This window comes from Brevundimonas sp. PAMC22021 (genome assembly GCF_019443405.1).
Classification (GTDB): Bacteria; Pseudomonadota; Alphaproteobacteria; order Caulobacterales; family Caulobacteraceae; genus Brevundimonas.
The window spans coordinates 1,350,339-1,408,009 of record NZ_CP080376.1 but is presented as its reverse complement, the minus strand read 5'-3'; the positions used below and the strand labels follow the sequence as shown (position 1 = coordinate 1,408,009).

Sequence of the window (57,671 nt, the reverse complement as noted above, 5' to 3'; positions counted from 1 at the left end):
GCTAGCGGCTGTAACTATAGGTTTCGACTACGCTTGATTAGCACGCTTAGATTGTGTCCATTGGCGCTTCCTGAGGAGAGGGCCTGATGCGTTCACAACTGCACCACCAAGACGACAACCATGGCGCAGGCGCAGCGACGAGCCAGTCTCGCGCCCAGGCCCAGGACTATCCGGTTCGCGACTATGTCGCCGCCATGGCCGGGGAGCTGGCGCGGATGGCTCGGTGGGATGGGGACGAGCGACTGGCCTGCCTGCTGGAGGCGGCGGCGGACGTCGCGAGCCGGCCCTGTTCAACCGACAAGCCGGCGCTGGAGTAGGCGCAACAACGGCTATAGCGACACCAGGCCGCCGGGCAGGAGTTCGGCGCGCCCGGCCAGGCTGAGCTCCAGCAAGGCCGCCGCCACCTGGGCGACAGGCGCGCCTGCCGCACGCGCCAGCTCATCCCGAGGCGTGGGCGTGGGCGAGAGCAGGGCGGCGACGCGGTCCAGCAGGGCGGGGTCGAACGGCTCGTCCGATACGGGCGACGGCGCGCCCGGCTCGCGCAGGGTGCGCAGGCCCGCAAAGGCACGCTCGATGTCTTCGATCCCTTCACACAGGACGGCGCCCTGCCGCAGCAGTTCGTTCGGGCCGCGCGCGCGGGGATCGAGCGGAGAGCCGGGCACGGCGAAGACCTCGCGTCCCTGCTCGGCGGCGAGGCGGGCGGTGATCAGCGAACCTGAGCGTACCTCGGCCTCGACCACCACCACGCCGCGCGACAGGCCCGAGATGATGCGGTTGCGGCGGGGAAAGTCGCGCGCTTGGGCGCGGGCGCCGACCGGGCTTTCAGAGACGATGCAGCCCTGGTCGATGATGCGGGCGTACAGATCGCGATGCTCGGGCGGATAGATGTCGTCGACGCCGCCGCCGAGGACGGCGACCGTGCCGGTGGGCAGGGCGCCCTCGTGCGCCGCGCCGTCGATGCCGCGCGCCAGCCCGGACACCACGACATGGCCGGCTTCTCCGAGTTGCTGGGCCAGGCCGCGCGCGAGCCGCTGGCCCCCTGCCGAGGCGATGCGCGCGCCGACGATGGCCATGCATGGGCGGTTCAGCAACGCCGCGTCGCCTCGCGTCCACAGCATCGGCGGCGGCGGGTCCAAGGCGGCGAGGGCGGCCGGGTAGGCAGGATCGCCGAGGACAAGCAGCCGCGCGCCGATGCGCTCGCCCGCCGTCAGTTCGGCCTCGATCCTCTCGGACGGAGGCGGCGTCAGGGAACCGCCGGAGCGGCGCATGATCTGCGGCAAGGCGTCGAGCGCGGCGATAGCCGAGCCGTGCCGCGCCAGCAACTGGGAGAAGGCGACAGGACCGACGCGGTCGGTGCGGGCGAGCCGCAGCCGGGCAAAGCGCTCTGCGGCCGACAGGCTCACGCCTTCTTGCCGCCGATCCTGGGTTCGGTCCCCTTCAGCAGACGGCCGATGTTCTCGTGGTGGCGGATCCAGATCAGCACGGCTGTGAAGATCGCCAGAACGAGCACGGGCTGGGACGCAGGCAGGCCGGCTGCGGGCCAGGGGATCAGAGCGATCAACGGCGCGGCGACCGCTGCGACCAACGCGCCCAGCGAGGAGACGCGGAACACATAGGCGGTGGCGATCCAGACCGCGCCCGCCATCAGCCCAAGCGGCCAGCAGGCGGCGATCAGCAAGCCAAAGAAGGTGGCGACGCCCTTGCCGCCCTTGAAGCCCAGCCAGACGGGGAACAGGTGGCCCAGGAAGGCCGCGCCCCCGGCGATGGCCCCGGCGGCTTCGCTGTTGAGCAGGTGACGGGCGAGCAGCAGGGCCACCGCGCCCTTGCCCGCGTCCAACAGGAGCGTAGCCAGCGCCAGGTCCTTGCGCCCGGTCCGCAGCACATTGGTCGCGCCGATGTTGCCCGAGCCGATCTGGCGCACGTCGCCGGCGCCCGCCGCGCGGGTAATCACCACGCCAAAGGGGATGGAGCCGAGCAGATAGCCCGCAGCCGCAACCAGGGCCAAGGTTCCGATCGCCGGTCCCGCCAGATCCTGCACCTTGATTCGCCTCCCGCTGCCGTCGGCCGCAAGGTGCGTCGATGACGCGGCGGCGGCAAGGGCTGTTCCGGGCGGGCGGCGAGGGATATGGAGGCGCCCATGCGCACGTCCCCCAACACCCGAGCCCGGCTTTTTGCCCTGATGCTTACGGCCGCCCTGCCGCTGGCGGCGTGCGCGGGCGTGAAGACGCCGGGCGAGGCAGGCGGGCCGATCCTGGCCGGCTATTTCGACTGCGTGCGCGAACAGGGCGTCGCCGTCTCCGCGCACCGGGCGGTGTCGGCGCCGGACCAGCCGGAGAACTCGATCGCCGCGATCCTGGCGACCGGCAGGGCCATCCCGGGCGCGATCCTGGAGCTGGACGCGGCCCTGACGCGCGACGGCAAGCTGGTGCTGATGCACGACGAGACCATGGATCGGACCACCACGGGGCGCGGGCGGGTCGCGGACCTGACGCTGGCGCAGGTGAAGACGGCGCGCCTGCGCGGAAGCGACGGACGGCTGACCAATGCGGCGCCGCCGACGTTGGCCGAGGCGCTGGAGGCGACAGGATCGGTGAGCGCCATAGCCAGCCTCGACCTCAAGCCGGCCGATTCGGCCGACACCCTGACGCTGGCGCGTGCGGTGGTCGACGAGGTGCGGCGCGTCGGCGCGCAGGGTCGGGTGATCCTGATCACCTATTCGGCCGAGGATGCGCGTGCGGTGGCGGCGCTGGCGCCGGAGATGATGGTGTCGGCCGGGTTGAGCGATACGGCGGGTCTTGAAGGCCTGAAGGCGCCGCAGATCCTGGCATGGACCGGATCGCGCGAGGCGCGACCGGCGCTGTGGCGCGCGCTGAAGGACGCCGGCGTCGAGGCGCAGTTCGGCACGCTGGGCGCGGAAGGACGGCGGCTGGACGACGTCTATGCGAGAGACGGCGACGTGTCGGAGTACCGGGCGCTGGTGGAGAACGGCGTGACGGTGATCGCCACCGACACGCCGCTCGCGGTCATGAGCGTGCTGCGTCCGGAGATCGATGCGGCGGCGAGGTGTCCGCGATAGGGGAGGCAAGCCTTCTCCCTCCCCGAACGGGAGGGAGAGGTCGGTCCGCTGTCTCTTAGCTCGGGCGGATCACCATGCAGGTGACGCGGCGTTCGGCCAGGGCGGCGCAGGCGGACTGGGCGCCCGCCTCCGTCAGATTGGTGAAGCGCGAGCGGTACCAGCCGCCGGCGTTGACCACCGTCTGTTCGGCCGAGGCGAACTGGCTGCTGAAGCGGCGGTTGACCTCGGTCAGCCAGTCGCGCGCGACGTCCTGCTCCTTGAAGGCTCCGACCTGCACGGCCCAGCGTCCAACCGGGGTGCGTGGTGCGGCGGATGTCGCGGTCGCGGACCGACGCGGCGTGGTCGAGGGCGCGACGGCCGCACCGGCTGGCGCGCCGTTCAAGGAGGCGGTGACATTGCGGGGCGCTGAAGACGTTGCGCGCGGCGCCGGCGTGGCGGCGCGGGGGGACGTCAGTGCGGCTCGCGTTTCGGCGACCCGGGACGTGGCCTGGGCCTGGGGCTGAGACTGGGTCTGGGTCGGAGCAGGCGACGGCGCTGCACGCGGCGTCGGCGGCGTCCAGGGCCGGGCGTTCGCGCCGGCGTCCGCGACCAGCGTCGGGCGAACGGTCGGAGCGGCGGCGGCCGTATAGGCCACCGCGTTCGAGCCGCCCGCTCCATCCTCGTCCGAAGCCGAGGCGTAGGCGATGGGCGCATCGTCGGCGGCGGCGGAGCCGACGCCGAAGCCGCGCTGCTCGAAGAAGGTCTGGGCGATCTGGATGCGTTCACCGCCGGCGCGACGGCGTTCCAGTTCGAAGCCGGTGTCCATCAGTTCGGCGACGTGGGCGTTGCGACTGGCGCTGGAGCGACCGCCCAGCACCACGGTGATGATGCGCCGACCATCGCGCACCGCCGAGGCCACAAGGTTATAGCCCGAGGCGTTGATGTAGCCGGTCTTCATCCCGTCGTAGCCGCGCCCCGAGGCCAGAAGCCCGTTGGTGTTGCGGAAGTCGCGGCCGTTGTAGGCCCAGTCGTGCAGGCCGAAATAGCGGTAGTACTGCGGATAGTCGCGCATGATGGCGCGCGCCAGGATCGACAGGTCGCGCGCCGAGGTGACCTGACGGCCGTCCGGCAGGCCGTTGGCGTTGACGTAGCGGGTCTGGGTCATGCCCAGCTCCTGCGCCTTCAGCGTCATCAGGGCGGTGAAGCGGCTCTCGGAACCGCCGCCGATGTGCTCGGCAAGGGCCACGGCCATGTCGTTGGCCGAACGCACGGCGGTGGCGCGCATTGCGTTGTCCAGGGTTATGGACTGACCGGCGCCCAGCCCCAGCTTGGACGGCGGCTGCGAGGCGGCGTGGGCGGTCACGGTCAGAACGTCGTCGAGGCGCACCTTGCCCTGCTCCAGCGCCTCGAACGTCAGGTACAGCGTCATCATCTTGGTGGTGGAGGCCGGATAACGGCGCGCGTCGGCGAAACGGTCGAACAGGACCTCGCCCGTCGCCGCGTCCACGACGATGGCGGCGTATTTGCTGTTCTCGGCGCTCTGGGCCTTCAGCGGCGCGGCGCCGAAGCCGGTCTCGACCGAGCCGATGCTGGCCGGACCCGCACTGAGTAGGCCCACGGTGAGGAGGAAGACGAGAACGCGACGAAGACTGGCGATCATGGGCGAACTCAAGGAACCTCTGAGACAAGGAGGCGGCGTGGCCCCCCGGCCTGACGCTGAACTGGCCCTTACCATGAGCGGCGGGGGTTTCGCGGTGGTTAATGAGGCGTCAACGGAGTTGTTACCCGCAGAACGTCGTCAGGCTTCTTCAAGGCAAGTGCGGCATTTTTGAGAGAGGGCGCGGAACCCAGGGCCTTCACGCAAGCTGTGACTGGACGCGCCTTCAAATCGGGTCATCAATCCCTATCTGAGCGTCAAGACGATCTCCCCACGACGGAACACGAATGCCCATCCAAAGGCCCGGTGAGCGCGACGGCGGACAAGGCGCCGCAACGGTCACCGAAACCAAGCCGAAGCTTCAGAAGCCCTCGCTGTATCGGGTGCTGATCCTGAACGACGACTACACGCCGATGGAGTTCGTCATCTATGTGCTGGAGCGGTTCTTCCAGAAGAGCCGCGAGGACGCCACCCGCATCATGCTGCATGTGCACCAGCATGGGGTCGGGGTGTGCGGCGTCTTCACCTACGAAGTGGCCGAAACCAAGGTCGCCCAGGTGGTGGAGACGGCGAGACGTCACCAGCATCCGCTGCAATGCACGATGGAAAAGGACTGAGAGGAACCTCCCCATGCCCTCGTTTTCGCGTCCTCTCGAAGAAACCCTGCACCGCGCCGTCGGCTACGCCAACGAGCGCCGGCATGAGTACGCAACCCTTGAACACCTGCTGCTGGCGCTGATCGATGATCCGGACGCGTCCGGCGTCATGCGCGCCTGCAACGTCGATCTGGCCGCGCTGAAGACGGCGCTGACGCTCTACGTCGACAACGACCTGGCGGCGCTGGCCACCTCGGCCGGCGAGGACGCCAAGCCGACCGCCGGCTTCCAGCGCGTGATCCAGCGCGCGGTGATCCACGTCCAGTCGTCCGGCCGCGAGGAAGTGTCCGGCGCCAATGTGCTGGTCGCCATCTTCTCCGAACGGGAAAGCCATGCCGCCTATTTCCTGCAGGAGCAGGACATGACGCGGTACGACGCGGTCAACTACATCGCGCACGGCATCGCCAAGAAGGCGGGCGCATCCGAATCCAAGCCGGCCAAGGGCTCCTCGCCCGAGGAGGCCGAGGACGCCGCCGCCGCCAAGTCGGGCGGTGAGGCGCTGGAAGCCTATTGCGTCGACCTCAACGAGAAGTCGCGCCAAGGCAAGGTCGATCCGCTGATCGGTCGTCAGGCCGAGGTCGATCGCTCGATCCAGATCCTGTGCCGCCGCACCAAGAACAATCCGCTGCTGGTCGGCGATCCGGGCGTCGGCAAGACCGCCATCGCCGAAGGCCTGGCGCGCAAGATCGTCAACGGCGAGGTGCCGGACGTCCTGAAGGACGCCACCATCTACTCGCTCGACATGGGTGCCCTCCTGGCCGGCACCCGCTATCGCGGCGACTTCGAGGAGCGGCTGAAGCAGGTGGTCAAGGAGCTGGAGAACCACGACAACGCCGTGCTCTTCATCGACGAGATTCACACGGTGATCGGTGCGGGCGCGACCTCGGGCGGAGCGATGGACGCGTCCAACCTGCTGAAGCCGGCACTGGCGTCCGGTTCGCTGCGCTGCATGGGCTCCACCACCTACAAGGAGTACCGCCAGCACTTCGAGAAGGACCGCGCCCTGGTGCGGCGCTTCCAGAAGATCGACGTCAACGAGCCGACGGTCGAAGACTCTGTGAAGATCTTGAAGGGGCTGAAGACCTACTACGAGCAGCACCACAAGGTCCGCTACACCGACAGCGCGATCCGTACGGCGGTTGAGCTGTCGGCCCGCTACATGACCGACCGCAAGCTGCCGGACAAGGCGATCGACGTGATCGACGAGGCCGGCGCCTCGCAGATGCTGCTGGTCGAGTCCAAGCGGAAAAAGGTCATCGGCCAGAAGGAGGTCGAGGCGGTCATCGCCAAGATGGCGCGCATCCCGGCCAAGTCGGTCTCCAAGTCCGACACCGAGAGCCTGCGCGAACTGGAAACGGACCTGAAGCGCACCGTCTTCGGCCAGGAGCAGGCGATCGAGCAGGTCTCGGCGGCGATGAAGCTGGCCAGGGCCGGACTGCGTGATCCGAACAAGCCGATCGGCTCGTTCCTGTTCTCAGGTCCGACAGGCGTCGGCAAGACGGAGGTGGCCAAGCAACTGGCCTCCACCCTCGGCATCGAGATGCAGCGGTTCGACATGTCCGAGTACATGGAGCGTCACACCGTCAGCCGCCTGATCGGCGCGCCTCCGGGCTATGTCGGTCATGACCAGGGCGGCCTCTTGACCGACGCGGTGGACCAGCACCCGCACGCGGTGATCCTGCTCGACGAGATCGAGAAGGCGCACCCGGACATCTACAACATCCTGCTCCAGGTTATGGACAACGGGATGCTGACGGATGCGGTGGGCAAGAAGGTCGATTTCCGGAACGTCATCCTGATCATGACCACCAACGCCGGGGCCGCCGACAACGCCCGCGCCTCCATCGGCTTTGGGCGCGGCAAGGTCGAGGGCGAGGACGACAAGGCCATCCAGCGCTTGTTCGCGCCCGAGTTCAGGAACCGCCTGGACGCCATCGTGGCCTTCAAGCCGCTGGGCGCCGAGACGATCCGCTCGGTGGTGACCAAGTTCGTGCTGCAGCTGGAAGCCCAGCTGGCGGACCGCAACATCACCATCGAACTGACCGACGAGGCGGCCGACTGGCTGGCCAAGAACGGCTTCGACGAACTGTACGGCGCACGCCCTCTGGCGCGGGTCATCCAGGACTCGATCAAGAAGCCGCTGGCCGACGACATCCTGTTCGGCCGCCTGACCGGCGGCGGGCACGTCAAGGTCCAGCTGAAGGACGGCAAGATCGATTTCGACATCAAGGGCGCCAGCGGTGCCCCGGCGAAGGAAGAGGAAGAAGAGACGGCCTGATCCTTCGGGGACGGCTGAAGGAAAGGCCCGGGCGGCGACGCCCGGGCTTTTTTTGCGGCGGATCAAGGCGCGCGGCGAAGCGTTGCGCTTCTCCAGCCGCCGCAGCGGCCGTGACGAGAGGCGATGCGAATGGCGACAGCGGGGGCTCGGACCCGGCCGGATCTGACAACGGGGCCGATCACGCGGACCCTGCTGGTGTTCAGCCTGCCGGTGATGGGCGGGAACCTGCTGCAGTCGCTGAACGGCAGCGTGAACCAGTTCTGGGTCAGTCACTCGCTGGGCGTGACGGCCATCACCGCCATCGGCAACGCCAACATCGTCATGCTGCTGATGCTGGGCGGGGCGTTCGGGGTCAGCATGGCCTCCAACATCCTGATCGGCCAAAGCGTCGGGCGCGGTGACATGAGCGAAGTGAAGCGGGTGATGGGGACCTCCGTCACCTTCTTTCTGGCGTTGGCTGCGGCGGTCGCGGCCACGGGGTTCTTGAGCGCCGACGCCATCCTGGGCGTCATGGGCACGCCGGCCGAGGCGCGGACCGAGGCGGTGACCTATCTGCGCATCGTCTTTCTGGCCATGCCGTTCATGTATCTGTTCGCGTTTCTGCAGATGGCGCAGAGGGGTGTGGGCGACTCGAAAACTCCCTTCTACTTCATGCTGCTGGCCGTAGTGATGGACGTGATCCTGAACCCGCTGCTGATCAACGGCGTGGGACCCTTTCCGCGCCTCGCCATTGCGGGATCGGCGGTGTCGACGCTGATCGGCCAGGGGATCAGCCTGGTGCTGCTGGTGATCACCCTTTACCGGCGAAAGAGCCCGCTGGCGTTGCGCCGGTCGGAGGCGCGGCTGCTCCGACCCGATCCGACGATCCTGCGCGCCCTGGTCGGCAAGGGCCTGCCGATGGGGTTGCAGATGCTGATCATGTCGGGCGCGGCCATGGTGATGATCGGCATGGTCAACAGCTATGGCGCGGTCACGGCCGCCGCCTACACCGGCGCGTCGCAGGTCTGGACCTATGTGCAGATGCCGGCGATGGCCATCGGCGCGGCCGTGTCCTCGATGGCGGCCCAGAACGTCGGGGCAGGCAGGTGGGACCGGGTCGACAAGATCGCACGGTCCGGGGTGCTGTGCGGTCTGGCCGTCACGGGCGCCGCAGCCGCCATCATCTATCTGCTCGGGGACGTGACGCTGAGGATATTCCTGCCCGGAGACTCGCCGGCCCTGCCGATCGCCCACCACATCAACGAGCGCGTGCTTTGGGGCTTCGTGTTGTTCAGCGTGACCTTCGCCCTGTCGGGCGTGGTCCGGGCGACGGGCGCGGTGTGGACGCCGCTGCTGATCCTGATCGTGTCGATGTATGTGGTTCGGGTGCCGTTCGCCGCCCTGATGAGCGAACGGATCGGGCCGGACGCGATCTGGTGGAGCTTTCCGCTCGGGATCGCAACCTCTGGCGTTCTGACGACGCTGTATTACCGCTACGGCGGATGGCGAAAGCTTCGCCTGCTGTCGCCGCGCGCGGCGGGCCAGGCACCGGATGCCGGCATGGCGACGCCGGCGGTGACCGTCGCCGACAACGCGCGGACCGCGCAGGCCTGAGCGGCGGATACGAAAAAGCCGCCGCCCCGGAGAGGGACGGCGGCTCGAACCGTGTGCCTTGGCCGATGCTTAGCGGCGGCGACCGGCGCGCGACAGGATCAGCGCCAGGCCGGCCACGATGCCGGTGGTCAGCAGGGGCTTGTTGCGGGCGAAGTCGACGCCGGCGCGGGCCTTGTCCTGGTACTGGACGGGCGCCTTGTCGACGAGGGTTTCGAGCTTGTCGACCGCCTGGCCGTAGAAGTCCTTGGCCTTGCCCTTGATCTCGTTGAACTTGCCGTCGGCCTGCAGCTTGGAATCGCCGGTCAGGTTGCCGAGGCCGCTTTGAACCTTGCCGCCGATTTCGGTGGCCGTGCCTTCGATGCGTTGGTCGGTCATGGGATGTCCTTTCGAGCGATGCTCGTTTGCGTGCGGGGAGATGCGCTCACAGCGCGCGAAGCGTCGGTCGGTTCCGGCCAAGCTTTGCTGCTGCGACGATAAGGCTTCAGCCGTTGCGGTAGGGCGACTGCGCCTCGGTCAGAGCCGCGATCTCGGCCTCCACGGCGGGGCCTTCGCCGTCCAGATAGCGGGCGACGGGCTCGCGCAGCGCCGGGTCGGCGATGAAATGGGCGGAATAGACGGGCGACGGCAGGTAGCCGCGCGCGATCTTGTGCTCGCCCTGCGCCCCCGCCTCAACGCGAGACAAGCCGCGCGCGATGGCGAAGTCGATGGCCTGATAGTAGCAGAGCTCGAAATGCAGAAAGGGCACGTCCTCGAGCGCGCCCCATTGGCGGCCGTAGAGGGCGTCGCGGCCGATGAAGTTCAGGGCGCCGGCGATGGGCGTGTCGTCCCGGAACGCCATGACCAGGGCGATGCGGTCGCTCATGGTCGCGCCGACGCGGGTGAAGAAGTCGCGCGTCAGATAGGGGCGGCCCCATTTGCGCGAGCCTGTGTCCATGTAGAAGGCGAAAAAGGCGTCCCAGTGCGCCTCTTCGATCTCCGTGCCGGTCAGGACGCGGATGTCGAGCCCGGCCAGGGCGTCGCGCCGCTCGCGCCGGATGGTCTTGCGGCGGTTGGACGACAGGGCGGCCAGGAAGTCGTCAAAGGTGCGATAGCCGTTGTTGCGCCAGACGAACTGCATGTCCTGACGCGGCAGAAGGCCGCCTTGCGCCATTGCCGTCCAGTCGTCGCGGGTGGGGAAGTTGACGTGCAAGGAGGAGACGCCCAGCCGCTCCACCAGGGTCAGGGCGCCCTGCAGCAGGGCCTCGCGTACGGTGGCGTGATCCGCGTTCGGGTGCGACAGGAAGCGCGTCCCTGTCGCGGGCGTGAAGGGCACGGCCCCCAGAAGCTTGGGATAGTAGCGACCGCCGGCGCGCTCATAGGCGTCGGCCCAGCTGTGATCAAAGACGTATTCGCCCTGGCTGTTGCCCTTCAGATAGAGGGGCATGACGCCGAGAACGGTCTGGCTCTCGTCGCGCAGCGCCAGGTGTCGGGGCGACCAGCCCTGGCGCGGCGCGGCGGACAGTGACGCCTCGCAAGCGTGCAGGAAGTCGAAGGAGACGAACGGATCGCCGGTGGGAGAGGCGCAGGGATCCCACGCCTCCCGGCCGATGTCGGCGATCCGGTCGTGAACCGTCAGGGTAAAGGTCAACGGATCTCCACGATCGCGTCCACTTCGACGGCGAAGCCGAGCGGCAGCTTGTAGACGCCCACGGCCGAGCGGGCGTGGCGGCCGGCGTCGCCGAACACCTCGACCATCAGGTCCGAGCAGCCGTTGATGACGCCCGGGATGGCCTCGAAGTCCGGTCCGGCCTGAACAAAGCCGCCCAGCTTGACGACCCGCACGACGCGCGACAGGTCGCCGTCGCAGGCGACCTTCATCTGAGCCATCAGGTTGATGGCGCACAGGCGGGCGGCGGCGTTGGCCTGTTCCGGCGAGACGTCGACGCCGACCGTGCCCTTGATCCCGCCCGAGGCGTCGTTCGACAGTTGGCCCGAGATGTGGACCAGGTTGCCCGTTTGGACAAAGGAGACGTAGTTGGCGACGGGGACGGCCGGGGTCGGCAGGTCGATGCCGAGTTCGGCGAGGCGGGCGTCGATGCTCATGGAAAAGGGTCCTGTTGTGGTGGTTTGGGGCGGGGTTTAGCGCGGGCGCGCGGCGGCGTCATCCGGGTGCGCGCTTAAAGGTTCGCCAACCGGCGTAAGCTAGGGTGCCGGTCATGGACATGCCCCAGGTCACGCCCGCCACCGCCTTTCAGACCGTGCTTGGACGACTGTCGTCCGACGAACGCGCACGGGTGGAGGCCGCCTCCCGCCCGGCCGCCGAGCGCGCCGCGCAGGTTGCGCCGCACTGGGACTTTGAAGCGCCGGCCAAGGCTGTCGATGCGGTGCTAGGCGGGAATGCGTCCGACGACATGCGGCGGGGTCTGATCGCCGTCTGGGCGCTCGGGCTGCCCGAACGCGCGGCCGCGCTGGACATGCCCGAAGAGGTGATGGCGCTCTATCCCTACTGGCTCGAGCGGCTGGCGGAGTTTCTGACGGGCGCGGAGGGCGCCGCTTACGATCCGGACCATTGGGCCAAGGACGTGCGGTTCGCGCTGGCGCTGAGCGTGCCGGGCGCGCGCTCACAGGTGATCGACCTGACCTCGCCGATGGGGCCGGGGCAGGTGGTACGCCATGTGCGTGAAGGGCACGGCGTCGGCGCGCTGGTGCGCTATGTGGCCGCGCGCGGGTGGAGCAAGACCTGGCTGGAGGTGCACACCGAAGCGCGGTGGCTGAAGGACTTCAACGAGGACGGGTGGAATCGCGCCTGGGCGACGGCGGCGGCAATCTGCAAGGCGCGGCCGGAACTGGGCGGCATGATCGGCTCCAGCTGGTTCTACGACCCGCCCTTGACGGAGATCAGCCCGAGGCTGGCGCACCTGCGGCTGAACCCGCTGAACGGCGGCGCCTTCATGGTCCATCAGGGACCGGGTGAGATCCATACGGAGCGAGCGGCCACGGCGTCGCCGACGCGCAAGCGGATGATCGACAGCGGCGAATACGTCGCGCGATCCTGGCTGATGGTGTGGCCGAGAAAACCACTGATCGCGTGGGCGGAGGCGAGGCGTTCCGTCCCGCCGTCATCCTAGGCCCTGTGCCTAGGAAACTCGGGCTTGTCCGGTAAGGTTCAGGAGTCTGGATCCTCGCCACAAGCGCGAGGATGACGAGGTTGGTGGCAGTGTGTTCTAGGCGCCTTCCCACTCGGCTGAATCCGGCGTATCGTCGTTTCTGAAGCTCGGACGAGGGAAGACGCGATGGCGAACGTGGCAAAGCCTTTGGGCAACGCGAACCTGATCCGAGCGGCGGGCTGGAGCGGGGTCGCGCTGGTGCTGCTGGCGCCGTTGATCGCGATGCGCTTTACGGACGAGGTGAACTGGACCGCCTTCGACTTCGCCTTCGCGGGCGTGCTGCTGGTGGGCGCGGGGCTGCTGCTGGAACTGATCGTCTGGAAGGCGCGGCGGCCGATGGTCAGGGCGGGGCTGGCGCTTGCGGTGGTCGCGGCGGTGCTGCTGATCTGGGCGGACGGCGCCGTGGGCCTGTTCTAGGCGAGCCGGCTCCAGGCGCGCGCGACGGGTTGGATGTCCAGATCGGCGGTCTTGGCCAGGGTGATCAGGCGGTCCAGATCGTCCGCGGTGCAGCCATAGGGCGTCGGTCGATCGCTGACGTCGTGGCCGTAGGCGATCAGCCAGCCTCTTTGTTCGGCGGCATGCTGCACCAGCGCCTCCAGGTCGTAGCCGGGCAGACGGCGAGACTCGAGACCGATGGCTTGCAGCAGGGCGCGGTCGGCGCGGCCGCTGTTGACGCCGTCCCGCACGCCGCGTCCGCACAGGAAACGCGCGTCGATCACCGCCTTTGACTTCAGGGCGCAGTCGCCGAACGGATAGGCGAAGGTGGTCATGACGTGGCCGTCCAGTCGCTCGGCGACCCAGGCGGCGTTGCGCGCGAGATCGGCTTCAAGTTCCGACGCCGAAAGGGTCAGGGTCGAGGCGTGTCCGAAGGTGTGGCAGCCGACCTCGTGGCCGGCGGCGAACAGCGCCTGAAGGTGTTCGGTGGTGAACTGCGGCAGGCCAAGGTTGGTCCCGCGCTCCAGTCCGCCGCAGACGTAGTAGGTCGCCTTGACCTCGTGCGCGTCCAGCACCGGGCCCGCCTCGGTCCAGGCGGAGGCGGGGATATCGTCGAAGGACAGGCTGAGGATCCCACGCTGAGGTCGCACGGGCACAGGCCGCACGTCGAGGTAGCGGCCGGCGCGGCGGCGCATCTTGTCGATAAAGGCGCTCATGACGCCATCCTGCATCGCCGCCGTTAAGGGCGGCTGAAGCCTCAGACGACGACCGGCTGCATGCTGTGCCCGCGCTCGCCGAAGACACGAAGGTAGCGCGCGATCTCGGCCGGATCGCCCACGGCCTTGGCCGGATTGTCCGACAGCTTGACCGCCGGGCGTCCATTGGCGGAAACGACCTTGCAGACCAGGGAGATGGGATCGAGCTCGGGCGCGAGCGCCGGCGAACAGCCGCGAAAGTCGTTGGTCAGGTTGGTGCCCCAGCCGTAGCTGAGACGGGCGCGGCCGTGGAAGCGCGCATGGACGGCCTCGATGCTGTCCACGTCCATGCCGTCGGAGAAGATCAGCAGCTTGTCGCGCGGATCGCGCCCGCGTTCGCGCCACCAGCGGATCAGCCTTTCCCCCGCCTCCAGCGGCGGCGAGGAGTCGGGGCGAAAGCCGGTCCAGTCGGCGACCCAGTCCGGCGCCTGATCCAGAAAGGCCTCGGTGCCGAAGGCGTCGGGCAGGACCACCAGAAGGTTGCCGGCGTAGTGCTGTCGCCACTGATCCAGCACCTGATAGGGAACGGCTCGCAGGGCTTCGTCGTCGGGCGCGAGCGCGGCCAGCACCATCGGCAGCTCATGTCCGTTGGTGCCGATGGCCTCCAGGTCGTGGTTCATGGCCAGCAGCACGTTGGACGAGCCGACAAAGGCGGAAGCCAGCCCTTCCTTCAGCGCGGCGATGCACCAGTCCTGCCACAGAAAGCCGTGGCGGCGGCGGGTGCCGAAGTCGGACAGGCGCAGATCGGGCAAGGCGCGCAGGCGCTCGACCTTGTCCCACAGCCGCGTCTTGGCGCGGGCATACAGAACGTCCAGCTCGAACCGGCCGAGCCGATGCAGGGCAGTGCGGCAACGCAACTCGTTCAGGATGGAGAGGGCGGGAATCTCCCAAAGCGTGACGTCGGCCCAGGCGCCGGTGAAGGTCAGTTCGATCTGACCGTCGCGAACCTCCAGGTGGTAATCGGGCAGGCGGAAGTCCGCGAGCCAGGCCAGGAAGTCCGGCGAGAAGATAGACTTGACGCCATAGAAGGTGTTGCCGGCGAGCCAGACCTGTTCGCGCCTGCTGAGGCCGACCGTGCGGGCGTGGTCCAGCTGTTCGCGCAGGGCGCCGACATCGATCTCTTCCGCCAGGCGGACGGATCGGGTGCGGTTGATGACCTGGAACTCGACGGAGACGTCGCGGTGCTCGCGCCAGATCAGCTGCAGCATCAAGAGCTTGTAGAAGTCGGTGTCCAGCAGGCTGCGCACGATCGGGTCGAGGCGGAAGCCGTGATCGTAGGCGCGGCGGGCGAGATCGGTCATCGGGCGGGTTTTTCCTTGCGGCCGGCGACCGCGCGGCCGGCGACCACGGCGTCGGCGCCGAAGCGGGCGCGTAGGGAGTCGATGGCGGTTTCGGTCTTCAGCGCGCGGGTCTCTGGCGTATTGAACAGGCCTGTGGGGGCGTCCTCCGCATCCTGCACCTCGGCCATGCCGATGCCGATCAGCCGGTAGGGGCGACCGAGTTCAGGCTTCAGCAGCTCGCGGCCGGCGGCGAACAGGGCGCGGGCGGTCTGGACCGGCTCCGGCAGGGAGATGCGGCGGGTGACGATGCGGAAGTCCGTGCGGCGCAGCTTCAGCACCAGCACGCGGCTGGCCACGCCGTCGCGGCGCGCCTTGGACGCCAGCTTCTCGCAAAGGGGCCAGAGTTCAGCCTCCAGGTCGGCGGCCGTGAGGAGGTCCTCGTTGAAGGTGGTCTCGGCGCTCATGCCCTTGCGGTCGCGGTCGGGGCTCACGGGCCGGGCGTCGCGGGCGTGCGACAGCTCGTGCAAGCGAAGGCCGGATTCGCCATAGCGCCTGACCAGGTCGCGCACGTCCGCGCGCGCCAGATCGCCGATGGTCGCATAGCCGTCGCTGCGCAGGCTCTTGCCAAAGACGGGACCGACGCCGGGCAGGGCGGTGACGGGTTTGGGCGCGAGAAGGGCTTGCGCGTTCGCCTGACCTATGACGGAGAAGCCGCGCGGCTTGTCCATCTCTGACGCCATCTTGGCGAGGAAGCGGTTAGGCGCCAGGCCGATGGAGACGGTCAGCCCCGTCTCTTCCTCGATGCGCTTCTGCAGGCGGATCAGCTGCAGCGCCGGAGGGCCGCCGTTCAGCCGCTCGGTGCCCGATAGGTCGACCCAGGCCTCGTCCAGCGACAGGGTCTGGGTCAGCGGCGTCAGCTCGGCGAGCGCGCCGAGGATGCGTTTGGACTCCACGACGTATTTGGAAAAGTCCGGCTTGATGACCACCGCGTCCGGGCAGGCCTTCAGCGCCTTGAACATCGGCATGGCCGAGCCGACGCCGTGCAGGCGCGCGACATAGCAGGCGGTGGAGACCACGCCCCGCTTGCCCCCGCCGACGATGACCGGCTTGTCGCGAAGTTCGGGCCGATCGCGCTTTTCCACCGAGGCGTAGAAGGCGTCGCAGTCGAGGTGGGCGATGGCCAGCTGGTCCAGCTCGGCGTCCGCCACGACACGCCGCGAGCCGCACGACGGGCAGCGCCGATCCGGCGGGCCGGCGGGATCGGCGCCGGTCCACAGGCAGTCGCGGCAGATGGCCTTGATGGCCACGTCGGCAGTCTCCTTCAGGCGGGCTTCACCCCAGCTTAAGACCCCTCCGTCATCCTGGCGTCAACAAAGGCGACAAGGCCTCCACGCGATGCGCAGGGGAGCCAGTATCAGGGTGATGATGTCCAAGACCGTCCTCATCGTCGAGGATAACGAGCTGAACATGAAGCTCTTTCATGATCTGCTCGACTCCCAGGGCTATCAGACGCTGCAGACCCGCGAGGGGCTGCAGGCGCTGGCGCTCGCCCGGCAGCATCATCCCGACCTGATCCTGATGGACATCCAGCTGCCGGAAATCTCCGGACTGGAGGTCACAAAGTGGCTGAAGGACGATGAGGAGCTGAACCACATCCCGGTGATCGCGGTCACCGCCTTCGCCATGAAGGGGGACGAGGAGCGCATCCGTCAGGGCGGGTGCGAGGCCTATATCTCCAAGCCGATCTCGGTGATGCACTTCCTCGACACCGTCAGGAAGCATCTGCAATGAGCGCGCGCATCCTGGTGGTCGACGACCTGGACACCAACGTCCGGCTGCTCGAGGCCAAGCTGACGCTGGAATACTATGACGTGCTGACGTGCGGCGATGGCATGACGGCGCTGGCGATCGCGGCCGAGCACCAGCCGGACCTGATCCTGCTGGACGTCATGATGCCCGGTATGGATGGGTTCGAGACCTGTCGACGGCTGAAGGCGGACGCATCGACCCGGCACATCCCGGTGGTGCTGGTCACCGCGCTGGACGGCCGCGAGGACCGGCTGAAGGGGCTGGAGGCGGGCGCCGACGACTTCGTCACCAAGCCGCTGGACGACGTCATCCTGTTCGCGCGCGTCAAGTCGCTGACGCGGCTGAAGCAGGTGATGGACGAACTGCGCGAGCGCGAGGAAAGCGGGCGCAGGCTGGGCGTGCAGGGCGAGGGCTCGGGACGGCTGCGGGGCGCCGGCGGGCGGGTGATGATCGTCGACGACGACATGCGCCAGGCCGAACGGATGGCCGCCGAACTGGCGGCTGAGCACCGGCCGACGATCGAGAGCGATCCGGAGGCGGCGCTGCTGGCGGCGGCGGGACCCATTGACCTGATCATCGTCAATGTGGCCGCACATGGCTTCGACGGCCTGCGCGTCATCGCCAAGGCGCAGTCGGGCGCGGCGGGGCGTCGCGCGCCGATCCTGGCGGTGATCGATCCCGGCGACCGGCCGCGCATGGTCAAGGCGCTGGAGCTCGGCGCCCACGATATCCTGCCGCGTCCGGTCGATCCGCAGGAACTGGCGGCGCGCGCCCGCACCCAGATCCGGCGCAAACGCTACAGCGACTTCCTGCGCGAAAAGCTGGACTCCAGCCTGGAAATGGCGGTCACCGATCCGCTGACTGGCCTGCACAATCGTCGCTACATGACCGGCCAGCTGCAGGCGCTGGTCGGGCGCGCCAGCCATGGCGGCGCCTCGGTCGCCGTGCTTGTGCTGGACATCGATCACTTCAAGTCCGTCAACGACGGCTTCGGCCACGACGCCGGCGACGAGGTGCTGCGCGAGTTCGCGGTGCGGCTGGCCACCAATGTGCGGGCCATCGATCTGCCGTGCCGGATGGGCGGCGAGGAGTTCGTGGTGGTGATGCCCGGCGCGTCGCTGGAGGACGCGCATCGCGTGGCCGAGCGCATTCGCCGCGACGTGGCCTCGGCGCCCTTCCGCGTCATGGGCGGGGCGGAACATCTGACCGTCACCATCTCCATCGGCGTGGCGGCGACGGCGCATGGCGACACCCCGGACGGTCTTCTGAAGCGCGCGGACGAGGGCGTCTATCAGGCCAAGGCCGCCGGTCGGAACACGGTCATCGCGCGCGCCGCCTGATCCTCAACGACGATCTCCAAACAGCAAAACGCCCGGCTGGCGATCCAGCCGGGCGTTTGAAGGATCATAGAGGCGTGAAACGCCGTCTTACTTGATCTTGCCTTCCTTGAACTCGACGTGCTTGCGCACGACCGGGTCGTACTTTTTGACGACCATCTTCTCGGTCATGGTGCGGGCGTTCTTCTTGGTGACGTAGAAGAAGCCGGTGTCGGCGGTCGAGTTCAGGCGGATCTTGATGGAAGCCGGTTTGGCCATCGGACAATTACCTTTGCGACGGCGAAAGCCGCTGGAAACGAGAGGCGCGGAACATACTCAGGCGCGCTGCAAAGTCAACGGCGGGAATGCGGCCCTCAAGACGCCGCCAAGGTTACAAAGAAGTCACGACGGAATGGCCGGCGATCCACGTTAGCAGAGCATCTGTTCCTCCCCCGACCGGACGCCTTCATGACCGCCGCCCTTCTTCTGCTCGCCCTCGCGCCCGTGGTCCAGCAGGCCCAGACCCAGCCGCAGCCGGCGACGACGCAGCAGGAGGACGAGGTCTATGATCTGGGCGAGGTGCTGGTCACCGCGCCGACGCCGCGCGGCGTGGCCCTGGGAGGGCAGGAACCGATCGCCTCTTTCGATTCGACCCAGCTTCAGGCGTTCGGGGCCTCCAGCATTGGCGAACTGGTGACGCTGCTGGAAAGCCAGACCCGCAGCGCGCGGGGCGGCTCGCCGGTCTTCCTGGTCAACGGGCGACGCATCTCGGGCTTTCAGGAAATCCGCGGCCTGCCGCCCGAGGCCATCGATCGCTTCGACATCCTGCCGGAAGAGACGGCGCTGTCCTACGGCTACCGCGCCGATCAGCGCGTCGTGAACATCGTGCTGAAGGCCAACTTCCGATCGCTGACCACGCAGGTGGAATACGGCGCCCCGACGCAGGGCGGACGCTCGTCCACCGAGATCGAGAACAATGTGCTGCGCATCGAGGGCGGCACGCGCTGGTCGTTCGACCTGAACCACGAGCGCGACAGCGCCATCTTCGAGAGCGAACGCGACATCGATCGCAGCCTGTCGGGCGCGCCGTTCGACCTGATCGGTAATGTCACCGGATCGCCCCAGGGCGCCGAGATCGACCCGGCTCTGTCGGCGCTGGCGGGGGGTGTGGTCACCGTGGCCGCCGTGCCGACCAATGCGGCGGCGGGCGGTGTGACCCTGCAGGATTTCACGCAGGGCGCGGGCGTTCAGCGCAACGGCGACGCCTCGGCCTGGCGCACCCTGACGCCGCAACGCGAGCAGATCGAGCTGTCGGGGACGCTGAAGCGCGACCTGAACGAGCGGGTGGGAGCGACCGTCAGCGTCAACCTGGAAGACCTGGACAGCGAAAGCTACCTCGGTCTGCCGGGCGTCAGCCTGAACCTCGACGCCGACAACCCCTTTTCGCCGTTCGGGACGGACGTGCTGGTCCATCGCTACGTCGATCAGCCCGAGGCGCTGAAGCGTGAAAGCGACACCCGAACCGCCAATGTGGCGACGGTGCTGGACGGCTATATCGGCGACTGGCGCTGGACGGCGACCGGCGGCTACGACCGGGTGGAGACGGAGTCGCGAACCGGGCGCGGCGTCGATGCGGCGGCGCTGCAGGCGCTGCCGGACGCAAACAGCGCCACCGCCAATCCGTTCGGCGACATCGGCGGAGCGGTGACCGCGATCCCGTTCGACACCGCGAAGTCGGTTGCGGGCACGCTGAACACCGAACTGGTGTTCACCGGTTCGCCCTTCAGCCTGCCGGCGGGCGATGTTCGGACCACCATCACCGGCGGCTATCGCCGGTTGACGCTGGATTCGGAAAGCACCCGCTCGGGCCTGTTCACCGAGCGCTCGCTGTCGCGCAACCTCGGCAACGTCCAGGCCAACGTCGATGTGCCGCTGTTCCAGCGCGACGAGGAGAACCCCAGCCTGCTGGGCGACCTGCGCGCCAACTTCAACGTGGCCTATCAGGAGGTGTCGGACTTCGGCGGCCTGCCGACGGTCGGCGGTGGCGTGAACTGGTCGCCGATCGATCCGCTGAACTTCAACGTCAGCTACACCGACGAAAAGAATGCGCCTTCGGTGCAGCAGCTGAACGATCCGACCGAGCTGACGCCGAACACCCCCGTGTTCGACTTCCGCACCGGCGAGACGGTGGACGTGATCCGCATCACTGGCGGCGATCCGAACCTGGAGGCCGAGCACAAGCGCACGCTGAAGCTGGGCCTGAACTACACGCCCTGGACCAGCGTCGATTTCCGGCTGAACGCGGCTTATACCCGCACCGAGATCGACGACTCCATCGCCTCCTTCCCGACCATCACCGCCGACCTGGAGGCCGCGCTGCCGGAGCGGTTCGTGCGCGACGCCGACGGCAACCTGCTGTCCATCGACGCACGGGCGCTGAACTACGAGAAGATTGAGCGGCAGGAGGTGCAGTGGGGCTTCAACTTCTCGCGCCCGTTCGGCCAGCCGACGCCGCAGGCGGAGCAGGGGCAGCAGCGCGGTCCGGGTGGACCCGGCGCGCGCGGTCCGGGCGGACGTCCCGGCGGCGGGACCATGATCACTTTCGGCGGGCCTGGCGGCGGCGGGGGCGGTCCCGGCGGCGGACGCCGTCGCGGCGGCTCGGGCGCACAGCCCGGGCAGGGCGTGTTCAACCTGTCGGTCACGCACATCATGCGCATCCAGGACGAGGTGACGATCCGCGATGGGCTGGAGCCGCTCGATCTGCTGGACGGCGACTCGATCGTGAGCAGCGGTGGGCAACCGCGCAACGAGCTGCAGCTGCAAGCCGGGGCCTTCAAGAACGGCTTTGGCGCCTTCCTCAACGCCAACTGGCGTGAATCGACGCGGGTGTTCGGCGACCTGGCCGGAAGTCCGGACCTGGAGTTTTCGGATCGAACCACGGTGAACCTGTTCACCTTCGCGGACCTGGGCTCGCGGACGTCGCTGGTGGAGCGGTTCCCGTTCCTGAAGGGCTCGCGCGTCGGCTTCGGCGTCACCAATCTGTTCGACAGCCGCACCGAGGTGACGTCCAGCGACGGGACCAAGCCGCTGAACTATCAGGAAGATTATCTGGAGCCGGTGGGCCGCGCCTTCCGCATCAACTTCCGCAAGATCTTCTACTGACCGGCGTCAGGCGCGGGTGACGAGATGTCGCCCGCGCACCATACGCACGAAAGGCGGCGGTCGGTCAGGGTCGTCCAGGCGGTCGCGCACCTCCCCCAGCACGAAGCGGGTGATGGCGGGCAGGTCCAGCCGTTCGGCCTCGTCCAGCGGGAACCAGGCGATCTCGTCCAGCTCGCCGCAGCCCTGGGTCGGCTCGGGATGCAGCAGGCTTGAGGCGTCGGCGACAAAGAAGCGGGCGTCGAAGCGACGCGCGCGACCGGGCGGCGTGATCGCTCGCGCCACATAGGTCAGGGCCGACAGGTCGGGCAGTGCGCCGGACTGCCGATAGGCGCGCCAGGGCCCGGCGACGGACGCCGGCGGGGCGGGCGCGCCCAGCACCAGGCCAGTTTCCTCGAAGGTTTCACGCACCGCCGTCAGCATCAGGGCGCGGCCCCGACGGGCGGGCATCTGGACGTCCAGCCTAGCCGCCGTTCGGCCGTCCGGCCGTCCGGTTGAGGCGGCGGTGAAATCTGACCGCTCCAGCCGCCCGCCGGGAAACACCCATTTCGACGGCATGAAGACGTGGCCGGGCGCGCGGCGGCCCATCAGCACCCGGTCGCCGCGCAGCAGGATCAGGGTGGCGGCGTCACGTGGTTTCTGGTCGCGCACGACGCGAGGCGCATCCGCGAGGTCCTGCCGCGCGTCGAACGGCGTGGTCACCTCCGCTTGCCCTTGCGCACTCCCTTCAGACCGCCGGCGGGCTTGGAGCCGTTGCGGGGCTTGGGGCCGCCGGGACGCCCCTTGCCGCGCGAAGGCGGACCGTCGCCGCCCCGGCCACGCACGCCATAGCGCGGCGCCGGGGCGTTCGGATCGCGCGGTTCCGGATCGCTCAGCATCTCGAACAACAGCCCGCCGGTGACGGGCGTGGCCTCCACCAGCTTCACCTCGACGCGTCGCCCGAGCGTGAAGCGTTGGCCGGATCGTTCCCCGACCAGGGCATGAGCGCGATCGTCGTGGGTGAAGTACTCGCTCCCCAGAGACGACACAGGAACCAGGCCATCCGCGCCCGTCTCGTCCAGCCGTATGAACAGGCCGAAGCGGGTCACGCCGGTTATGCGTCCACCGAAAGTAGCGCCCACCCGATCCTCAAGGAAGGCGGCGATGTAGCGGTCCATGGCGTCGCGCTCGGCGGCCATGGACCGGCGCTCGGTCATGGTCACCTGTTCGGCGATGGCGGCCATCTCGGCGACCTCCCGGTCGGTCAGGCCGTCCGATCCCAGCTTCAGCGCGCGGATCAGCCCGCGATGCACGATCAGATCCGAATAGCGCCGGATCGGAGAGGTGAAGTGGGCGTAGCGATCCAGGTGCAGCCCGAAGTGGCCGACATTCTCCGTCGAATAGATCGCCTGCATCTGGGTGCGAAGCACCACCTCGTTGACGACCTCGGCGTGCGGGCTGTCGCGCATCTGGTCCAGCAGCTTGTTGAACCGCTTGGTCGTGCCTGGTTCGCCCTTGTTCCACGGCAGGCCCAGGGTGGACAGGAAGTCGGCCAGGTTGAAGATCTTCTCCTGGCTGGGCGCCTCGTGGACGCGGTAGATCAACGGCGTGTGCTTCTGCTCCAGCGTCTCGGCGGCGCAGACATTGGCCTGGATCATCATCTCTTCGATCAGCCTGTGCGCCTCAAGGCTGACACGCGGCTCGATGGAGGCGATGTCGCCCTCGGGCGTCATGCGGATGCGGCGCTCGGCCGAGTTGATGCCCAGCGGGCTGCGACGCTCCCGGCCCTTCAGCATCGCGTGGTAGGCGTTCCACAACGGATAAAGGATCGCCTCCATGATGGGGCCGGTCACATCGTCGGTTTCGCCGTCGATGGCCTCCTGAGCCTGTTCGTAGGACAGCTTGGCGTGCGAGCGCATCAGCCCGCGTACGAAGCGGTGGCCGGTCTTTCGACCGTCCTTGTCGAACACCATGCGGACCGCCAGGCAGGCGCGGTTCTCGCCGGCCTTGAGGCTGCACAGGCCGTTGGACAGGACCTCGGGCAGCATGGGCTCGACGCGGTCGGGAAAATAGGTCGAATTGCCCTTGGCGCGCGCCTCGCGATCCAGCGCCGCGCCGGGTCGGACATAGGCGGCGACATCTGCGATGGCGACCCAGACGATCCAGCCGCCCTCGTTCTTCGGATCGTCGTCTCGCTGAGCATAGACGGCGTCGTCATGGTCGCGCGCATCGGCCGGGTCGATGGTGATGAAGGGGACTTCGCGCAGGTCCTCGCGGCCCTTCAGCGTCGGCAGCGCCTGGTCCTCGGCCTCGCGTTCCACGGTCTCGGAGAAGCCGGTCGGCACGCCGTGGGCGTGGATGGCCAGGAGCGAGGCGGCGCGGGGATCGTCCTCGCGGCCGATGGTCTCCAGAATCTTGCCGCGCTTGGGCCCGTAGCGGTGATCCCCCTTTTCGATGGCGGCGAGCACCAGGTCGCCGTCGCGCAGATCCTCGGCCTGGACCTTGGGCACCACCAGCACGTCCTTGGACCGACGGTCCACCGGCTCGACCCGGGTCTCCCGAGACGACTTGCGGATCACGCCCAACACGCGATTGGTGGATGCATCCAGCCGCTTGATCAGGCGCGCTTCCCAGTCGTTCTCTCCGCGCTCGAACTTGACCAGCAGCCGGTCGCCCATGCCGGGCGCGGGCGCGGCCGTCTTGCGGTCCGGCATCAGCAGGGCGCGCGGCGCATCGGCCGAGGCGTCGACCAGGCGCACGTACATCTCGCCGTCGGCATCGCGTTCGATCACGTCGGCCACGCCGACCGGAGGCAGGGCGCCGGCCTCTGAGAAGCCCTTGCGGCCGCGCTTGCCCAGCTTGCCCTCGGTCTCCAGCTCGCGGATCATCTCGCGCAGAGCGCGATGGTCGCCGCCCTTCAGGCCGAAGTGGCGGGCGATGTCGGTCTTTTCGGCCGATCCCGCATCGCGCAGGAAAGCGAGCAGCGTGTCCTTGTCGGGAAGGCCGGCGGGCGGCCTCTTGGGTGATTTCGTCATTCAGTCCTTCATGCCGCCGAGCCTTCGGCGGGATTGATGCAGGAAAGGCCGACCGCGCGGGCGGCTGCGGCCAGATTGATGTCCAGCGTGATCAGTCGCGCCTCCACGCGACGGCACACGGCCATGTGCAGGGCGTCGGGCGCGCGAAGCTTCAGGTCGAACTGGCGCACCAGAGCAGTGGCTTCGCGCACATCCGAGCCGTCGATTGCGATCGGCGCCGCCGTGGCGGCGATCCAGTCGTCGAGGTCGTGCAAGGCGGCGTCGGCGGCTGGCAAGGTCAGCGTTCGTGTCCGCACCAGTCGCGACACGGCCGATGACACCTCCGCAACGACGAAGTCGCTGACCTGCGGTAGCTGCGACTGCGCCATGAAATCGATCACCGCGCGGCTGTGGGACTCGATCATCAGAAACGGCACCACGACGCTGGCGTCGAAGTAGTCGATCATTCCACCGGCTCATCATACATGCCATTGATCAATTCGACCGAAGTCATGCCAAGCGGAGGACGACTGAGGCGCCGCTCTGCGATTTCCAGCAGCCTCGCCTTGCGTTGCTCAGGCGTCATGGCGGGCAGGGGGCGTAACTCCGCGACAGGCTTGCCATGGCGAGTGATGGTGATCGGTTCACCGCCTTCGGCCCGGTCAAGAAGATGGGTGAAGTTGTTCTTGGCTTCGGCGACGCCGTAGCTGGCCATGATCGATCTCCAGTTCTGGCCATAAATATAGCCATAGTGCGCCATGCCCGCTAGAGTGATCGCAGCGGGGCGTATATGCACGCGGTAGGATCTTGCACCGCTTGACCCGGACGGTCCGGACCCTCAGCTTCCGGCTCCGATCCTGCGTGGAGCCTCGCATGTCCTTTCCTGCCTCAACTCTGGCCGCCCCAACCCTCAGCGCGCCGGTCGCGACGCCGCTCGATCTGATCGGCAAGACGCCGATGGTCGAGGTCAAGCGCATGGACACAGGGCCGTGCCGGCTGTTGCTGAAGCTCGAAGCGCAAAATCCCGGCGGATCGATCAAGGATCGCATCGCGGTCGAGATGATCGAGGCGGCGGAGCGCGAGGGCTTTCTGAAGCCCGGCGGGACCATCGTGGAGGCGACGGCCGGCAATACGGGGCTGGCCCTGACGCTGGTCGGCCGTGCGCGAGGCTACAAGGTGCTGCTGGTCATCCCGGACAAGATGTCGAAGGAAAAAATCCAGCATCTCAGGGCCATGGGCGCGGATGTTCGCCTGACGCGTTCGGATGTGCCGCACGGGCACCCCGAATACTACACCGACATGGCCGAACGATTGGCTCAGGGAAGCCCTGGCGGCTACTACGTCAACCAGTTCGCCAATGACGCCAATGCCGAGGCGCATGTGAAGACCACCGGCCCCGAGATCTGGGAGCAGACCGGAGGCCGGCTCGACGCTCTGGTGGCCGGCATCGGCTCGGGCGGCACCATCACCGGCACGGCTCGGTTCCTGAAGAGCGTGGGATCGAACGCCGAGATCATCCTGGCCGATCCGGTCGGCTCGACCCTGGCCGGCATCGTCAACGACGGCGTGCCCGGTCCGGAAGGCAGTTATACCGTCGAGGGCATCGGGCAGAACTTCGTGCCGGACACGGCCGACATGAGCCTGATCGACAGCGCCTATTCGATCCCGGACACCGAGGCGATCGCCACCGCGCGCGAACTGCTGCTGAAGGAAGGCATCCTGGCGGGTTCGTCATCCGGCACGCTGATCGCGGCGGCCCTGCGCTGGTGCCGCGAGCAGACCGAGCCGAAGACCTGCGTCACCTTTGTTTGCGACACCGGCGCCAAATATCTGTCCAAGGTCTACAATGACGCCTGGCTGGCCGATCAGGGCCTGTCGGACCGAGAGCTGCACGGCGACTTGTCCGACCTGATCACGCGCAAGTACGAAAAAGGCGACGTGGTGGTGGCCGGACCGGACGATACGCTGGACACCGCCTTCAAGCGGATGCGCGGCGCCGACGTGTCGCAGCTACCGATCATCGACGAGGGTCGGCTGGTCGGCATCCTGGACGAAAGCGACATCGTCCACATCATGAACACCGACGAGATCACGCGGCGGGAGCGGTTCGCCAAGCCCGTGGCCTCGGCCATGACGCGCGACCTGGACACGGTTCAGGTGTCGGAACCGCTCGACGCCCTGATCCCCCTGTTTGATCGCGACCGGGTGGCGATCGTGCAGGACGGCGATCGGTTCGTCGGTCTGATCACCCGCACCGACCTGATCAATCACCTCAGTCTGAACCGGTAAGCGCATGCTTGGGAAGAAGAACAGCCAAGGCTTTTCGACGCGCGCCATCCATGCGGGGCAGCGGCCGGACCCCACGACGGGCGCGGTGATGACGCCGATCTATGCGACCTCGACCTATGCCCAGGAGAGCCCGGGCGTGAACAAGGGGTATGAGTACGCACGCGGCAAGAACCCGACGCGGGAGGCGTTCGAGGCTTGTATCGCTGATCTTGAGGGCGGCGCGCACGGGTTCGGCTTCGCCTCCGGCATGGCGGCGACATCGACCGCGCTGGAGCTGCTGGACGCCGGCGACCATGTGGTCACGGGCGATGACCTGTATGGCGGCTCGTGGCGGCTGTTCGAGCGGGTGCGCCGGCGCTCGATGGGGCTCGATTTCGCCTATGTGGACCTGAGCGATGTTCAGGCCGTAGAGGCCGCGATCACGCCCAGGACCCGGATGTTGTGGGTGGAAACGCCGACCAATCCGATGATGAAGCTGGCGGACATCGTAGCCCTGTCCGAGATCGCCAAGGCGCGCGGGCTGATCCTGGTGGTGGACAACACCTTCGCCACGCCCTTCTGCCAGCAGCCGTTGGCTCTGGGCGCCGACATCGTCATGCATTCGGCGACCAAATATCTGAACGGTCACTCCGACATCATCGGCGGCGTGCTGGTCACCGCCGACGCCGATCTGGGCCAGCGGATCAAGTTCCTGCAGAACTCGGTCGGCGGGGTGATGGGGCCGTTCGATGCGTTCCTCGCCAACCGGGGGCTGAAGACGCTGGCGTTGCGGATGAAGGCGCATTGCGACAACGCGCTTGCGATCGCCCGCTGGCTGGAGACGCGCGCCGGCGTGTCCCAGGTCATCTATCCCGGCCTGATCGCCCATCCGCAGCACGAGCTGGCCGCGCGTCAGATGAGCGGCGGTTTCGGCGGCATGGTGACCGTTGTTCTGGACGGCGACCTTGAGCGCACTCGGCGCGTCCTGGAGAAGGTGCAGGTTTTCACCCTGGCCGAGTCGCTGGGCGGGGTGGAAAGCCTGGTCAACCACCCCGCGATCATGACCCACGCCTCGGTGCCCAGGGAGGTGCGCGAAGCGGGCGGCGTCACCGACAGTCTGATCCGGTTGTCCGTGGGCGTCGAGGATGTCGACGACCTGATCGGCGACCTCGATCAGGCGCTGGGCTGATCGACGCCGGGCGCCGCCTTCAGCATGGCGGCGCCGTAGAGGCGGGGCTCGAAGCGTTTGGTCCAGAAGACCTTGCCCAGACCGCGCGCCACGCCGTCCATTGTCTCGGCTCGGCGTGGGCTGCGCGCGATCCACAGCGGCAGCAGCTTGAGGCCACGCACGGCGGTCTGCACCGCGCCCACGGCCATCCACCTGACAACGCCCAGCCAATCGCGGCGTGCCGCGGCGGCCTGGCTTGGGCTCTGGCCATAGGCAAAGGCTCGGGTCAGGGCGTAGCGCAGGGTGGCGCGGTGCGGCGGCGCATATTCGTCGACCCAGGCGCCGGAGGCCCAGCCGAAGCGACCGCCCCGTGCGCGAACGCCGGCGAACAGCACGTCGTCCTCGCCGCCTGACTGGTCCATGGCCGTGTCGAACGGCGCGGGGCCGGGCAGGGCGACCGAGCGAAGCATCAGCGAGTTGCCGCAGCCGTACGGTTCCTCAATCAGGGTGGTTGTCGCAGGACCGTCTCGCCCGAAGAACCGCTCTAGGTAAGGTTTGGCCCAGCCGGCGTCCTCGGGCACACGCCCCCGGATCGGGCCAAAGACAACGTCGGCGCCCGTCGTTTGAAGACTGCTGAGCAGCGCCGAAAGCCAGCCGGGAGAGGCCGCCTCGTCGTCGTCGAGAAATGCGATCAGCGGCGCCTCGGTCGCCGCCAGGCCGGCGTTTCGCGCGGTCGCCACGCCGGGCAGGGGCGCATGGACGTAGACGAGGGGGGCGGGCGCGGAAGGTCGAAGACGCTCCACAACCTCGGCGGCCGAGCCTTCGGGATCGTTGTCGGCGACAACGATGGTGGCCAATCGGTCTTCGACGCCAGTCTGGACAAACAGGGAGCGCAAGGCCCTCGCGAGGCTCTCCGGCCGTCTGAGCGTGGGAACAATGACGGCGACGTCGCCCATCAGATCGCCTCGGCGTAGAGGGCTGTGCGATAGAGGCGCAGCGCGAAGGCGCGCATCGCGACAGGCCAAAGCGGCGCCTTCGCTATGGTCTTGAGCCCGGCGCGTAGCAGACTTCGCACCGGCAGCTTTCGGATCAGGCGCGCCGCCTTGTAGCTGGGGTAGGCGGTGGCCAACTGGGGGTGCAGGGCGACGACGCGGGCGAAGTTGGGCGCGCCCTGTTCGAACTTGCGTGCAAGGGCGTCCACTGTGTCCAGACCCATGTGCGTGGCCGGATTGTCGACGTGAACGATGGGAAAGCGGCGCGACACCCGCATGGCCCATTCGACGTCTTCCCAGCCCCAGCCGGTGAAGCCGGGATCGAAGCGTTCGGCCTCGAACACGTCGCGCCGGACGAGGAGGTTGGAGGTGTAGACGTATTTCTCCGGCTGCTTCGATCGCTCGGCGGCAGGCACGCACTCGGATTGCAGCGAAAGGGCGCGGTGCACGGCGAAGCGCGGATCACGCGGCGCGGCGTCCAGCGAAAAGCCGCCAAAAGCGACGGCCGGCGCGCTGTCACGAGCGAGCGTTGCCCAGTCCTGAAGAAAGGCGTCAGAGTCCGGCTGCATGTCGCTGTCAAGGAACAGGAATGTGCCCGCGCGCGCGTTGGTGGTCAGGCGGTTTCGCCCGCGAGCGCGCCCTTCGTTGATCGGCAGGCTGATGAGGCGGATCGGCAGCGGAAGGCCATTGATCAAGCCTTGCAGACGCTGCGTGAGCGCCTCATCGCCGGTGCCGTCGTCCATGACGATGACCTCGACCGCGCCGTTTAGCCCTTCAGCCTCCGCCGCCAGCTGTTCCAGCAAGGCGGACGGATCGTCACGCAGGAACGGAATCAGCACCGAGACAACCGGCGTGGCGGAAGCGAAGGCCGCGTTGTCGTGGACACAAGGCGCGGTCATGCCGGCGCGCCACGACGTTGGGCCAGCAGGCGCAGCGCGACGTCGCGCACGCCGGCGGCGTTCAGCGCAAGCGCGACGCAGGCGTAGATCACAGCGCCGACGCTCGCATCCAGAGCGAGCTCCAACAGCCCGCCGAGCGGGGGCAGGGGCCACACGGCCAGAGCCATGGCGCCGGCCGCTACGCCGCATCTCGCCAGGGTTGCCCACGGCACGGGCAGGGGGATGGCGCGCCGGCTGAGCAGGATGCAGGCGACAAGACCTATGGCGAAGCTGCCGGCGGTGGCCCAGGCCGCGCCCACAAGGCCGAAGCGGGGGATCAGGACGAGGTTCAGCACCACGTTCGTCGCGGCGGGGATGGCCGTGGTCGCCAGCAGCAGTTCCGTCCGCTTGCCCAAGGTGAAGCCGAAGCCGAAGTAGTAGGCGATCATGCCGGACAGAAACGCCGACAGCGCGATCCAGGGCGTGACGATCACGGCGGCGGCGCGCAGGTCCTCCCCGATCATCAGCTCGGCCATAGGACGGGCGACAAGGGCCAGGCCGACGGCGGCCGGCAGGGTGATCAGCACCAGCATCGACGCCTGCTCCAGCGCCGACCGTCTGAGCGCCTCGCGTCCGCCGCGCTCCAGCGCCATGACCATGGCCGGCGCGCCCGCCGCCCCCAGCCAGATGAACATCACGTCCAGCGTCCGGTTGGCCAGCGAATAGCTGGCGTGATAGGCGCCGACCGCCGCCGCATCCATGAAGGCCGCCAGCAGGAAGCGGTCGGTCGAGGCCAGCACCAGAGCCAGCGTCAGCGACGCCGCCACCGGATAGCCATAGGCGGCATAGGCCTTCAGTCGGGCATGATCGACCACGCCGCGTCGCGCCTGACGCAGCTCGCCCGGCAGGACGAAGGGCAGGGCGAACAGCGGCGCGACCAGCAGCCCCAGCAGCGGAGACGCCGCGCCCGCGCCGGCCAGCGCGAACGCCGCGCCAACGCCAAAGCCGACGATCGCCACGCCCATATCGACGCGTGCGGCCTTTGAGACCTCGCCGGCGGCGCGAAACCGTTCCTGCGCCAGCTTGGCCAGGCACCGCAGCGGCGCGCCGGCCAGCCCTGCGGCGACCGCCAGCTTGAAGGGCAGGCTGGCCGGCCACATCCAGACGCCCAGGGCCGCGACAGGAACGAACACGGCGATCACCAGAAAGGCGGTGCGGTAAAGACTGGCGAAATGGCTGGCGAGGCCGTCCGGCGTCTGCTCCCCGGCCCAGAAGCGCGCCATGGCGGCCTCCAGCCAGGTGAAGGCCAGGATGTGCAACAGGCTGGTGATCGAAAAGGCCAGCGCATAGTGGCCGAAGTCCTCGGCGCTGAGCAGGCGGGTGAAGACGACAATGGTCGCGAAACCGACAACGCCCTGCACGATGTTGGCGGGCAGATAGCCCCACACGCCGCGCCAGAACATGCGGCCGTCCTTGCCCGCGCTCATCGCACCGCCGCCCGGTCGCCCAGCAGCACCGGCACGGTGACCAGCAGAATCCACAGGTCCAGCCAGACCGAATGACGCTCCACATAGTCGATGTCCAACTGCACCCGACGGCGCACGTCCGCCTCGCTGTGCAGGGGGCCGCGCGAACCCTGGATCGCGGCCCAACCGGTCATGCCCGGCTTGATCCGGTGGCGGTGGGCGTAGTCGGCGACAAGTCGGGCGGATTCGGTGTCGCCGGTCTTCATGCCGATGGCGTGGGGGCGGGGGCCGACCAGCGACATCTCGCCCGACAGGACGTTGAAGATCTGCGGCAGTTCATCCAGGCTGGTCGCGCGGATGAAGCGGCCGACGCGCGTGACCCGGTCGTCGCCCGCCGTGACCTGACGGCTGGCGGTGGCGTCCGCCGCCTCTTGGCGCATCGAGCGGAACTTCCACACCACGATCTCTTCCTGGTTGAAGCCGTGGCGGCGCTGGCGAAAGAAGACGGGACCGCGGCTGTCCAGCCGGATGGCCAGCGCGATCAGCGCCATGACGGGCGCGGCGAGCAGCAGGGCCGGAACGCCCAGAATCAGGTCCAGCATCCGCTTGGCGAAGGCGCGGCGAGCGTCGTTGCCGGCCTGGGTCAGCGAGGCCAGAGGCGCCCGCGCCAGCCGGTCCAGGGCGGCGTCGCGACCGCTGTCGTCCACCAGCACGGTGACGGGATTGGGCAGGGTTTCGAGCCGGCGGGTCAGCTCGCGAGCGCGGACCCCCGCCTGCGGGTCGATGGCCAGGACGATGTGATCGACGTAGGGCGTGATCCGGTGGGCGATCAGGGCCTCGGCGTCGCCCAGCACCGGCACGCCCGCCAGGCTGTCGGGCGACCGGGCCAGACGGTCGTCGAACACGCCCAGCACATTGATGTCGCGTCGCTCGATCGCGCTGAGGATTAGGGCCTCGGCATAGCGGGTCGCGCCCACCACCACGACGTTGGGCCTGAGCACACCCTGATGGCTCCAGCGCAGAACCATGACGGTCCACAGCCCATGAAGCAGACAAAGGATGAGCGCGCCCGACCAGGCCCAGATCTGCGCCGCCTCCATGCCGCGCCCCAGCAGCGTCGCCACGGCGAGGGCGGAACCGGCCGCCAGGAACCAACCCATCAACAAGGGCCCGAGGTGAACCAGAACCCCGCCCGTTCGACCGAAACGATAGCCGCCGAGCGAGGGCGTCGTGGTGATGAAGACGACAACGCCCAGGATCACCGGGGCCAAGTCCGCGATCCGGTCCGATCGTCCATGCGACAGCGCGACCGCCGCCGTGGCGACCACGGCCAGGACGTCGACTGCGCGAAACGCATGCGGCGCCAGCCGGACGCCGGACCGTTGGCGCGCATTCAGCCAGACTTCCGGCCGGAACGGCCCACGCCGGGGCGTACCGGCGGCGTCGAATGGGCTGGCGGCGTCAGCGTCGTCGAGGGGCAGGGCGCAATCGGGCATGCGGGTCCGCAAGGCAGGGCAGGGGCGCCACCCTGCCGCGCGCGCCTCTCTTTCCCGTTAACGCGGGGGTCGCAGCGCATCCGTCGCCCACGATGCGCTACGGGATTGCGCACCCGCCCGCGACCCGCTATCGACGCAGCCGCTGGAGACGTGGCCGAGTGGCTGAAGGCAACGGTTTGCTAAATCGTCGTACCCTGTAAGGGGTACCGAGGGTTCGAATCCCTCCGTCTCCGCCACTTGCCCCAAGACAAGTCTTCCTCGACAGGGCGCCGATGCTACTGATTGGCGCCGTCACGCCGGCGGGTGTGCTCCGGCCGAGCCTTGGTCGTCCCCGGCGGGAGGGATGCCGCATGTCTTTGGAAGCAGGCGGGCGAGGATCAGCCGCCCGACTGCGGTCCGGAGAAGTCGAACTGCTCGGGCTGGCGGCGCGGACCGGAGCCGAGGGTCCAGGTCAGACCGACATAGAAGGCCCGCAGGCGGATGTTCTGCTCGGAGCGTTCGCGGAACAGCGGCGTCTCGAACACCGTGGCGCTGTTGAAGCTGCTCAGGATGTCGCGCCCGGTGAACTGGAACGACAGGCTCTCGCTCAGCTTGCGGCGATAGCCGAGGTTCAGCATGCCGCCGGCCTCGCGCGTGCCTTGCGCCAGCAGCTGCTCGCCCTGCCAGAAGCCCGACAGCTGGACGAAATCGTCAGGCGTCGGCTGCCAGTTGAGGCTGAGGCGGCCGGAGGCGAAGGTCCCATCGCGATCCTCTCCGCCCGGAATGCCGGCGGCGTCGATTTCCTGCTGGAACAGGTTGACGCTGGCGTTGTAGCGCAGGGTCGGATGCAGGCGGCCATTGGCGGTCACCTCGATCCCTGTATCGCGGCGTGATCCCAGGTTCTCGGGCCGGGTCAGCAGCACGCCGCCGCCGATGTCGGTCGCCACATCGGTGAAGGCGCCGTCGGTGTCGCGCAGATAGGCGGTCGCCTGATAAAAGGTCTGGCCCTGCCGCAGCTGCCACATGGCCTCGAAGGAATCCGTTTCCTGCGGTTCCAGATCGGGATTGCCGGAGCGCCGGTTCAAGGGGTCCTGGTAGAAGACAAAGGGGTTCAGCTGCTGCGGTTGCGGACGCTGGATACGCCGCGAGTAGCTGGCGCGCAGAGTCTGGGCCTCCGACAGTTGATACTGCAGATGTGCGGTCGGATAGAGCCGCAGATAGTCCTGGTCTGCCGAGACGCCGTTGGTCAGGTCGTCGATCTCGATCTCTGCCTGCTCCAGCCGCAGGCCGCCCTGCGCCGACAGCTTGGGGCTCAGCGGACGCTCCCAGGTGCCGTAAAGGGCGTGAACGGTCTGGCGGGCTTCGAACCGGTTGCTGAGTTCCGGCACGATGCCTGCGGCGGTCTCTGACGCGCCGCGCCGGAACACGCTGTTCTGCTCGGGCTGCAGGTCGGTCAATTCATAGCCGGCGCGAATGCGCCCGCCGTCCGCCGTCGGTCGGACATAGGCGCTGGTGAAGCCCAGGGTGGTCTGGCGGCCTTCGATCTCGTTGATCTCGAAGAGGTCGGCCGCCTCCGGGATGATGAAGTCCGTCGCGGCCAGCGACGAGGTTTCGTTGTCGTTCCGATCGAACCTCAGCTCGTTGGACCATTCGTGCCCGGCGTCGTCGAAGCGATGCACGACACGCGCCGTGGCGCCGACGTTCGAGAAGTTGAAGCTGGAGTCGCCGCTGCGATCATAGGCGTTCACCAGAGCGCCGCCGGCGTCGCGGGTTTCGAACAGCCCGTCCACATAGCCGTCGCCGTCGATCAGGTTGCCTCGCACCTCGGCCGTCAGCTGCGTCTTGTCCGTGAGACGATACTCCGCCGTCAGCCGACCGACGCCGCCGTTCTGGTCCTGGTCGATCTGCTGGACCACGTCGGTGCTGCTGATCAGAGCGCCGGTGGCGGGATCCAGCCGCTCTCGCTGACGCAGAAACTCGATGCCGATCGGATCCGCGCGATAGCTGAGGTCGCCGGACAGGGTCAGCGGCCCATCCTGGCGCGACCCGCTGACACCCACGTTCCAGCGACCGCCGTCGCCGACGTTGGCGCGGACCGAGCCGGTCGAGGTCGATCCCGCCTTGGGCGCCGTGGGCTTGGTGATCAGGTTGATGACGCCGCCGGAGCCTTCCGGGCTGTAGGCCGCCGACGGATTGGTCATGACCTCGATGCGCGCGTATCGGTCGGCCGGCAGCTGCAGCAGGGCCTGCGCCCGTCCTTCGCCGGACAAGACCCCCGAAGGTCGTCCATCGACCAGGATCGTCACGTTGGAATCGCCCCGCAGGCTGACGGCGCCCTGCGGGTCCACATCCACCGAGGGCACGTTGCGCAGGGCGTCGGCCAGACTTCCGGTGGTCGCCTGCAGGTCGTTGGCCAGGCTGTAGCTGACGGAGTCGATGGAGGTGCGCACCTCATTGGCCTGACCCACGACGACCACGTCCCCGACGGTCGCGGGGGCATCGTCGTCCTGAGCGACAGGCGGTTCGGCGGGTGATGGAGCGGGTTGTTGGGGCGTGGCGGGCGGCGGCGTCGGCGCGGGCTGCGACTGGGCGACGACAGCACTGGCGGGCGCAACCAGAGCAACCCCGACCAGAAGAGTAAGCTTGAAGTTCGACATGGCCTGAATCCCGGACCCGGGACATCGTTCACCCGGTTAGCTGAACCGTAACAGCCAGCCGGATTGTCGGTCAGTTACATCTTCTTCATTACATCTTCTTCATTACATTAAGTCTTGTTCATCAAGTGCACCGGAAGCCGCCGTGAAGAGGCCGGCTGGCGTTCACGTTCCTGGAAAATCGCCGACGGCCGCCGGATAGGAAGTCCTGGGTCGGGCTTGGCTACGCAGTTCTGCGTACCAGCGCCTTATGCGCTTCCTTAAACCCTAAGCCTTAAGGCTGATCGACATGATCCACCTCCGCACTTTCGCGGCGGGTGTCGGCCTGGCCGCGCTCGCCACCTCAGCCTTTGCCCAGACGGCGCCGAGCGCCGATGAAATCTCCGCCCTGCGCGCCCAGGTCCAGGCCCTGTCGGCGCGTTTGGAACAGCTCGAAGCGCAGCAACGCTCCGCCGCCGCGCCCGTCGTCGCCGCCGCTCAGACACCGGCGGCCGCAGCCGCCGCGCCCGCGACGCCGGCCGCGCCTAACGACCCGCCGCGTCCCGCCCAGACCGCCGCGACGCCGGCCGCCGTGGATTGGTCCACCGGCTTGCCCGAGTTGCGCAGCCCCGACGGCGCCTTCACCTTCAGGCCGCGCGTGAGAGTCACCGCCGACCTGTCCAGCACCGGCGGTTCGGACTTCGATGGCCGCAACCTGGCGGGAACCGAGCTGCGCGGCCTGCGCCTGGGCGCACAGGGCCGTGTCGCGGGCGGCTTCACCTATTGGCTGGAAGCGGACATCGCCGACAATGCGGTCAGCGTCGCCAACGCCTTTGTGGCCTACAATCGCAAGCTGAGCGGCCGTGATCTGGAGGTGTCGTTTGGGCAGCGCCTCAACGACCGGGGCGTCGAGGGCGGCACGGCCGAGGACCAGACGCCGTTCCTGGAGCGCAGCCTGATGGTCTCCACCCTGGGGCCGGAACGCGGCAGCTATGGCGTCGGCGTGACGTCCAAGCTGACGGGCGGCGTCTGGCATGGATCGCTGTCGGTCACCGGCGACGCGATCAGCGACGGCACGACCGACGACACCCTGACGGTGATGGGCCGCACGCACCTGGCGGCGTTCAAGACCGACGACGGCTTCCTGCACCTGGGCGGCTGGGCCTTTGCTGAGGACCTGACGCCGGCCACGACCATCGCCTCGCGCAGCCTGGTGGTGTCCTCGCGCTTCAACGACAATCTGCGCCTTGCCAGCGGCCCCTACGCCAACCCCGAAGGCAGCCGAGGCTTCGGGCTGGAGTTCGGCGGCGTGCGCGGTCCCGGCTGGCTGATGGTCGAGGGCGGCCAGCGCGTCCTGGAAACGGCCGCGCGCGATTTCCACCAGGACGCCTATGCGGTGTCGGCCGGCTTCTTCCTGACCGGCGAGACGCCGCCGCTGTCGGCCCGCTCCGGCGCCTGGCAGCGGCCCAAGGTGCTGAAGCCCTTCGGCGGAGGCGACGGTTACGGCGCGGTGGAACTGGTCGGGCGCTATGACCAGGCCGATTTCAGCGACAGTCCGACCGGCGGCGAAGGCGATACCTGGCTGTTGGGGGTAAACTGGTATCCAACCAACAACACCCGCGTCTCTGCGCACTGGAGCGCGTGGTCGGTCGAGAACCGGACGGGCGTCTTCGCGGGCGACGACAGCGGCAACACCGCCACCATCCGGGTGCAAACGGGCTTCTGATCCTCAACAGAACGCGTCGGGTGGGGTCTTCATCCCGGCGCGTCTTCCCGCCAAGCCTTGCCCGCGCCTGGAGGGCGGGTTGCGAAGGTCCGGGCCGCGGCGGCGCGAGGGCGTCTACACCGCTCGCGGCGCGTGGATGCGCGAGGTCTCACGACAGCTGTCGATACGGGCCGCCGCCACGGGCAGGGAAGGATGACGCAACGCCCGCTCTAGCGCCTGGGTAAGGTCAACCCGGGCGAACGGCTTGGGAACAATGCAGCCCGGGTCGGCTTCGGCCAGCGCGTCGGCGTCCGCATAGCCGGTCACGAAGATGATCGGCACGCCGGTGCGAATCTTTCGGAGTTCGCGCGCCACCTCATTGCCGTTCATTCCGGGCATGGCGAAGTCCAGCAGGACGGCGGCGACGGCGTCATTGTCCCGGAATCGTTCGACCGCGGCGCCGCCGCTGCCAGCTTCGACGACGTTGTAGCCGAGATCGGACAGGTAGCCGGTGGTGATCTCTCGGACGGCGTCATCATCATCGACGACCAGGATGGTGGCCTGGGCGCCGGGGTGGAAGTCCATCCGGCTGTCCGCGCCCTGATGGTGAGGCGCGTGATCGGCCCGAGGCAGGTAGACGCTGATCGTCGTCCCGGCGCCCACGGCCGTGCGGATGCGCACGCCGCCGCCGGATTGGCGCGCGAGGCCGAAGACCTGGCTCAACCCCAGACCCGACCCCTTGCCCACGGCCTTGGTGGTGAAGAAGGGTTCAAAAGCCCGGGCGAGCACCTCGTCCGTCATGCCGGAGCCGTTGTCCGCGACGGAGACTTCCACAAACTGGCCGGTGGGCAGTTCGTCCGTCGCGTCAGCCGCTGATATCTCGACATTGCGGGTCGTGATCGTCAATCGTCCGCCCACCTCCATCGCGTCGCGCGCATTGATGGCCAGGTTCAGGATCACGAGCTCGATCTGCGTGGGATCGATCATGGCCGGCCAGAGGTCGGGGGCGAGGTCCGGCGGCTGGATGTCGACGCTGCCGCCGATGCTGCTCTGAAGCAGGTCGCCCATGCTTCGCACCGTGTCGTTCAGATCGACCGAGCGCGGCTCGAGCTTCTGGCGGCGCGAGAAGGCCAGCATCTGGGCGGTCAGACGGGCGCCGCGGCGGGAGGCCTCCTCCATCATCGACAGGCGACGGCGGGTTCGCTCGTCGGTTTCGTGCTTTTTCATCTGCTCGACGTTGCCGATCACGACCGTCAGCAAATTGTTGAAGTCGTGGGCGATGCCCGACGTCAGTTGGCCCACGGCTTCGAGCCGCTGAGCCTGCGCCAGGGCGGTTTCGGCGCGTTCGCGCTCGGCGATCTGGCCGGCGAGCATGCGGTTGGCCGCCTCCAGCTCTGCGGTGCGCTCGGTCACGCGCCGCTCGAGAAGCGCCTCGCCGCGGCGGATTTCGTCAATGCGTTCGCGGGCTTCGTACTGCCGCCGGCGTCCTCTCAGCGCGGTCTGTGCGGCGCTCACCAGGGTGGAGGGATGGAACGGCCGCTCAAGAAAGGCGACGTTGCCGAGCATGCCGGAGGCGCGCTGCAGCGCCGGATTGCGCTCCACGCTGCCGCCGCGCTGGGTCAGCAGCACAAAAGGGAAGTCCGACCACGACGGCTGCGCGCCGATCCACTGAACCAGCGGGCCGACATCGACGTCCGACAATCCTTCATCGGCGATGACGGCGAGACCTGCGCCGCGCTCCATCTCGGCCACGACCTTCGCCAAGCTGGGGCATGTCATGGTGGCCACGCCGCCATCGGTCAGGATGGCGTCGGCGATCTGGGCGTCCCGCCCGCGCGGCGCAAAGATCAGGGCGCGTTCGGAGAGGTCTCCGCCGGCGCTCATGCGGCGGGTTCGCCCATCAGGCCGCTGCCCGGTCCGACGAAGTTGGGTACGCCGCGCAGGACGCCCTGGAACCCGGTCAGAGGGGCGCCGAGCGACAGGCCGATGCCGTCGATCGTGTATTCGCGGATGGTCTTCTCGTGCTCGCCCGCGCGTTTCTTGATCACGGACACGGCGCGGCGGACGTGGCCAAGCGCCTCGAAATAGCGCAGCAGGATCACCGTGTCGGCGAGATAGGTGACGTCCACCGGCGCCTTCATCTCGCCCACCAGGCCGTGTTGCGCAACGGTGAGGAAGGTCGAGGCGCCCTGGCGGTTCAGATACTGCAGCAATTCGTGGATGTGGAGGACCAAGAACTGCTCCTGCGGCATGGCGGCCTGGTAGCCGTTGAGGCTGTCGATCACCACGGTCTGTATCTGCTGCCTGTCGACGCAGCGGCGAACCCGGTCGGCGAACTCGCCCGGGGACATTTCGGCGGCGTCGACCTGTTCGACCACCAGCAATCCGTCGGCGATCAGAGCCTCCAGATCAGCGCCCAGCTTGCGCATGCGGTCGTAGAGCAGGCCGATCTCTTCGTCGAAGATGAACAAGGCGGCCTTCTCGCCGCGTGCAACAGCGGCGATGGCGAAGTTGATGGCGAACAGCGACTTGCCGGTGCCCGCCGGGCCAAGGATCAGGGCGCTCGAGCCCCGCTCGACGCCGCCGCCCAACAGGGCGTCGAGTTCGGCCACGCCGCTGGACGCCTGGTCGCGGTTGAAGACGCGCCGGTGTTCGGAGGCGACGATGCGGGGGTAGACGTCCAGACCCCCCTGTTTGATGGTGAAGTCGTGATAGCCGCCCCTGAACCGGCGGCCGCGATATTTGATGATCCGCACGCGGCGGCGCTCGGCCCCGTATTCGGGCGCCAGCTCCTGCAGCTGGATGACGCCGTGGGCGACGCTGTGCACGGTCTTGTCGTTCAAGTCCGCAGTGAGGTCGTCGAGCAACAGCACGGTCGCGCCGTGCTTGGCGAAATAGTGCTTCAGGGCCAGCACCTGGCGGCGATAGCGAAGCGAGCTCTGTGCGAGGAGGCGGATCTCCGAAAGGCTGTCGATCACCACGCGCGTGGGCGTGATCCGCTCGACCGCGTCGAAGATCATGCGGGTGGTTTCGCCCAGCTCGAGGTCCGACGAATACAGAAGGCTTTGCTGTTGCTGTTCGTCCAGCAGGCTTTCGGGCGGCACCAGTTCGAACAGTTCGATGCCGTTCAGCGACCAGCCGTGGGAAGCGGCCGCGCGTCGCATCTCCTCCTCGGTCTCGGAAAGGGTGACATAGAGGGTCGCTTCGCCGTTCTTGACGCCTTCCATCAGAAAGCTCAGGGCCGCCGTGGTCTTTCCGGTGCCGGGCGCGCCTTCCAGCAGAAAGACACGATCGCGTTCCAGGCCGCCGGCCGCGATATCGTCCAGCCCGGATATGCCGAACCGGGCGTCGGGCGAGCCCTCGGGGACGTGTGACATGGGGCTCCGCTCGCTCTTTCGTCCACGGCCGAATAATCAGCCTCCGCGCCCCATTACATGAGCCGCGGGCTTGACCCTAGTCGATATCGACCGCCGCCGGCAGCGCGGCCGACGCCGCCTGTGCGTCAGGGGGCGTCCACGAAGGCGGCGATCCCGACCCGGGGGCGTTCGAGTTGATGGCGACCTCGTTCTGGGGGTGAAGTGTCGGGCGTCGTCGCGCCAGCAGGTCTGGGGCGCGCAGCCGGACAGGGTCAGGGCGGGCCGGGCCGCTCATGTTGAAGGCGTCGGGCCTCCCGAGAGGACGCCGGGCGGCTTGGGTCAGGCGGGGTCGATCCCGGCGGCGGGCCAGAAGCGAAGACGGCGATATCGCATCGGCGCGCGCCAAAGCCGCTGATGTAGGACGGGTCCAGCGGATTGCGTCCAGCGCGCTCAGTGGTCGTTCCGCCTGCCGAGATGCCGCACCCTTGCGGCCGTCAGGCGATGGAACACGGCGGCCCGGCACGATGTGAATAGAAGTTGTGAACGCTCTCAAAGCGTGATTACCTCCGACTCGGAAGGCGAAAGACCTTCACGGGAGGAACGGACGTGACGTCGTCATGGAGGCGCTGGGAGTAGAGTCCCGGCCTAGAACATCGCTGCCCGATCGCGATTGAGTCGAGGCCGTTCCCAATGCGTGGGCGGCGCCGGCTCGAACAAGCGCGGGCGCACGACGCGTCGCGTTTGATCTTCCCTCATGTCATGTCGTGAGGGGCGTTCATCGCATGAAGTTCAATGGTTTGTTCTCGAGCGTAGCGGCGCTGGCGCTTGCTGGCGTGCTGTCGGCGTCTGTCACGTCGTTGGCGCTCGCCCAGACGGCACCGGCGGGCGCGGCGGCGAGTTCGAGCGCCGCGCGCGCGGACGCCCTCGTGCGGGCCATGACGCGCGAGGAGAAGCTCAGCCTTGTCCATGGCTACTTTCCTCCGATGGCGAACAAGACGCCGGGCGCGCCGCTGGACCAGATGATCCCGTCGGCCGGCTATGTGCCCGGCGTGCCGCGCCTGGGCATACCCGCCCTGCGCGAAAGCGACGCCAGCCTGGGCGTCGCCAACCAGATCGAGCAGCGCAAGGGCGACGTGGCGACCGCCCTGCCGTCCAGCCTCGCCACCGCCGCGACCTTTGATCCCGAGGTCGCCTATGCGGGCGGCGCCATGATCGGCGCGGAGGCGCGCGCCAAGACCTTCAACGTCCTGTTGGCGGGCGGGGTGAACCTGACGCGCGATCCGTGGGCGGGGCGCAACTTCGAATACCTGGGCGAGGATCCGCTGCTGGCGGGCGTCATGGCGGGCGAGCACATCCGGGGCGTGCAGTCGAACCGCATCGTCTCGACGATCAAGCACTACGCCTTCAACAGCCAGGAAACCGGCCGCATGATCATGGACGCCCGCATGAGCGAGGCGGACCTGCGCGAAAGCGACCTTCTGGCCTTTCAGATCGCGATCGAGCGCGGACGGCCAGGCTCGGTGATGTGCGCCTACAACCGGGTCAACGGCGACTACGCCTGCGAGAGCGACTGGCTGCTGAACCAGGTGCTTAAGCGCGACTGGGCCTATCCGGGCTGGGTCATGTCCGACTGGGGCGCGGTTCATTCGACCGAGAAGGCGGCGCTGGCGGGGCTGGACCAGGAATCCGGGCAGGAGCTGGATCGGCAGATCTACTTCGGCGCTCCCCTGATGGAAGCCGTCGAGGCAGGGCGCGTCTCCGAGGCGCGGCTGGACGACATGGTCCGGCGCATCCTGGTCGGCATGATCGACACGGGCGCAATGGATGCGGCGGTGACGGCGACGGCTCAGCCCATCGACTACGACGCAAACGCCGAGGTCGCCCAGCGCGCGGCCGAGGCGGGCATCGTCCTGCTGAAGAACGAAGGCGGCGTGTTGCCCGCGGCGAAGACCGCGCGGCGCATCGTCCTGGTCGGCGGCCATGCCGACGTGGGCGTGCTGTCCGGCGGCGGCTCATCCCAGGTGCGTTCGGTGGGCGGTGCTCCGGTCGAGGTGCCGCTGACCTCCGGCGCGGCCATGTCCTTTGCGCGCCTGACCTATCACGCCTCCTCGCCGCTGGAGGCCATTCGCCGGATGGCGCCGGTGGCCGAGGTGACCTTTGTCGATGGCGCCGATCCTGTTGCGGCCGCCAGGGCCGTCGCCGGCGCAGACGCCGTGTTCGTTTTCGCCACCCAGTGGACTACGGAGGCGCAGGACGTGGAGACCTTGTCCCTGCCTGACGATCAGGACGCCCTGATCGCGGCGGTGGCCGGCGCGAACCCGCGCACGGCCGTGGTTCTGGAGACGGGCGGACCGGTGCTGATGCCGTGGATCGACCAGGTTCCGGCGGTGGTGCAGGCCTGGTATCCGGGCCAGAGGGGCGGGGAGGCGATCGCGCGCATCCTGTTTGGCGAGGTCAATCCGTCGGGCCGCCTGCCCATCACCTTTCCACGCAGCGCCGACCAGGCGCCGCGCCCGACACCGCCGGGGCTGGCGGCGATGAAAGCGGCCGACGCGGCGGCGGCGTCCAATCCCGGCGCGGGCTCGGCCGCCGGTTTTCAGCCGTTCGCCGTGGACTATCCGGAAGGTTCGGATGCCGGCTACCGCTGGTACGAACGGGAAGAACGCCGTCCGCTGTTACCGTTCGGGCACGGCCTTTCGTACACCACCTTTACCTATGGCGGCCTGTCGGCGACGGGCGGCGACGGCCTGATCGTGGAGGTGGACGTCACCAACACCGGCGATCGCGCAGGGGCGACCTCGCCCCAGCTCTATGTCGCGCCGGAGAATGGCGACCGGCCGCGTCGTCTGGCGGCGTTCGCGCGCGTGATGCTGCAACCGGGCGAAACTCGCCGGATCACCCTGACGGCCGAACCGCGCATCCTGGCCAAATACGACACCGATCTGCCGGGCTGGCGGATCGACGGCGGGCGCTACCGCGTCAGCGTCGGCCGCGACGCCCTCGACAACACCCTTTCAGGAACAGCGATCATCAATCCGGGCACGCTGAAACCCTGAAGATCAGAAAGCCGCACGCAGAGGCGGCGCCAACAGGAGGAGGAACAAGGACCATGAGAAAGCACGCATCCATCATCGCCGGCTTGTTGGCGACAACCGCGCTGGTGTCGCCGGCGATGGCTCAGACCCAGACGGCGCCGACCGATCAGGACCAGCCCGCCGAGGTGGACGAGATCGTCGTCACCGGCATCCGCGCCTCGCAGCAGCAGGCCATCAACATCAAGCGCAACGAGGCGGCGATCGTCGACGCCATCTCGGCCGAGGATATCGGCAAGCTGCCGGACGTTACGGTTGCGGACGCGCTGCAACGAATTGCGGGCATCCAGATCCAGCGCAACGCCGGCGAAGGCTCCACGGTCAACATCCGGGGCCTGCCGCAGGTCGTGACCCTGCTGAACGGTGAGCAGTATCTCAGCCCCGGCAACCTGGGCAGCGCGCAGCCGAACCTGAACGACGTGCCCGCACAACTGATGAACTCCATCGTGGTGTTCAAGTCGATGGACGTGCGAAACGCCTTGTCGGGCATCTCGGGCACCATCGACCTGCGCACCCGTCGCCCCTTCGACTTCGGCTACGGCCTGACCACCGCCGAAGCCGTGGAGTACGCGACCGGCGAGGACACGCGCGAGAACGATTATCTGTTCAACGCCCTGGTGAACTGGCGCAACGACCGCTTCGGCTTCCTGCTGTCGGCAGTGAAGAGCGAAGCCAATCTCGGCAACAACTATTCAGGCATTTCGGGTGGACCGTTCGGCAACAACGACTGGGGCGGGGCGGACGACAACTGGATCGCGCCGCACGGCTACGACAGCTTCAAGCGCGTAGTCGAACGCGATCGTCTCGGCGCGAACGGCGCTTTCACCTGGCAGATCAACGACGGTTTCGAACTGACGGGCGAAGTCTTCTACGCCAAGCTGGAGGAGCATAATCGCGCCGCCGGGTTGAACATCTCCAATCGCTGGAGCGGCCTCGGGTGGACGACACCGACGGCTTTCGACCAAACCGGTGTCAACGGCTCCAACGGTGAACCTTGGTTGGACGTCACCGAATACGATCTCGATGTCTGGTGGCTGAACTCATTTACGGTGAACCGGACAACCGAGAACGAGACCACCAACTATAACCTGGAACTGAAATACGATCGTGGCGGTCCGTTCAAATGGTCGGCGCGTGCGATCAAGGCCGACGCCTCGCTGCTGAGCATGAATGGCCAGGTTCAAGGCGATCTCAGCGACTGGACCTATTCGGCGGACCGGACCTTCACCCTGTTCCGTGATCCGCTCGATCGAACACGGGGCACATTCTATCCGGCCAACATCGCGGCGCTCTATCCGGCTTCGCAGTACTCGAACGGCATCGTGGGCTCGAACGGCGGGCGCTACGTCAATCCCAATCCGCTGGGTATTTCGCAGGACCCTCTGGTTCACCTGAACATCGGCGGCGACAAGACGGTGTGGAGCCGGTTCGATCAGCCGATCGCGGGCGGCCTGGGCGCCGGACGCACGCTGCAAGACTACATGGCCAATCAGGACAGCTATGCCGTCGCGGCATTTTCGTCCGAAGGCAACCAGCGCAACGAATCGCAGCTGGAGGTCGCGCGAACGGACGGTTCGTACGAGTTCGAAGGCGACGGCATGCTGGGCTTTGTGACCCGCATCGACGTCGGGCTGCGCCACGCCAAACGCGACGTGCAGATCGAGAACTTCCATCTGTTCTCGGACTTCTACGCCGGAAACGGCGCCACCAGCCCGAACGGCTGTTCGGCCCAGTGGAAGGCCATCGACGTTGTCATGAACCAGAACCAGTGCCAGGCGGGCGAGCAGGTGCCCAATCCGGCCTTCAACCCTGGCCTGCCAGTCAGCGCGACCAACCAGCCGACGGTGTTCCAAGGCTATACGGTCAACCGGCCGACCAAGCTCTACACCCACAACAACACCTACTTCATGAGCGACTATGGCTCGATCACCCAGGGCCTACCGGGCGTGTGGGTCGTTGATCCGCGCGACTTCGATGATGTGGTGGATTTTCAGACGCGGGTGTTCGGCAGCGCCTATCCGGTCATCATCCCAGGCAACAGCTATGATGTCGGCCTGACCGAGGACAGCGCCTATGTGAACGGCGGCATCAGCTTCGGACGATTGAGCGGGGACGTGGGGATCAAGATGATCCGCACCAAGCTCGACGTACGTCAGAACCTGACGGGCGAGACCCGCAACTACGGCGACACCAATCTCGATGTCGGCGACACCTATTCCAGCCGCCGCTACTCGGATTACCTGCCGTCGATCAACCTCATGTACGACTTCAGCGACCAGCTGAAGCTGCGGGCGGCCTACAACAAGACCATGATCCCGCTGGATCTCGGCAACTACGGTGGCGGGGTCACTATTTCGACGTCGGATTCGCTTGGGCCGACGCCGACGGATCCGACGGCGCCGCCGGTTGGTGTTCGCCGGGTGACGGGCGCGACCTTCGCCGGCAGCCCGTCGCTGAATCCCTGGCGCTCGGACAACTACGACCTGAGTCTCGAGTATTATCTGGGCAGTGCGACGTTGTTCAACGTCGCCTTGTTCAAGCTCGAGATCGACAGCTTCGTCACGCGGGCCACCGTCAACGACGGCGAATTCCCCGATCAGGACGGCGTGATCCGCCGGATCGTGCCGGTGAACCGACCCGTTCAGGGAGAAGGCGGCTCGCTTCAGGGCGTGGAGGTCGGCGCCAAGATCGCGCTGAGTGATGTGTTGCCGGAAGATAGCGCCTTCCGCGACTTCGGCTTCGACGGCAGCTACACCTTCTCCGACAGTTCATCCAACGCCACGGACCTATCTGGAGAAGACCTGCCATTTCCGGACAACTCGGAGCACCAGGTCAACGCCGCCCTCTGGTATCAGGGCGACCGGCTTCAGACGCGTGTGGCGTACAACTTCCGCACGCCGCGCCTCGCCACGACCTTTGGTCAGATCCCGATCTACCAGGACACGGCGCAGTATGTGGACGTGAACGTCACCTACGATCTGACGGAGAACATCACAATCTACGCCAATGGCTCCAATGTCCTGGGCGAAATCGAAGAGTACTATTTCGAGTTCGAGGACGGGGCCGAGCAGTTCCATTCGCGCAACGAGTTCGAGCCGCGGTACTCGATCGGGCTGCGCGCTCGCTTCTGATGCTTCCCTGAGCAACTTGGCCGGCGACGACTTCGGTTGTCGCCGGCCGATCTTTGTTCGATCGATAGGTTCGGGGAGGCAATCATGAGCGACGACCACAGGCGCATCCGCCATGTCGTGGTGGCGGGGGGTGGCACGGCGGGATGGATGGCGGCGGCGGCGCTGGCCAACCGCTTCGCCAATGCGCCGTTGCGGATCACGGTGGTGGAATCTTCCGAGATCGGCACGATCGGGGTAGGGGAGGCGACCATCCCGACCATCCGCCGCTTCTATGCGGGACTGGGTCTTGGCGACGCCGAGGTGATGAAGGCGACCGAGGCCACCTGCAAGCTGGGCATCCAGTTCAAGGGCTGGTCCGGCGAAGGGTCCGACTTCATCCATCCTTTCGGGCGGTACGGTCAGGACCTGAAAGGCATCGATTTCCACCACTACTGGATGCGGCTGCGCGAAGGGGGGCATGCGCCCGCGCTGGCTGAGTTTTCACTGGGAGCCGCCCTGGCGCGCGGTGGTCGGGTGACCCTGCCGTCCCGCAATCCGCCGTCTGAGCTGTCGGTGTTCGACTGGGCGCTGCATCTGGACGCCAGCCTGTTCGCCGGGCTCCTTCGGACCTATTCGGAACAGCGAGGGGTGAGGCGGCTGGATGCGCGGATTGTGTCGGTGGATCTCCGGCCGGAGGACGGCTTCATCCGGGCGCTCAAGCTTGACGGCGGCGGCGAGATCGAAGGCGATCTGTTTGTCGACTGCTCAGGGTTTCGTGGTCTGCTGATCGGGCAGGCGCTGGGCGTGCCTTACCAGGACTGGGGCGAATGGCTGCCGTGCGACGCCGCCTTCGCCGTGCAGAGCGAGAACGCTGACGAGGCGCCCCGGCCCGTGACCCAGGTCACCGCCAGGTCCGCGGGGTGGCAATGGGGCATTCCCTTGCGACACCGCGCCGGCAACGGGCTGGTCTTTTCCAGCGCCCATATGACCGACGATGAGGCGCTGGCCGAACTGCGGCCTCGCCTGCTCGGGCGGCCGTTGACCGAGCCGCGCCGAATCGGGTTTCGACCGGGGCGTCGGCAGCAGGCCTGGCGGAAGAACTGCGTTGCCCTTGGATTGGCGGCCGGCTTTCTCGAGCCTTTGGAGAGCACCTCCATCGCCCTGATCGAAACGGGCATCGAGCGGCTGCTGCAGCTGTTTCCCGATCGCGATTTCGATCCGGCCAGCATTGACGAGTTCAACGATCAGACCGCGCGCGAGATGGAGCGGGTGCGCGACTTCATCATCCTGCACTACAAGCTGAACGGCCGCGACGAGCCGTTCTGGCGCGACTGCCGCGAGCGCGAGATTCCCGATACGCTTCAGCGCAAGCTCGACCTGTGGAAGGCGCGAGGGCAGTTCGTGCGCTATCGCTGGGAAATGTTCCATCCTGCGAGCTGGCTGGCGATCTACGACGGCTTCGGCCTCTATCCCGACCGACGCGACCCTGCATTGGACGGCGTTGATCCGACGAGCCTGGGCCAGGCGTTGAACGGCATGCGCCGCGCCGTGGCCGAGGCGGTGGCCGACAGTCCAACGCATGCGGAGTTTCTCCGGGCGCTCAACCGTTCGCTTACGGCATAGGACAAAGGGCTTATGGACAACACCGAGCACCGGCCGCTTCGCAAAATCTGCATTGTTGGCGGCGGCACCGCCGGCTGGATCGCGGCCGCCCTGATGGCCGAGCACTTTAAAGGTCGGTTATGCGAGATCGAACTGGTCGAATCCGACGAGATCGGGACCATCGGCGTCGGCGAATCCACCGTGCCCCCCTTTCTGCAGCTGCTGGCCAAGCTGGGCGTCAACGAGGAGGAGTTCGTCCGCGAAACCCAGGCCAGCTTCAAGCTGGGCATCCAGTTCCGCGACTGGCGACGCAAGGGCGAGAGCTACTACCACCCGTTCGGGGTGATCGGCATGCCGGTCGACATCAGTGACTTCTATCAGGTGTGGCTGAAGGCAAGGCAGAACGGTTACCCGCACGAGCTCCAGGAGTTCGCACCCGCATCGGTGATGATGGAACAAGGCCGATTCACCTTGCCGTTCAAGGCGCGGAAGACGGCGGTGGGCGGCGCCGCCTATGCGTTGCACGTCGATGCGCGCCAGGTGGCCCTGTTCCTGCGCCGCTTCGCGGAGGCGCGTGGCGTGGTCCGCACGGAGGGGCGGATTGAGGAGGTGATCCAGCGGCCTGACGGCTTCGTCGAGCGGGTGGTGTTGAAGGACGGACGGTCGGTCGAGGCGGACTTCTTCATCGACTGCTCCGGCTTTCGGGCGCTGCTGATCGGCAAGGCGCTGGATGTGGGCTATGAGGACTGGTCGCACTGGCTGCTGTGTGACCGCGCCATCGCCGTGCAGACGGAGAACGTCGGGCCGCCGCCGCCCTATACCCTGGCGCACGCCCAGGACGCGGGATGGCGCTGGCGCATCCCGCTGCAGCACCGGACCGGCAACGGATATGTTTTCTCCAGCGCGCACCTGTCGGATGATGAGGCGACCGCCACCTTGATGTCGCAGGTCGAGGGCGAGCCGGTGGTCCAGCCGATGGTGGTGCCGTTCAAGACGGGCATGCGCGAACGCATCTGGCACAGGAACGTGCTCTCGCTGGGCCTCGCCAGCGGCTTCATAGAGCCCCTGGAATCGACGGCGATCCACCTGGTGTATCGCGGCATGGAGTTCTTCTTTCGCTACCTGCCGGATCGCGATTGCGCGCCTGCGCTGGCGGACGAGTTCAATCGGCGGATGAGAACGGACTACGAGGAGATCCGCGACTTCATCATCCTGCACTATTGCACCACCCAGCGGGACGACACGCTGTTCTGGCGCGCCTGTGCGGAAATGGAGCCGCCGGAGACGCTGCGTCGCAAGATCGACCTGTTCTGCGTCAACGGCTCGCTGTCCGAGGGCGTCGACGAGCTGTTTCGGGCGGTCAGCTGGCAATCCGTGATGGAGGGCATGGGGGTGCGCCCTCGCAGCTACCATCCTTTGGTCGAGCGGATTCCCTTTGATGGCGCGCCGGCGCAGATGGATCGGGCGCGCGAGACGCTGACGCGGACGGTGGAAGGGCTTCCAACGCACAAAGCCTTCATCGCCGCCCATTGCGCCGCGCCGTCGCCGCCGCCAAGAGCGTGACATGAAGCGAAAGGTCACGATCCGTCACGTCGCCGAGGAAGCGGGCGTTTCGCTTCAGACCGTCTCGCGCGTCATGAACAATGGCCCGAACGTGCGCGACGAGGTTCGGACCCGCGTCAATCAGGCGATGGCCAAGCTGGGCTACACGCCAAGCCTGGCTGCCAGGCGGATGGGGGGATCACGCTCGTTTCTGCTGCTGGCGCTGAACGATCGTGACCGCACGATAGAGGGCTGGCGCTCGGGTGAGGGGACCGACTGGGTCGACCAGATGCTGCTGGGCGGCATGCTGGAATCCGCCGAGCACGGCTACCGCATGATCTTTGAACTGGTCGATACCCACTCCGCACAGGTCGAGCGCGAAGTGCTGGGGGCCTTGGCTGCGCTGCACCCGGATGGGGTGATCCTGACGCCGCCGCACTCCGACAACCCGCTCATCACCGACCTGCTGAAGCGGCAGGGACTGCCGTTCGCGCGCATCGGCTCGATGACCGATGGGGCCGGCTTCGCCATCGCTATGGACGACGCCGCGGCGGGGCGAGCGGCGACCGAGCATCTGCTCGGGCTGGGTCACAGGCGCATCGCCTTTATCACCGGCAGCGACGAATATGCGCTCAGCGGCGCGCGCCTGGACGGCTATTGTCAGGCGCTTAAACATGCGGATGTCGCATCGGACGCAGCCTTGATCCAGAGAGGGGACTTCTCCTTTGCCTCCGGCGTGCGGGCGATGGAGGCCTTGCTGGACCTGGCTGCACCGCCCACGGCCGTGGTCGCCAGCAACGACCAGATGGCGCTGGCGGCGTTGCAGGTCGCGAACGGTCGAGGCGTCGCCGTGCCGGAGCAACTGTCGATCGTCAGCTTCGACGACACGCCCATCGTGCGCTTCAGCCATCCGCCGCTGACGGCCATCACCCAGCCCATCGCCGCCATGACGGCGGAGGCGGCTCGTTTGCTGATCCGCGCCAAGGCCGGGGAAGAGGACCTGCAACCGATCACCCTGACGCCTTTCGCCCTGACGACACGGGCGTCAACCGGGCGTCCGCCTTCGTGATCCTACATCGCCGACGCGGTTATCTGCTGCTTTACGGCTTGGCCTATGGCGGCGCGGTTTGCGCCTATGTGCCGCTTTTGACGCTGCTGTTGCCGCTGAAGGTCGAAAGCCTCGCTGAGGCGGACGGCAAGGTGGCCCTGCTGAGCCTCGCCTCGATCGCGGGCGCGCTGGCGGCCAGCGTCGGCAACATCCTGGCGGGCATGGTCAGCGACCTGTGGGCCAGGCGGCCCTTCGGTCGAAGGGCGGTAGCCGTGGCGGGACTGTTCGGCACGGCCTTGTCCTACATTACGCTGCATCTTGCCTCGAACCCGGCTGAGCTCGTGGCCGCGGTGGTGCTCTTCCAGGCGGCGCTGAACACCTTCCTGGCCCCGCTGATCGCCATCGCGGCGGACGAGACGGGAGACGATCAGAAGGGCGTGCTGGGCGGCGTCTATGGCGCGGCCTATCCGCTGGGCACGGTGGCGGCGGTGATGATCACCTGGGCGCCGGACTGGAGCTGGGCGGCGCGGCTGTTCTGCACCCTCGGCCTTGTGACAGCCTTGGCGGCGCCGTTCCTGCTGACGACGCGGAGGTCGGTCCAGTATGAAGCGGCGGCTCCAACAACGAACACGAGCGTGCATGGCTTTTGGCGTCTAGGCGTCGTGGGATTGTCGCGCCTTCTGGTGCAGGTCGCCGGCAATGTGCTGTTCGCCTTTATCCTGTTCTATTTCGAAAGCGTGGCCGGACCTCAGGGCGCGGCGTCGGGCGAGCAACTGGCCGCGCGCGTGGCGTGGATTACCGGGATCGTCACCTTGGTCAGCGCGCCTGTGTCGATGGCGATCGGCCGGCTGATCGACCGGCGAGGCGGCGCGCGCGCAAGCCTGGCGGCACTGGCGTGCGCCTGCGCCTGCGGCCTCGCCATCATGGGCCTGTGGCCGCAATGGGGGACGGCGGTCGCCGGCTACGCCCTGTTCGCGGTGGGCCTGGGCGCATTTCTGGCGATCCAGTCCGCCTACGCCATGCGTCTGTTGCCGTCATCGGCGCACCGGGGGCGTGATCTCGGTCTGTTGAACCTGACCAACACCCTGCCAGCGCTTCTGGGGCCTGCGTTGACCTATCTGCTGGCGGCGGAAGGGCGGTTCGGGCCGCTTCTCCTGCTGCTGGCGCTGCTGTCGCTGGCGGCCGGCGGGCTGATGACGCTGGGCGGGCCCACTCCGCGCACGGCGTGACCCGCCCGCCCGTGAGCGGCCTCTAGGCCGCCGGGCAGACCGCGTCGCCCTCGTTGGAGGCGAGACGGATATCCTCGACCGTGACGCCGAACGCGCCGGTCGAACGCAGGCCCCACGGCTGATCCACGGCGGCGATGTTGGCGCCGCGGTCGCGCAGGCACGACAGCCGCACCTTCATCGTGCGCCATTCGCCGACAGGACCCGCACGCAGCATGGAGGAGATGTCCACGGACGCGTCTCCCAGCGTCAAGAACACCGGACCCTGCGCTGCCGCATCCACGCGATAGCGGAAGGCGAGCGCCATTTCACCGTTGGCCTGGCGTGTCAGGTCGACGGGTCCCGCGACGATCACCGCCTGGCCGCCTGACGGGCCGAAGGTCAGGGCGCGTGCGGACTCCTGGGCCTCGCCGTCGGCGACCCGCACCGAGACCCCGTTGCGCGGGCTCGCGCCCGTGCGCTCGGACCCCAGGCGGAACTCGCCGCCTGCATCGCGCAGCATCAGGGACCAGGGCGCCACGAAGCGGCCGTCCGCGAAATAGCGGTCGGCGCTGGCGGCCGGCGCCGTCACGCCGCTGTTCTCCAGCAGCAGGCCCACGCCGGCAGGTTGGGCGTAGGACAGGCCGTAGCTGTAGGCGAACTGCGGATCATAGCCGGCCTGCCCGACGTTCAGCGGGCGAGCCGCCGCGTCCCTGGGCCAGCTGAACGACAGCTTGCCGGTGAAGTCGTGGCGCGCCTGGCCCTGGCGATTTCCGATCAGCACGTCGGCCACGCCGCCGCCCTCAGAACCGGGCAGCCAGGCGGCGACAAAGGCGTCGGAGGCGTTGATCTCGGGGTTGGTCCACATGGGGCGGCCCGACAGGAAGACCGAGACGGTGGGAATGCCCGCCGCCTTCAGTCGCTTCAGCGTCTGCAGCGGACCTTCCGGCAGGAAGTCCAGGGTTTCGACGTCCCCTTGGAACTCGGCGTAGGGGGTCTCGCCGAACACCACGATGGCCACGTCCGGCTTCTGGGTGAAGGCGCCATCGACGCTGAGCGTCGCCTGGCCGCCGCCCTGGCGCACCGCCTCCTGGATGCCGCCCCAGATCGACTGGGCGTTGGGGAAATCGCGGTTGCTGTTACCCGTGCCCTGCCAGGTGAGCGTCCAGCCGCCGGCGGCCTGACCGATGTCGTCGGCCGACCCCGCTACCAGCACGCGCGCGCCGGGGCGGATCGGCAGGACCGAGCCCTCGTTCTTTAGCAGCACCAGCGACTTGCGCACCGCTTCGCGCGCCAGGGCGCGGTGCGCAGGCGAGCCCAGCTCGCTCAGCTTGCCCTCGACGGGGCGGGCCTCGTTGAACAGACCCGACTTGACCTTGACCCGCAGGATGCGGCGCACCGCCTCATGCAGCCGAGCCATCGGGATCTGGCCCGAGCGCGCCTGGGCCAGGGTGCTCTCGTACAGCGGCCGCCAGCTGTCGGGCGCCATGAACATGTCGATGCCGGCGTTGAAGGCGAGCGCGCAGCTCTCGTTGGAACAGCCGGGCAGCTGGCCGTGGGCGTTCCAGTCCGACACCACAAAGCCGTCAAAGCCCAACGGGCCCCGCAGCACGTCGGTCAGGATGGTCTCGTTGCCGGAATGCTTGACCCCGTTCCAAGACGAGAAGCTGGCCATGATCGACAACACGCCCGCATCGATCGCCTCGCGATAGCCGGACAGGTGCGTATCGATCAGCTCTTGCTCCGAGCCGGTGAAGTCGCCCTGGTCGCGGCCCTGGTCGGTGCCGCCGTCGGCCAGGAAATGCTTTGCGGAGCCGGCGATGCGGCCGGGCTGCAGCCCTTGCGCCGTCGTGATCGGACCCTGCAGGCCCAGCGTCATCGGGCCGGCGTAGCTGCGCGCCACCTCGGGGTTTTCGGCGTAGCCTTCGTAGGCGCGGCCCCAGCGGTCGTCGCGCGGCACGGCCAGGGTCGGACCAAAGGTCCAGTCGGCGCCCGTCACCGCGACTTCCAGGGCGGTCGCCTCGCCGATGCGGCGGATCAGGTCGGGGTCGCGAGCGGCGCCGAGGCCGATGTTGTGGGGAAACAGGGTCGCGCCAACCACATTGTTGTGCCCATGCACCGCGTCGATGCCGTAGATCAGCGGGATACGCGCGCCAGGACGCTGGGCCACGGCGGCGCGAAAGGCCCGGGCCTGATCGACCCACGCCTGGGCCGGCCCCCGCTCGTTTCCGCCTGGCGAGGAGTTGCCGCCGGCCAGGATGGAGCCCAGCGGATAGCGCAGCAGGTCGTCCGGGGTGATCGAGCCGATATCGGCCTGGATGGTCTGGCCGACCTTCTCCTCCAGCGTCATCCGGCCCATCAGCTCGGTTACGAACGCCTCCGTGGCGGCGTCGCTCATTTCCGCGGGAGAGGCCGCCGCCGGCCAACGCGCGGGATGGGCTCGGGCAGCGTCGGTGACGATCGAATCCTGCGCCGCGACGTAGGAAACGACCTCGCCGCCGGAGGGCGAGGCGGCGCAGGCGCTCAGTGAGGCGCTGAGCGCAACGGCGGACGCGGCAAGGCTGTGGCTACGCTTCATCTTGATTCCCTCCCCAGGGCGTCGTCTGGCGACATGACGATTGCGGCGGCTTGTCTTCACCGCTCATCTCGGCCACCCTAATCAGCAATGTGAGCGTTCTCAAGAACGCCAATGCGTCGCAGGGAGGGGACCCATGACGAACGCGGAACTCAGCGTCGCCTTTTTCCTGCAGATGGCGGTGATCATCGCCGCCTGTCGTGCGGTGGGCTGGGCGGCCAAGACCTGGCTGGGCCAGCCGCAGGTGGTCGGCGAGATGATCGCCGGGGTGATCCTGGGGCCGTCGCTGTTCGGCCTGATGGCGCCCGAGCTTCAGGCCGCACTGTTTCCCGCCGAGTCGAAATCGGTGCTGTTCGTCGGCGCCCAGCTCGGCGTCGGGCTGTACATGTTCCTGGTGGGGCTTGGTTTCGAGCGCGACCATTTCAAGACAAACGCCGGCAGCGCCGTGGCGGTGTCGCTGGCCGGAATGGCCGCGCCGTTCCTGGTGGCCATCGCGCTCACGCCATGGCTGATCCAGATGGGCTTGTTCGGCCCAGGCATGGTCACCTGGCAAGCCATGCTGTTCATGGGCGCGGCGATCTCGATCACCGCCTTTCCGATGCTGGCGCGGATCATCCACGAGCGGGGACTGAGCGGCACGCGCATGGGTTCGCTGTCGCTTTCGGCCGGCGCGATTGATGACGCCGGCGCCTGGTGCGTGCTGGCCATCGTTCTGGCGAGCTTCGGGGGCGGCGCCATGGTCGCCGTCAAGGCCATCTGCGGCGGCGCGGCCTTTGCGGCCTTCATGCTGACGTTCGGACCCCGGCTTCTCGCGCCGCTCGGCCGTCAGGTCGAACGCGAAGGCAAGGTCAGCGCGAGCGTTCTCGGCATCGTGCTGATCCTGTTCATGCTCTGCGCCTGGGTCATGGACGCCGTGGGCATCCACGCCGTGTTCGGGGGCTTCATCCTGGGCGTCGCCATGCCGCGGGGTCTGTTGACCCAGCAGATCCGCACCCAGCTTGAGCCCTTCGCCGTCCTGGTGCTGCTGCCGATGTTCTTCACCTTCTCGGGCCTGAATACGCAGCTGACCATGGTCAACAGCATCGGCCTGCTCGGAGTGACGGCGCTGATCCTGATGGGGTCCATCGTGGCCAAGGGGGGCGCCTGCTGGGCGGCCGCCCGCCTGACTGGTCAGGACAACCCGACCGCCATGGGCATCGGCGCCCTGATGAACGCGCGCGGTCTGATGGAGCTGATCATCATCAACATCGGTCTGCAGCGCGGCATTATCGGGCCGGCGCTGTTCTCGATCCTGGTGCTGATGGCGATCATCACCACGCTGATGGCCTCGCCGCTGTTCGAGCAGGTCTATGGCCGCAAGGCGCGCCGAGATGGCCTGATCGCCGAACATGCTCCTGGTTAGCCGCTGACTGGATTGGCTGGGCAATCAGTCCAGGCGCCTGATGATCGAGCGGAATCCCTGGTCCAACACGCGACGCTTGGGGCGGCTGGACGGCTTGCCTCTCAGCGCCTCTTGCGAAGCGGTCGGCGCCTGTGCGATGTAACCGGTTACAGGGCGATATCGACAGACCTTCGATAGGATGGCTGGCACGGTTCGTTTGCAGGGAGGACTGACTTTGCCGCCAGAGGGCTGGGCCACGTGCGGGTGGATGGGCCGATGAGGTCGGCCACGATCCGCGATGTCGCGAAACGGTCCGGCGTGTCCGTGGCGTCCGTTTCGCGTGTCCTTAACGGCGCTGAGGCCGTCACCGAGGCCATGCGCGGGCGTGTGCTCGAGGCGGTCGAGACGCTGCGCTATGTCCCGCACAGCGGCGCGCGCAGCCTGTCGATGCGGCGGACCGACACCCTGGGCGTGATCCTGCCGGACCTGTTCGGCGAGTATTTCTCCGAGCTTATCCGCGGCATGGATCTCGCCGCGCGTGCGCACGGCAAGCATCTGATTGTGTCCAGCTCGCACGACGACGCCGAAGAAGCCGCGATGGCGATGCGGTCGATGCGCGGGCGGGTCGACGGTCTGATCGTGCTGTCGCCGCACCTCGATGCGGCGAAGCTCGCCGAAGGGCTGGTCGGATCCCTGCCCGTGGTGCTGATGAACGCGGCGGCCGTTGGAACGGATCGCCCGTGCATCACGATCGACAATCATGACGGGGCATCGCAAGCGGTCGCCCACCTACTGGAAACAGGTCGTCGTCGCATCGCCCATGTACGCGGGCCCGTCGGCAATCTCGAAGCCGACGACCGCATGCGCGGCTATGGTCAGGCGTTGGAAGCGGCCGGACTCGAGAGCCGGATCGAGCCGGGCGACTTCACCCAGGGTTCCGGTTACCGCGCCGTGGCCCGGATGCTGGCCGAGGTTTCCCCGCCGGATGCGGTGTTCGCGGCCAACGACATGATGGCGGTCGGCGCCGTGCTGGCGATCCAGGAGGCGGGCCTGAACTGCCCGGACGACATCGCCGTGGTCGGCTTCGACGACGTGCCCATCGCCGAGGTCGTGCGGCCAGCGTTGACGACGCTGAAGGTCGATATCGCCGGAACCGGCGCGCGCGCGCTCGAGCGGCTGATCACGCTGATCCAGGCGCCCGCGACCGGCGCCTTGCCGGAATCCGGGCCCGAGATCGTCCGGCCTACACTGGTCGTGCGTCAGTCCAGCGTCGCCTTGCAACATCAATCAAAAACGGTCTCGTCCCGCCCCAGCGGGCGTGACCGAAATCTCAGGGGGGAGCCTCACCATGCCTAACATCAAGACCCGCAACCACGCCCTTGCCGCCGCATCGGCGCTGGCCCTCTCCGTCGGCCTGCTCAGCGCCGGCGGGGCCATGGCGCAGACCGCGACGTCGACTATCCGAGGTTCCATCGCGGATGGCGGCGCGCCAGAGGCCGGCGCAACTGTGGTGGCGCGCGAGACGTCCACCGGCTTCACGACCCGCACGACGGCCAATGCGTCGGGCGGCTATGTGCTGTCAGGCTTGCGCCCCGGCACCTATGAAATCACCGCAACGGCCCCGGACGGCGGCGTCGCCACGGATACGGTCACGATCGGCGTGGGACAGGTAGGCGATCTCGATCTGGCGATCGGCGCTGCGATAACGGCTGATGCGGGCGAGAGCACGGTGGAGGACGTGGTGGTCGTCGGCCGCCGGCTGGCCGAAGTCCGCACGCCTGAGAACGCCACCAATGTCACCACGCAGCAGATCCAGACCCTGCCGCAGATCAACCGCAACTTCCTGAACTTCGCCGCGCTGGCGCCCGGCGTGCGCTTGTCGCAGAGCGAGACGGAGCAGACCATCACCGCCGGTGGCCAGCGCGCCGAATCCGTCAACGCCTTCATTGACGGCGCCAGCCTGAAGTCCAACGTCATCGGCGGCGGCATCGCGGGCCAGGACGACAGTCGCGGCAATCCCTTCCCGCAGGGCTCTATCCAGGA

The 57,671-nt window shown here is 67.8% G+C and carries 45 protein-coding genes and 1 tRNA gene (1 of these 46 only partly in view); 23 read left to right on the top strand and 23 right to left on the bottom strand.

Annotated features, from left to right (window positions below):
- Positions 1–86 precede the first annotated feature (86 nt).
- Entirely contained in the window at positions 87–317 is a 231-nt protein-coding gene (locus tag KY493_RS06865) for a hypothetical protein (RefSeq protein WP_219898200.1), read from the top strand.
- A 12-nt stretch (positions 318–329) separates the two neighbouring features.
- On the opposite strand, the gene dprA is transcribed toward KY493_RS06865, so the two are convergent.
- Together dprA and plsY are read right to left on the bottom strand one after the other, a co-directional pair.
- Positions 330–1,403 (bottom strand): DNA-processing protein DprA, encoded by a 1,074-nt coding sequence (dprA, locus tag KY493_RS06860; protein WP_219898199.1) that lies wholly within the window; start codon positions 1,401–1,403, stop codon positions 330–332.
- Positions 1,400–2,038, bottom strand: a complete 639-nt coding sequence (plsY, locus tag KY493_RS06855) for a glycerol-3-phosphate 1-O-acyltransferase PlsY (protein WP_219898198.1) — start codon at positions 2,036–2,038, stop codon at positions 1,400–1,402. Before plsY ends, dprA begins: the two co-directional genes overlap by 4 nt.
- A 99-nt stretch (positions 2,039–2,137) precedes the next feature.
- Here plsY and KY493_RS06850 point away from each other — a divergent pair, with 99 nt between their 5' ends.
- A complete protein-coding gene (locus tag KY493_RS06850; RefSeq protein WP_255568092.1) occupies positions 2,138–3,076 on the top strand; it encodes a glycerophosphodiester phosphodiesterase family protein in 939 nt (312 codons plus the stop codon).
- 55 nt (positions 3,077–3,131) lie between these two features.
- Here KY493_RS06850 and KY493_RS06845 read toward each other — a convergent pair whose 3' ends face one another.
- Positions 3,132–4,715 carry a serine hydrolase gene (locus tag KY493_RS06845; protein WP_219898197.1) on the bottom strand — a complete coding sequence of 528 codons (1,584 nt, stop codon included), beginning with the start codon at positions 4,713–4,715 and terminating at the stop codon, positions 3,132–3,134.
- A 284-nt stretch (positions 4,716–4,999) separates the two neighbouring features.
- Between KY493_RS06845 and clpS the strand changes: the two genes are divergently transcribed.
- From clpS to KY493_RS06830, 3 genes are all read left to right on the top strand, one after another.
- Positions 5,000–5,329, top strand: a complete 330-nt coding sequence (gene clpS / locus KY493_RS06840; RefSeq protein WP_219898196.1) for an ATP-dependent Clp protease adapter ClpS — start codon at positions 5,000–5,002, stop codon at positions 5,327–5,329.
- 13 nt (positions 5,330–5,342) lie between these two features.
- Positions 5,343–7,646, top strand: coding sequence for an ATP-dependent Clp protease ATP-binding subunit ClpA (gene clpA, locus KY493_RS06835; RefSeq protein ID WP_219898195.1), 2,304 nt, complete (start codon positions 5,343–5,345; stop codon positions 7,644–7,646).
- Positions 7,647–7,775: 129 nt separating this feature from the next.
- Positions 7,776–9,239: an MATE family efflux transporter gene (locus tag KY493_RS06830; RefSeq protein WP_219898194.1), complete on the top strand. Its 1,464-nt coding sequence runs from the start codon at positions 7,776–7,778 to the stop codon at positions 9,237–9,239.
- Positions 9,240–9,308: 69 nt separating this feature from the next.
- On the opposite strand, the gene KY493_RS06825 is transcribed toward KY493_RS06830, so the two are convergent.
- The 3 genes from KY493_RS06825 to KY493_RS06815 all read right to left on the bottom strand — a co-directional run bounded on the left by KY493_RS06825 (position 9,309) and on the right by KY493_RS06815 (position 11,321).
- Positions 9,309–9,614: a CsbD family protein gene (locus tag KY493_RS06825; RefSeq protein ID WP_219898193.1), complete on the bottom strand. Its 306-nt coding sequence runs from the start codon at positions 9,612–9,614 to the stop codon at positions 9,309–9,311.
- Positions 9,615–9,720: 106 nt separating this feature from the next.
- Positions 9,721–10,866: a GNAT family N-acetyltransferase gene (locus tag KY493_RS06820; RefSeq protein WP_219898192.1), complete on the bottom strand. Its 1,146-nt coding sequence runs from the start codon at positions 10,864–10,866 to the stop codon at positions 9,721–9,723.
- On the bottom strand, positions 10,863–11,321 hold the full coding sequence (locus KY493_RS06815; protein ID WP_219898191.1) for a RidA family protein: 459 nt from the start codon (positions 11,319–11,321) through the stop codon (positions 10,863–10,865). The genes KY493_RS06820 and KY493_RS06815 overlap by 4 nt, the downstream gene beginning before the upstream one ends.
- A gap of 113 nt (positions 11,322–11,434) precedes the next feature.
- Between KY493_RS06815 and KY493_RS06810 the strand changes: the two genes are divergently transcribed.
- Together KY493_RS06810 and KY493_RS06805 are read left to right on the top strand one after the other, a co-directional pair.
- On the top strand, positions 11,435–12,346 hold the full coding sequence (locus tag KY493_RS06810; RefSeq protein ID WP_255568090.1) for a hypothetical protein: 912 nt from the start codon (positions 11,435–11,437) through the stop codon (positions 12,344–12,346).
- A gap of 165 nt (positions 12,347–12,511) precedes the next feature.
- The gene (locus tag KY493_RS06805; protein WP_219898190.1) at positions 12,512–12,802 is read left to right on the top strand and encodes a hypothetical protein; all 291 of its coding nucleotides are present in this window, start codon (positions 12,512–12,514) and stop codon (positions 12,800–12,802) included.
- Here the strand turns inward: KY493_RS06805 and KY493_RS06800 are convergent.
- The 3 genes from KY493_RS06800 to KY493_RS06790 are packed head-to-tail and all read right to left on the bottom strand — an operon-like array spanning position 12,799 to position 16,162.
- Complete coding sequence (locus KY493_RS06800) at positions 12,799–13,536, bottom strand: polysaccharide deacetylase family protein (RefSeq protein WP_219898189.1); 738 nt, start codon at positions 13,534–13,536, stop codon at positions 12,799–12,801. The genes KY493_RS06805 and KY493_RS06800 overlap by 4 nt on opposite strands.
- Positions 13,537–13,577: 41 nt before the next feature.
- Complete coding sequence (locus KY493_RS06795; RefSeq protein ID WP_219898188.1) at positions 13,578–14,876, bottom strand: nicotinate phosphoribosyltransferase; 1,299 nt, start codon at positions 14,874–14,876, stop codon at positions 13,578–13,580.
- Positions 14,873–16,162: a DNA polymerase IV gene (locus tag KY493_RS06790; RefSeq protein WP_219898187.1), complete on the bottom strand. Its 1,290-nt coding sequence runs from the start codon at positions 16,160–16,162 to the stop codon at positions 14,873–14,875. Before KY493_RS06790 ends, KY493_RS06795 begins: the two co-directional genes overlap by 4 nt.
- 118 nt (positions 16,163–16,280) lie before the next feature.
- On the opposite strand from KY493_RS06790, the gene KY493_RS06785 reads away from it, so the two are divergent.
- Complete coding sequence (locus KY493_RS06785) at positions 16,281–16,646, top strand: response regulator (protein WP_219898401.1); 366 nt, start codon at positions 16,281–16,283, stop codon at positions 16,644–16,646.
- Entirely contained in the window at positions 16,643–18,004 is a 1,362-nt protein-coding gene (locus tag KY493_RS06780; protein WP_219898186.1) for a PleD family two-component system response regulator, read from the top strand. Before KY493_RS06785 ends, KY493_RS06780 begins: the two co-directional genes overlap by 4 nt.
- A gap of 87 nt (positions 18,005–18,091) precedes the next feature.
- On the opposite strand, the gene rpmG is transcribed toward KY493_RS06780, so the two are convergent.
- Positions 18,092–18,259: a 50S ribosomal protein L33 gene (gene rpmG, locus KY493_RS06775; RefSeq protein ID WP_003164451.1), complete on the bottom strand. Its 168-nt coding sequence runs from the start codon at positions 18,257–18,259 to the stop codon at positions 18,092–18,094.
- Positions 18,260–18,448: 189 nt separating this feature from the next.
- Here rpmG and KY493_RS06770 point away from each other — a divergent pair, with 189 nt between their 5' ends.
- Positions 18,449–21,142, top strand: coding sequence for a TonB-dependent receptor (locus tag KY493_RS06770; protein WP_219898185.1), 2,694 nt, complete (start codon positions 18,449–18,451; stop codon positions 21,140–21,142).
- Positions 21,143–21,148: 6 nt separating this feature from the next.
- On the opposite strand, the gene KY493_RS06765 is transcribed toward KY493_RS06770, so the two are convergent.
- Genes KY493_RS06765 through KY493_RS06750 form a run of 4 tightly spaced genes read right to left on the bottom strand, consistent with a single transcriptional unit; the run spans position 21,149 to position 24,847 of the window.
- Positions 21,149–21,841 carry an NUDIX hydrolase gene (locus tag KY493_RS06765; protein ID WP_219898184.1) on the bottom strand — a complete coding sequence of 231 codons (693 nt, stop codon included), beginning with the start codon at positions 21,839–21,841 and terminating at the stop codon, positions 21,149–21,151.
- On the bottom strand, positions 21,838–24,153 hold the full coding sequence (rnr, locus tag KY493_RS06760) for a ribonuclease R (protein WP_219898183.1): 2,316 nt from the start codon (positions 24,151–24,153) through the stop codon (positions 21,838–21,840). The genes KY493_RS06765 and rnr overlap by 4 nt, the downstream gene beginning before the upstream one ends.
- Before the next feature lie 8 nt (positions 24,154–24,161).
- Positions 24,162–24,599, bottom strand: coding sequence for a type II toxin-antitoxin system VapC family toxin (locus tag KY493_RS06755; protein WP_219898182.1), 438 nt, complete (start codon positions 24,597–24,599; stop codon positions 24,162–24,164).
- The gene (locus KY493_RS06750; protein WP_219898181.1) at positions 24,596–24,847 is read right to left on the bottom strand and encodes a type II toxin-antitoxin system Phd/YefM family antitoxin; all 252 of its coding nucleotides are present in this window, start codon (positions 24,845–24,847) and stop codon (positions 24,596–24,598) included. The genes KY493_RS06755 and KY493_RS06750 overlap by 4 nt, the downstream gene beginning before the upstream one ends.
- Before the next feature lie 158 nt (positions 24,848–25,005).
- On the opposite strand from KY493_RS06750, the gene KY493_RS06745 reads away from it, so the two are divergent.
- On the top strand, positions 25,006–26,421 hold the full coding sequence (locus KY493_RS06745; RefSeq protein WP_219898180.1) for a cystathionine beta-synthase: 1,416 nt from the start codon (positions 25,006–25,008) through the stop codon (positions 26,419–26,421).
- A 4-nt stretch (positions 26,422–26,425) separates the two neighbouring features.
- Positions 26,426–27,589, top strand: a complete 1,164-nt coding sequence (locus KY493_RS06740; RefSeq protein WP_219898179.1) for a cystathionine gamma-synthase — start codon at positions 26,426–26,428, stop codon at positions 27,587–27,589.
- Here KY493_RS06740 and KY493_RS06735 read toward each other — a convergent pair.
- The 4 genes from KY493_RS06735 to KY493_RS06720 are packed head-to-tail and all read right to left on the bottom strand — an operon-like array spanning position 27,574 to position 32,400.
- Complete coding sequence (locus tag KY493_RS06735; protein ID WP_219898178.1) at positions 27,574–28,524, bottom strand: glycosyltransferase family 2 protein; 951 nt, start codon at positions 28,522–28,524, stop codon at positions 27,574–27,576. The two genes, KY493_RS06740 and KY493_RS06735, sit on opposite strands and share 16 nt — an antisense overlap.
- A complete protein-coding gene (locus KY493_RS06730) occupies positions 28,524–29,459 on the bottom strand; it encodes a glycosyltransferase family 2 protein (protein ID WP_219898177.1) in 936 nt (311 codons plus the stop codon). Before KY493_RS06730 ends, KY493_RS06735 begins: the two co-directional genes overlap by 1 nt.
- Positions 29,456–30,901 carry a lipopolysaccharide biosynthesis protein gene (locus KY493_RS06725; RefSeq protein WP_219898400.1) on the bottom strand — a complete coding sequence of 482 codons (1,446 nt, stop codon included), beginning with the start codon at positions 30,899–30,901 and terminating at the stop codon, positions 29,456–29,458. The genes KY493_RS06730 and KY493_RS06725 overlap by 4 nt, the downstream gene beginning before the upstream one ends.
- Before the next feature lie 20 nt (positions 30,902–30,921).
- Positions 30,922–32,400, bottom strand: coding sequence for an exopolysaccharide biosynthesis polyprenyl glycosylphosphotransferase (locus tag KY493_RS06720; RefSeq protein ID WP_219898176.1), 1,479 nt, complete (start codon positions 32,398–32,400; stop codon positions 30,922–30,924).
- 144 nt (positions 32,401–32,544) lie between these two features.
- Here KY493_RS06720 and KY493_RS06715 point away from each other — a divergent pair.
- Positions 32,545–32,636, top strand: a tRNA-Ser gene (locus KY493_RS06715).
- 141 nt (positions 32,637–32,777) lie between these two features.
- Here KY493_RS06715 and KY493_RS06710 read toward each other — a convergent pair.
- The gene (locus KY493_RS06710; protein ID WP_219898175.1) at positions 32,778–35,036 is read right to left on the bottom strand and encodes a TonB-dependent receptor domain-containing protein; all 2,259 of its coding nucleotides are present in this window, start codon (positions 35,034–35,036) and stop codon (positions 32,778–32,780) included.
- 286 nt (positions 35,037–35,322) lie between these two features.
- Between KY493_RS06710 and KY493_RS06705 the strand changes: the two genes are divergently transcribed.
- Positions 35,323–36,738, top strand: a complete 1,416-nt coding sequence (locus tag KY493_RS06705; protein ID WP_219898174.1) for an OprO/OprP family phosphate-selective porin — start codon at positions 35,323–35,325, stop codon at positions 36,736–36,738.
- Between the two features lie 114 nt (positions 36,739–36,852).
- Here the strand turns inward: KY493_RS06705 and KY493_RS06700 are convergent, their stop codons facing one another.
- From KY493_RS06700 to KY493_RS06690, 3 genes are all read right to left on the bottom strand, one after another.
- Positions 36,853–38,601, bottom strand: a complete 1,749-nt coding sequence (locus KY493_RS06700) for a response regulator (protein WP_219898173.1) — start codon at positions 38,599–38,601, stop codon at positions 36,853–36,855.
- Complete coding sequence (locus KY493_RS06695; RefSeq protein ID WP_219898172.1) at positions 38,598–40,094, bottom strand: ATPase domain-containing protein; 1,497 nt, start codon at positions 40,092–40,094, stop codon at positions 38,598–38,600. The genes KY493_RS06700 and KY493_RS06695 overlap by 4 nt, the downstream gene beginning before the upstream one ends.
- A gap of 76 nt (positions 40,095–40,170) precedes the next feature.
- Complete coding sequence (locus tag KY493_RS06690) at positions 40,171–40,368, bottom strand: hypothetical protein (RefSeq protein ID WP_219898171.1); 198 nt, start codon at positions 40,366–40,368, stop codon at positions 40,171–40,173.
- A 487-nt stretch (positions 40,369–40,855) separates the two neighbouring features.
- On the opposite strand from KY493_RS06690, the gene KY493_RS06685 reads away from it, so the two are divergent.
- The 6 genes from KY493_RS06685 to KY493_RS06660 all read left to right on the top strand — a co-directional run bounded on the left by KY493_RS06685 (position 40,856) and on the right by KY493_RS06660 (position 51,696).
- Positions 40,856–43,129 (top strand): beta-glucosidase, encoded by a 2,274-nt coding sequence (locus KY493_RS06685; protein ID WP_219898170.1) that lies wholly within the window; start codon positions 40,856–40,858, stop codon positions 43,127–43,129.
- 53 nt (positions 43,130–43,182) lie between these two features.
- Positions 43,183–46,296, top strand: a complete 3,114-nt coding sequence (locus KY493_RS06680) for a TonB-dependent receptor (RefSeq protein WP_219898169.1) — start codon at positions 43,183–43,185, stop codon at positions 46,294–46,296.
- A gap of 84 nt (positions 46,297–46,380) precedes the next feature.
- Positions 46,381–47,898, top strand: coding sequence for a tryptophan halogenase family protein (locus tag KY493_RS06675; protein WP_219898168.1), 1,518 nt, complete (start codon positions 46,381–46,383; stop codon positions 47,896–47,898).
- 12 nt (positions 47,899–47,910) lie between these two features.
- Positions 47,911–49,440, top strand: coding sequence for a tryptophan halogenase family protein (locus tag KY493_RS06670; RefSeq protein ID WP_219898167.1), 1,530 nt, complete (start codon positions 47,911–47,913; stop codon positions 49,438–49,440).
- 1 nt (position 49,441) lies between these two features.
- The gene (locus KY493_RS06665; RefSeq protein WP_219898166.1) at positions 49,442–50,488 is read left to right on the top strand and encodes a LacI family DNA-binding transcriptional regulator; all 1,047 of its coding nucleotides are present in this window, start codon (positions 49,442–49,444) and stop codon (positions 50,486–50,488) included.
- On the top strand, positions 50,485–51,696 hold the full coding sequence (locus KY493_RS06660; protein WP_219898165.1) for an MFS transporter: 1,212 nt from the start codon (positions 50,485–50,487) through the stop codon (positions 51,694–51,696). Before KY493_RS06665 ends, KY493_RS06660 begins: the two co-directional genes overlap by 4 nt.
- A 22-nt stretch (positions 51,697–51,718) precedes the next feature.
- Here the strand turns inward: KY493_RS06660 and KY493_RS06655 are convergent, their stop codons facing one another.
- A complete protein-coding gene (locus tag KY493_RS06655) occupies positions 51,719–54,250 on the bottom strand; it encodes an exo 1,3/1,4-beta-D-glucan glucohydrolase (RefSeq protein ID WP_219898164.1) in 2,532 nt (843 codons plus the stop codon).
- Between the two features lie 133 nt (positions 54,251–54,383).
- On the opposite strand from KY493_RS06655, the gene KY493_RS06650 reads away from it, so the two are divergent.
- From KY493_RS06650 to KY493_RS06640, 3 genes are all read left to right on the top strand, one after another.
- Positions 54,384–55,649: a cation:proton antiporter gene (locus KY493_RS06650; RefSeq protein WP_255568086.1), complete on the top strand. Its 1,266-nt coding sequence runs from the start codon at positions 54,384–54,386 to the stop codon at positions 55,647–55,649.
- Positions 55,650–55,904: 255 nt separating this feature from the next.
- Positions 55,905–56,984: a LacI family DNA-binding transcriptional regulator gene (locus tag KY493_RS06645; protein ID WP_219898163.1), complete on the top strand. Its 1,080-nt coding sequence runs from the start codon at positions 55,905–55,907 to the stop codon at positions 56,982–56,984.
- A 79-nt stretch (positions 56,985–57,063) separates the two neighbouring features.
- Positions 57,064–57,671, top strand: the beginning of a protein-coding gene (locus KY493_RS06640; RefSeq protein WP_255568085.1) for a TonB-dependent receptor domain-containing protein. 2,323 nt of this gene lie beyond the right edge of the window; the window shows 608 of its 2,931 coding nt (coding positions 1–608); the start codon lies at positions 57,064–57,066; its stop codon lies off the right edge, out of view.

Bases quoted from the DNA above. Each gene is read 5' to 3' on its own strand.
- KY493_RS06865 (WP_219898200.1), top strand. From the start codon at position 87: ATGCGTTCACAACTGCACCACCAAGACGACAACCATGGCGCAGGCGCA.
- KY493_RS06850 (WP_255568092.1), top strand. From the start codon at position 2,138: ATGCGCACGTCCCCCAACACCCGAGCCCGGCTTTTTGCCCTGATGCTT.
- KY493_RS06845 (WP_219898197.1), bottom strand. From the start codon at position 4,715: ATGATCGCCAGTCTTCGTCGCGTTCTCGTCTTCCTCCTCACCGTGGGC.
- clpS (WP_219898196.1), top strand. From the start codon at position 5,000: ATGCCCATCCAAAGGCCCGGTGAGCGCGACGGCGGACAAGGCGCCGCA.
- clpA (WP_219898195.1), top strand. From the start codon at position 5,343: ATGCCCTCGTTTTCGCGTCCTCTCGAAGAAACCCTGCACCGCGCCGTC.
- KY493_RS06830 (WP_219898194.1), top strand. From the start codon at position 7,776: ATGGCGACAGCGGGGGCTCGGACCCGGCCGGATCTGACAACGGGGCCG.
- KY493_RS06825 (WP_219898193.1), bottom strand. From the start codon at position 9,614: ATGACCGACCAACGCATCGAAGGCACGGCCACCGAAATCGGCGGCAAG.
- KY493_RS06815 (WP_219898191.1), bottom strand. From the start codon at position 11,321: ATGAGCATCGACGCCCGCCTCGCCGAACTCGGCATCGACCTGCCGACC.
- KY493_RS06810 (WP_255568090.1), top strand. From the start codon at position 11,435: ATGGACATGCCCCAGGTCACGCCCGCCACCGCCTTTCAGACCGTGCTT.
- KY493_RS06805 (WP_219898190.1), top strand. From the start codon at position 12,512: ATGGCGAACGTGGCAAAGCCTTTGGGCAACGCGAACCTGATCCGAGCG.
- KY493_RS06800 (WP_219898189.1), bottom strand. From the start codon at position 13,536: ATGAGCGCCTTTATCGACAAGATGCGCCGCCGCGCCGGCCGCTACCTC.
- KY493_RS06795 (WP_219898188.1), bottom strand. From the start codon at position 14,876: ATGACCGATCTCGCCCGCCGCGCCTACGATCACGGCTTCCGCCTCGAC.
- KY493_RS06785 (WP_219898401.1), top strand. From the start codon at position 16,281: ATGTCCAAGACCGTCCTCATCGTCGAGGATAACGAGCTGAACATGAAG.
- KY493_RS06780 (WP_219898186.1), top strand. From the start codon at position 16,643: ATGAGCGCGCGCATCCTGGTGGTCGACGACCTGGACACCAACGTCCGG.
- rpmG (WP_003164451.1), bottom strand. From the start codon at position 18,259: ATGGCCAAACCGGCTTCCATCAAGATCCGCCTGAACTCGACCGCCGAC.
- KY493_RS06770 (WP_219898185.1), top strand. From the start codon at position 18,449: ATGACCGCCGCCCTTCTTCTGCTCGCCCTCGCGCCCGTGGTCCAGCAG.
- rnr (WP_219898183.1), bottom strand. From the start codon at position 24,153: ATGACGAAATCACCCAAGAGGCCGCCCGCCGGCCTTCCCGACAAGGAC.
- KY493_RS06755 (WP_219898182.1), bottom strand. From the start codon at position 24,599: ATGATCGACTACTTCGACGCCAGCGTCGTGGTGCCGTTTCTGATGATC.
- KY493_RS06750 (WP_219898181.1), bottom strand. From the start codon at position 24,847: ATGGCCAGCTACGGCGTCGCCGAAGCCAAGAACAACTTCACCCATCTT.
- KY493_RS06745 (WP_219898180.1), top strand. From the start codon at position 25,006: ATGTCCTTTCCTGCCTCAACTCTGGCCGCCCCAACCCTCAGCGCGCCG.
- KY493_RS06740 (WP_219898179.1), top strand. From the start codon at position 26,426: ATGCTTGGGAAGAAGAACAGCCAAGGCTTTTCGACGCGCGCCATCCAT.
- KY493_RS06735 (WP_219898178.1), bottom strand. From the start codon at position 28,524: ATGGGCGACGTCGCCGTCATTGTTCCCACGCTCAGACGGCCGGAGAGC.
- KY493_RS06730 (WP_219898177.1), bottom strand. From the start codon at position 29,459: ATGACCGCGCCTTGTGTCCACGACAACGCGGCCTTCGCTTCCGCCACG.
- KY493_RS06725 (WP_219898400.1), bottom strand. From the start codon at position 30,901: ATGTTCTGGCGCGGCGTGTGGGGCTATCTGCCCGCCAACATCGTGCAG.
- KY493_RS06720 (WP_219898176.1), bottom strand. From the start codon at position 32,400: ATGCCCGATTGCGCCCTGCCCCTCGACGACGCTGACGCCGCCAGCCCA.
- KY493_RS06710 (WP_219898175.1), bottom strand. From the start codon at position 35,036: ATGTCGAACTTCAAGCTTACTCTTCTGGTCGGGGTTGCTCTGGTTGCG.
- KY493_RS06705 (WP_219898174.1), top strand. From the start codon at position 35,323: ATGATCCACCTCCGCACTTTCGCGGCGGGTGTCGGCCTGGCCGCGCTC.
- KY493_RS06700 (WP_219898173.1), bottom strand. From the start codon at position 38,601: ATGAGCGCCGGCGGAGACCTCTCCGAACGCGCCCTGATCTTTGCGCCG.
- KY493_RS06695 (WP_219898172.1), bottom strand. From the start codon at position 40,094: ATGTCACACGTCCCCGAGGGCTCGCCCGACGCCCGGTTCGGCATATCC.
- KY493_RS06690 (WP_219898171.1), bottom strand. From the start codon at position 40,368: ATGAGCGGCCCGGCCCGCCCTGACCCTGTCCGGCTGCGCGCCCCAGAC.
- KY493_RS06685 (WP_219898170.1), top strand. From the start codon at position 40,856: ATGAAGTTCAATGGTTTGTTCTCGAGCGTAGCGGCGCTGGCGCTTGCT.
- KY493_RS06680 (WP_219898169.1), top strand. From the start codon at position 43,183: ATGAGAAAGCACGCATCCATCATCGCCGGCTTGTTGGCGACAACCGCG.
- KY493_RS06675 (WP_219898168.1), top strand. From the start codon at position 46,381: ATGAGCGACGACCACAGGCGCATCCGCCATGTCGTGGTGGCGGGGGGT.
- KY493_RS06670 (WP_219898167.1), top strand. From the start codon at position 47,911: ATGGACAACACCGAGCACCGGCCGCTTCGCAAAATCTGCATTGTTGGC.
- KY493_RS06665 (WP_219898166.1), top strand. From the start codon at position 49,442: ATGAAGCGAAAGGTCACGATCCGTCACGTCGCCGAGGAAGCGGGCGTT.
- KY493_RS06655 (WP_219898164.1), bottom strand. From the start codon at position 54,250: ATGAAGCGTAGCCACAGCCTTGCCGCGTCCGCCGTTGCGCTCAGCGCC.
- KY493_RS06650 (WP_255568086.1), top strand. From the start codon at position 54,384: ATGACGAACGCGGAACTCAGCGTCGCCTTTTTCCTGCAGATGGCGGTG.
- KY493_RS06645 (WP_219898163.1), top strand. From the start codon at position 55,905: ATGAGGTCGGCCACGATCCGCGATGTCGCGAAACGGTCCGGCGTGTCC.